A 57,671-nucleotide genomic window follows, 5' to 3' on the forward strand; every position below is an offset into this window, starting at 1 on the left:
GTACTCCTTAAGATCGCCTAGCCAAGATCAGTTTTAGGCCCAGTTACATCATAGCTGTCATACGGTGCCAAATTTAATTGAAAGCTTAAATGCGCAGATAGTTATTTCTAATTGCGCTTGCAAAAAATAGATTTACAATCAATATCTTGTCATTTTCACGGCTTCGTTGTCACCACGGCATTAGACGACAATTAACCTGTCCGGTCGAACGACTGTATGTCGTCAAAGCAATTTGGATTGTCAATCAGCGTTGAAATTTTGCCAGTTTTTTTCAAAAAACAGCATCCAAGTTTGCCATCTTAATTTTTATGTCATTGCTTTTAAATCTTAGTTTATTTCATAAAAGACGCTGACACTGGAAAATATTGAATGCTGATTGACACCGATAACAACTTCACGATTCGTTTGCTCTAGTAAATTCCAGAAAATTTGGACAATGGAAGACATCATTGAGCAACTATCAACGTCGGATAGATCGTAAGCGTCCAGCGCCACCATCTATCAATTATTTTTTCTCAGCATTTCAATAAATTCAGGTGGTAACGGTAGCAACTCGTCAATTCGACTGTTAGGCCACGTGGGTAATTTTATGAGCGTATCTTTGAGCCAATCAGATGAGTTCAGACCGTTGAGTTGAGCAGTGCCAAATAGAGTTTGAATAGCTGCTGCACGTTGGCCTGCACGCTCTGAACCGGTAAATAACCAATTCTTTTTTCCAATCGCGATAGGTCTAATGACATTTTCTACGGGATTGTTGTCAATTGGCAGGTGGCCGGTTTGTGCATAGCGGATCAGGCTGCCCCAACGTTTCAGTGTGTAATCCAAGGCTTTGGCGGAACCACCCCCATTTGCTGTCTGAGCACGGGTTTGCACCAGCCAATCGTGTAATGCCTCCAACTCGGGCAGGCTTTTTTCTTCTCGTAGTTGTTGACGTTCTGCGATGGTCAAATCTTTACCTTCTGCCTCAATAGCATATAAATTGCTGATACGCTGCAACGCTTCCAACGCCATCAGGCTGCTATTAGCCTGGTGCAGATCGAAGAATTTACGGCGTGCGTGCGCCCAACAAGCCAGTTCAGTGCAGGACTCCGTCTGTTTTTCGGCGAACAGGGCTTTGTAGCCGCCATAGTCGTCGACCAGCAAATGACCTTGCCAGTTTTCCAGAAAGCTTTGCGCATGCCGGCCACTACGGCCGGTTTGATAGTCGAAGATAATAATGCGCGGCCCAGGTTCCAAGTCGTTGCTGCGATAGGCCCACAAGTAGGCCTTTCGTGTCTTGCCTTTGCCAGGATCAAGTTGCGCTACTGGCGTTTCATCGGCATGCAGCGTGTTGCCTTGCAACAGATGCCATGTCAGTCGATCCACCAAAGGTTGCAGTGCAACGCCGCTACGACCGACCCATTCCGCCATTGTTGAGCGTGAAAGCGTGACTTGTTCCCGTGCGGCAATCTGTTCTAAGCGATAGAGTGGCAGGTGATTCAGGTATTTACTGGTCAGCACCCAACTCAGCAGGCCGGGTGCGGCCATACCGCCATCAATAATGGCTGGCGGAATAGGCGCGGCAGTAACGATTTCACAGGTCTTGCAGGCATATTGTGGGCGGATGTGACGGTGAACGAAGAACTTTGCTGGCTCCACATCCAACTGTTCGCTAACATCTTCACCGATCTTAACCAGATTCTGACCACATTGACTGCATTGGCAGGATTCTGGTTCGTGACGGTGTTCAATACGTGGCAGGTGTTCTGGTAATGGTTGGCGGCCAGCGCGGGAACGTGTTGATTTAGTCGAATCGGCTTTTGCTGATGGGTCGAGCTGTTCGATTTCGGCATGTACCGCTGCCAGATCAGTTTGTAAGGTTTCCTCGAACAAATCGGGGTGTGCAGATAATGACTCGCTCTTTTTGCCAAATAGGTTCCGGCGCAAATAGGCCAGTTCCATAGTCAATGCTTGGATTTTGAGTTGCTGAGAATGAATTTCTTTTTGCGATTGCTCAAACAGCATTTGAACCTGCATTCTAGTATCTGCATCAAGATTCAAATGATCTAATTGTGCAAGCGTTTTCATGGTGCCAATTCTACCATAAAACACACTGAAACGCTTATGAATAGAGGCTTATAGATGTTTTGTTAAGCCTTTAAATGTGCCGGTGGAAACGCCGATAATCGCTGCCAATTGACACCGGCTATTAGCCAATTCCACTGCGCTTGCGTCAACGTAAAACAGCGTTCATCTGACTGTGGCCAAACAAATTTGCCCTGATGCAAACGGCGCTGGCACAACCACACGCCTGTGCCGTCCCACAGCAATACCTTGATGCGATTTCCGGCACGATTGCAAAACACAAAAACTGAACCTGCGCAGGGCGCATGCTCCAAAGACTGCTGTACCAGCATCGACAAACCATCAATACCACGGCGCATATCAACCGGCTCTACTGCCAGCCAGATGTTACCCGGATTAGCAATCAATCCAGGCATTTCAGCAATTTCCCCAGCCATTGGGGTGATATCTCTGCTGGTAGTTCTAGCGTATGACCTTGCGGACAACGCAAACACAGTGACCCGGATAACGAAGGCTCCAACTTGATCTCAACCGGAATCAAAGTCGACGCAACTGCAGCAACTGGTTGAGAACGATAAACCCGCAACCAGTTCGCGAACGTTTTGGAATTCAGCTTATGCTGACGACAATACGCTGCCTGCGATAAACTACTCGACTGCCAAGCCTCTATATGTTTTTGCGGATCTGTCGGTAATGCCATTGGTTATCCTCTCAAAAAATGTTTGAGGATAATTGAGCGCATTAAAAGATGTTAGGTGGTGGCGTTGTACGCTTACGAAGAAAAGAACATGGCCGCGCAAGCACAGCATGTAATATTCGATCTACTGATATTTGATCCTGGCGATTTCCGTTATTACAAAAGATCAAACGGTGCTAACTGAGCCTTTATTCTGGTTTTTGCAATCTTCAGTGGCTGCAACAGTCTCTTCGGCTGCAACAATCTGATTTTTACCATTTCTTTTAGCAGAATATAACGCTTCGTCAGCACGCTTGAACAAGCTAGCTTGTGATTCCCCCGACTGCAATTGCGCCACACCTGCGCTAAATGTAATCAACAATCGATCATTTCCATGCAGAAAGAATTTCTTGGTTAAATAGCGCCGTATCCTTGCAACCGTTGATATCGCTGTTTTTAACCCAGAATTAGGTAACAAAATTGCAAATTCCTCTCCACCATAACGTGATATTACGTCATCCCGGCGCACAGTTTCTTTGACTGCCTCAACCAAATATTTTAACGCGTCATCACCTACATGATGCCCATGCGTATCGTTTAACTGCTTAAAATTGTCAATATCCAATAAAGCAAAGCAGAGCGTTCCCTCGCTGCGAGTTAACTGTGCAACCTCACGTTTAAATGCAGTATCTAATCCTCGCCGATTCAGTGCACCTGTGAGATGGTCTTCTTGCACTTGTTCGCTCATTTCCTGCAATTGTGTTTCAAGCTGATAGATTTGATTTTGTGCTTCGTCAATTTCTGCACGCGCAAAAGCCAAATCATTGCGATGGTTAAGCACATTATTTTGCACTTTCTGAGTTTCTTGCATTATCTCCGTAAGCAATTGATTGATATCTTCAATATTATCAGCTTTACTAATTCTTTCGGAATAGTATTCTAATTTCTCATGATACCCGCCGGTTGCATCTGAAAGCTCCTCAAGATTGGAAATTAGAGAAGTTACCATTTGCCGCATGGTTTCCCTTGTCTTGTTCAGGCTTTGCTTTACTTTGGCTTGTCTCTGTATTATTTTTTCAAGCGAAAATTCAGCTTGCGCTATTATCTGCATATCCAATGGCTTAGACATGGCTTTCTTCAGCTTGGAAACCTGCGTTTTAATCCACTGATCTTCCGACAATAATTCGCTTGTACTATCCATCAGCATGCTCAATAAATTAAGCAAGCCCTGCTGTATATTCGTTTTATCTCCATTACCCAATTCTAGCCTAATACAAAATTTCTGAAAGCTGGCGATAAACTGCTCCATTGCTAGCTTGCTTTGAATTTTTTTAACCTGCCTACCTAAAGATCTAGCTTCGTCTGCCAGAATTTTATCTTCAACCTGATTAGCAACAATTTGTTCTAGAATCTGTGCCAGCAATTCTAACAACTGATCTGTATAGCTGCTGATTTCATATTCTTGCGACAGAATATCTTCTTTGAAATGGGATTTTTGCTTAGAGGAATCTGCATCTGATGCTGATAATGATATATTTTCTATACTATCTTCTGACTCTTGAAAAGCCGAATTCGAAGCTTTCCATGACTGAATTAATGCCATTAATTCACTATAAAAAAGTTCAGGACTGCCAGAAAATTCAACCAGCACTTGTTTTAATTTTTTTCTTTTACTTGTGCTCTCAGGCGATTTTTCCGAATTAGCGAAATCATCGAATAAGCTGTTAATAACTATTACCCAGGAAGCTCCAGGTATAGACTGTGCAGCATCAATAGGTGAAACAGCCCTAGTAGAGGCCGTCACAGTCGCAACGCATTTTATCAATAAAGATTTATAACTATGCCAGTTGTTATCTTTGACAGCCTGCTTTAAGTTATTAGCACAATTAAGTAGATTGGGCGTATGACACGGAAATTCTTTCGCCAGTTCTAAGAGCATTTCTGCAGTAACAGCAGATAAATGATTATCTGGATTACCTTCGATTTTATTGTATAGCTTAAGATAATTTTCGGGAGTAGGTTGTATTTTGAGTATCGCAAGTTGCTTTAATGTCTCACGGGCGATCACGGATGGACTAGCATTAGCAAATTGATTCATATAACCGCTCCCTACCATTACCCAACTGAAACTCTAGCAGCATAAATATAAGCAATAACATAAGCCTAATGTTCTCAAATTAACCACTTACAATAAATTTCAAGTTTGTCACCCAATTACTCTCAGCCACTTGAATTCTTTTTTGATACTAAATGTTCATATTAGACTCATCTGTTGAATTTATAATTACGGGATTCTGAGTGTTTTTCTTAATAATCTTACAAATAGAAAACTACTTTCCCTACCCCGAAGAGAAATATCCAAACGTTATTTTTTGAGCAGCAGTATTCGAAAGACCATCTAATTAACCTTACTTTATTTTGCATTATAAAATGCGCATAGGATAGTAAACAGGAGAAAAGACGATACTTATGGCGGTATTTCGCAATAAAGAAACATATCTAAATCTAGTTTAATCTTCTGCAGATATCGGGATTAACCTGGAATCTGAAGTGAGTAATCTTTGCTTTTCCTTGGGCGTGGGTTATTGCCCAATGCGATCAACCCGGAAAGTTTCTCCACAATTGGATTTTTCTTGCACTGGCGCATCCATGATCAGTTTTTCAAGATCAGCACCTGGAATTAACTCAGCTGACAAGCTCAACTGAATCTCCATTAGCATTCCTTGCCGATTACAATCCAGTTTAATTCGATCTCTGGCAGCAGAACCCAAAACCACTCCCAAGCGATTGAGAAAATCTTCGGTACGTACCTGTTGATCAATTCTGCGATTCATAAAATAAGCCATGCCGGAATCATTAAATTGCCGCGCCAAATCAACAGATACATCAAAAAAATCAGTCGCCGACCAGTTTCCCTGACAAGTACCATGCTTGTGCCACTGATGCCGCTCTAGGCAAGAACCAGCTACCACACTGGGCATTACTTCAGCCAGTGACACTTGAGACGCGGTATCCAATTGAACTACCGGATAATCACAAAACTCATCTTCTTTCTTTTTCACTGAGCCGCAAAATGCATAATTTTTATTGCAGTTTTTTTTGTTCGGCCATAGACCATGTAACGCAAAATGCCTAGCCTGGTAAACCTGAGGATCTGAAATTTTACATTCCGGTTTGTCTGGTTTAGTTTCACAGAAAGCAGGCTGCCATGACAATGCCAGCACATAGCTATCCGCCTCACCTGAAACATTGCAGCTATTACCCCCCTCGCTACTTCCGTTAACTTTCGTACTTTGACCGGATAAATGTGCCTGGCCACATGCCGCACTTACCCATCGCGCTTTAGGATTTACATTGGATAAGACAACTCGATACCAGACAGGGTGATTTGGATTGATAACCTCGATAATCTCATACTGATTACCCACCACAATTTGTGCATTATCCGGGTTGGTCGATTTATTTTTTGAAACAAAGGCTGGGCAAGACTGCTGAGCAGAGAAAATACCGGCAACCTTATCCGCGAATACGGGATGAATAAACAAGAACGCCAACACGGTCAGCAAGACCCGAAGAATCCTACCATTGCGAAAACCCACGCTGATATCGCTCCATTGATTTACGATTATTCTGGATAATGTCTGTCGAATAAGCTGTGATAATTGCTACGCATGGATCACTACATTACTGAAATCCCTGTTTCGCCAGAAATTGACTTGCAGGCGCTGGCTTCCCTATGTAATACCCTTGAGCATAATCGATATCCATTTTCTCTATTAAGGAAAGTATTTCTGCGCTTTCGACAAATTCAGCTGTAATTTTTTTGCCAAAACCTCTTGCAACACTGCAGAGTGCATTCACCAGAATAAGATCATCACTATTCTCGCTTAAGTTACGTATAAACGAGCCATCAATTTTGACAACCTCAACCGGCAATTCCCGCAAATAATAAAACGACGAAAAACCAACCCCAAAATCATCCAACACAAAACTACACCCTAATTCTATAATCTCCACCATCAATCCGCGTGCTCCAGGCAAATCTTCAAGCGCTGCCGTTTCAGTGATTTCAAACATCAAACATGCCGGATCCATTTCATGCAGTGTCAATTCTGCCTTAAGTATAGGCAACAATTCAGGGTCATTGAAGGCATGCGCAGACAGGTTAATCGAGAAATTAACTTTAAATCCAGCCTGGTAAATTTCAGCCACTTGCGCTATGGCTTTGCGCAATACCATATGATCAATTGCATGAATTAACCCAGTATGCTCTGCAGCGGGGATAAAGTCTGCCGGCGATAGCACCGTGCCATCAATGTCCTGCATGCGCAGCAATACTTCATAATGTGAGATTTCTTTCGATTTAACATGCATAATCGGTTGTAAATACAATATGAAATTATCATGTACATGCGAGTACTCGATCTTCTCTTTCCAATACACCAGCGTATGAATGCGTTCGCGGCTGCTATCTTTATCCGAGAACAGGTACCAGGCATTCCGCCCCATCGCTTTTGCCTGATACATGGCAAGATCAGCCGCCGCCAGCAAATCATGTATATTGGCACCATGTTCGGGAAACAATGCAATCCCGATACTGGCTGAAATTTTATGGGTACGATTATTGATTGCCAATTGTGCCAAGCTCAGTTGATCCAATACCTTCTTAGCGACGCCTATCGCTCCATTAGCATTAATTTCCGGCAAAATAATCGCAAACTCATCTCCCCCCAGGCGCCCTGTAATGTCATCCGCTCTAATATTTTGCGCCAGCATGCTCGAAACCATTTTAAGCAACGTGTCGCCGGCTTGGTGCCCACTGGTATCATTGATATACTTAAAGCGATCCAAATCAAAAAATAACAACGCACCTGGGTGATTATACCGTTCAGCCCGACTAAGCACCTGCTCCAACTCTTCACTAAAACGGCGCCGGTTAAACAAATTAGTCAATGGATCATGATCAGCTAGCCAAGCTAAATGTCCTTCAACCCGCTTATACTCGGTAACATCTAGGCCGACTGATAAAATTGACGACTCACCGGGGGAGCTCCGGGGCAAATGAGAATGCAGCCAAGCGACATGACGTGTTGTTCCATCTTTACAATGTGTAATCGCCTCATGGCGCAATTGCATCCTCTGTCCGGCATGAATTTCTTGAATGTGGAAAAGTAGATCATGCAATTCATAATCCGGAATTAAGATATCTAGAAAAGATTTACCAAATAATTCATCTTCCGAATAACGAGTTAGCATCTCACCATAAGCATTTAATGACATAATCTCGCCATCAGAATTCTGTGTTAATACAATCGCCTGTGCAGTATCTAGTAAATTCTTTACAAAATCTCTTTCTTTACTGAGTGCATTCTTTTGTTCAATAAGCATTTCGGTACGGCTAGATACTTCCTGCTCTAGTTTTTCCAGCTGCAGCGATAAAGTCACAGCCGCTTCCGACAACGTATCGACCTCATCTCGGAAACGCTGCACACGACCTGTAGAGGCCAGCGATAAGCGAAATTTCTCAAACTGTCCGTTGGCAAGAAGCGGGAGTACAAACGCGACATCCTTGAGCTTTGCCAATAGCCTAGTAAAAATAAAAAATAACAGAATCTCAGAGCAAATTAGCCCAAGCAAACCGATTAATGCAATTTTCCAGATGGAATCATGAATATTAATTACTGCAGCCGTAACATCCGTGATGATGACCAAATGAGCTTTATCTGGCTCATATGAATTGAGTGGAAATACTTTTAGTTGAAAATACTGATCATTCCAGTGAACCTGAACGCCATCACTGAGTGCAGTCATATCTTCATAATTCTGAGCCGCTTTTTTGAGAATCTCAAGATTTCTTTCTTTGCCGGTCAGTGCTGAAATATAGATATTCCAACGCAAGAAATCAGAATCGCCATTTTGTAAACTATCCGGTTCCTTGACCAACAACCCCATATCGGCACCGGACAATCGCTTAAAAGCTAAAAGTACATCCGCCAAGGAAATTCCCATGACGATGACGCCCGCCTTCTTTCCTGCTACCAGCAACGGCGCGACTATGTACTGAATGCAACTTTCCCGACAGAGTAGCGGATTTATCGGCCGTTCGGATTGATTAACCTGGCGCACCCAATCCGACAGTAAAATACCATCGTCGATGTTGGTAGCCAAACTATCCCAACTAGCGCTCAGTTCATTCGATGGGTTATAGAAATAAATAAATTCAACACTATTATGAAATTGCAGCAACGCCCAGTGCGCATCAAAAACATTGTTAATGATTTCCTCATCATTCATCAGCAAAGCTTTTTTCATGCCATCCAGAAACGGAACCATTTCAGCAAGCTGATATAAATTCTGCGTAGTATTCTGGATTAAGCTGTTGACTTCTCTGGAATACCGCCGGTAATCATCCTCTCGCTGATTGTCAAAATTAGTCATCAAACTCAGATAGCTAACAAAACAAAACAGCATCACAACGGCCAGCAGTATCAAACTGCTGCTGAATGAAATTTTCCATCTCAGGCTGCGGAACCTGCGACCATGATGGTTCAGTGCAATAGACGCTTTTTCCAATTTAATCCCGGAATTAGTTTCCATCAGATACTTGCTTAGAAACGATAAGAAGCCTGAATTGCATAAAGATGCCAGTGCTGATCAGTATCAAATGGACGCCCCGTTCTAAGATCAATTGGATTATCTAACCCTGATAACCACGCGGTGCCGTTCACATAATGATATTCAGCCCGCAGCATGAATTGCGGTGTAACATTCCAACGCAAACCCACCGTGATATCTTTGGCGAAACGTGAATGCGCTAAACCACTCCGACGTGTGGGACTTTCAGCAACCCAATCCTTTCCGTCGCGATCTGATCGATCAGTAAATAGCGCGTCATATCGCACAATACCTTCCCATTTTGGAGTAAAGCGATATTCACCCTGGAAGTAATAACTCTCGCCAACGAAATCTAAACCATTGAGTCCTCGGGCAGTTGGCTCGGCGACTCCAAAATTATTATTATAGTGGAAGGGACGTATCGCATATTCGGAAGTCAACGTCCAGCGCTCTGTATTATACTGAGCAGAAAAAAAGACAGGCGTGAACTGCAATGCACCTGACCCTATCAGATCGTTCAATTTGTTATTAGGATCGTAGGATGTATTCAACCATATTCCGCTGACACCGAGGCGAAGTCGTTTGTCGTTCGTTTCAAATATTCCACGACCAATATACGAAACTTCCCGATTCAAGCTTCCTGGCCGCACTAACCCAAGCAGTGAGCTCTCAGTGTCTCTATTATCCACGACAGGCAGTGTTACACCAAATTGAGTAGAAAACGTACCCCAATTAAATATTGCCGCATCGCCATAAAGTTGCACAGAATCACTTGAAAGTCCCAAATTTCGGGTACGATCAAAATAGATCGACTGCGGCAGTAGGATGCTGGGACGCGTAAATGCCACGTCCCGGGTTTCATTATAAAAACCGAAGGGATTCTTCAATCGACCCACTCGAATGCCAAATTGGTTAGCTTCGTGAGCATACACCTGATAATCGATAATAGCATAATCTAAGCGTGGCATGCCTGAGCTTCCCTCACCGGCACGACGTGACAACACTTGCGCCGAAAGTTGCAGTCTCGGGAGTGGCCGCACCGAAGCATTGAATCCAGCTTCTGTAAGCCCAAAGCTGCCACCGTTGTCACTATTCCCAAAAACATTATTATCGGAAGTCGTAATGTAGGCCTGACTGACAAAACCATGAAACTGCAAATCTCCTGGACGGTCTGTCGAACGTAACCATTGCATCGCAGTACTTACCAATCCGGGTTTTTCGGTGACGCTACTGACCTCAGTCTCGGCAACTTGAGCAAGCAAGTCTATGCTTTTCAGTCTTTTATTAAGCGGCTTGATCAATTCAGATTGTTTTTGCGCTGGAGATTCCTGAGCTTGAGCAGAAATACTTCCAATCGCAAATAACAAAATAACCCCCTTGGCAACCCATTTGGATGGATTGCCAAAGTAGCTATTTAATCTGGAGCACGTTAACATTTTCATTAATATTGGCTCTCCACAAATAACCTATCGCCCCTGGGGTATTAGCGACCTTCTCAAGCATCTCTTCTATTGAATTAACTTTGACAGGCGCCTGACCCGTACCCGAAAATACTAAACGATCCCAGGTAGACCTTAACTGATAAGGAAACACGTTCAATTTTCCCTTCGAAACCGCTTTATGCAATTGATCATCATCGGACAATACGAATACCCGAATCTTGGTTCCATCCGGCCATGTTTTCAGGCTCATACTAAAAATGGAACGCAATGAGTTAGCCGAAAGCGCCACTTCACTGACACTCGGATTGATCACAATCTCAAAATGATCATTTGCCCAGACATCAACCTTAACACCTAGAAGGCCGACAAATATCGCAAACAAAAAGTATGATCTTGCTCTTGACAAAAAGTAGCTTGATATTCGAGCTTGTATTAAAAAATGAAATAAATTCAAGAAACAAGTCCCTAATTTAAGGATGTTCCATTAGTGAGTAATGATCGAGGTTATATTCACCATTACCGGTCACAACCTCCCATGCGTCGCGGTGTTCTTCATACATTCTTTCCAAAGCATCCTCTACTTTCACATAATAAGGCCTGCGGATACCGTGATAATCAACCGGGGGGCCAATCGGATTAAAGTTCAAACCATAAAAACCCATCAATTTATTTAGTGCTGGATCTGCTACCGACAACCAATGTCTGATGTCATATTTGACTGACATGCGCATTACGCCCGCCATAAGCACCAATCCAATACTAAGCGAAGAACGGCGATCAGTGGAACGCCGATCTTGTACCTCTCTTTTTTCTCCGTCGACTTCTTCGCTTTGCTTGCGACGATCTCCCCTACGCCGATCAAACTGACTGATAACCAGGAAACGTGAAATTTCAGCAGTATGTTGACGAGGCAACGCTTTGACATCACATAGCGTTGGATCCAGTTGTCCATATAACTCTACCGGCAGAAGCTTTTCAGGCCTAGATGAGTCAGGCAAAATCAGTCTTACGGTACCAATATATGCCCCGGAAGGGCGATAGCGCAAAAGAATGTGTGATGAGTGGCTATCGTAACTATCCATCTCCTTCTGATCCGGACACAGCATTGGATCAAAGCCAGGCAAACGTTGTTCAACACACAATACCTGATAGCGAATCCTATAAACATGTTCCAGCAGCTCAGCAGTATCAGCAACAACAAGTTCAAAGAATTGCTGAAAGTTTTGATACAAATCACTCATAGAATCACCCAGTTAAGTTTTAAAATTTTCCATATTCACATTTAATTAAATTTTTAAAGCAATTCGTAATCATTCAAAAATTTAATAAGATAATGAATTGGTTAATCGCATGAGCTGGCACCATACATCACATTCACAATATTTCATTAGTAATAAAACACGATAACCACAGTGCATTTTCTATTTTACTGGTGCAATACAAACATTTTCCCACGCTTACAAGTAATACCTATTCAATTGCACTGGTCATTTAAGTATATTTGAAGCGAATATTCAACTGGTCTCTATTAATTTATCGGGGAAATTCACAGATGATTCAAGCTTGTGCACAATAAACAACATTCAAACTCAGTGCAAAGAATTTTATCCAAGTAGATTGTTTAGATTACCCTGCTTTACTGCAGATAAAATAATAATTCTCATTGCAAATTGTAGCTTAAACCAACACTTCAACCGGCGGAGGATGATTAAGAAAAGCTGTCGGACTGGCACTCAAACCATAAGCCCCAGATTGCAAAACAACCACTAGATCGTTCACGGATGCCTGTGTCATTTGCATTTGATCCGCTAACAAATCTAGCGGCGTGCATAGCGGCCCCACTACTGAAACAATCTCCCTTGCAGCACCTTGAATTTTATTGCCGATAATGACGGGATAGTTTTTGCGGATCACTTGGCCTAAATTTCCGGAAGCCGCCAAGTGATGATGCAGCCCGCCATCTGTTACGAGAAAGACTTGTCCTCGCGACATTTTTCGCTCTAAAACACGGCAAACATAAATGCCTGCCTCGGCAACCAGATATCGCCCCAACTCAAGCGCAACGGTGGTATGCGGCAACTGCTGTTTTACTCTTTTCATCTGGTACTGTAAATTAATCCCAATCGCTGTAATATCCAGCGGTCGATCACCAGGAAAATAAGGCACTCCAAAACCGCCACCGATATTTAGCAGCTTCACAGGTGATGGCGCATATTCTGCAAGCTCAATAGCAAGTTGGATGGTTTTTTCATGCGCTTCCTGAATTGCGGTCGCATTCAGATTCTGTGAACCGCTAAAAATATGAAACCCAACAAAATCTAAACCGAGAAAGCCGAGCCGCACCAGCAAATCGGGCACACGCTCGGCATCTATGCCGAATGGTTTTGGCCCGCCACTCATTTTCATCCCGGAAGATTTGAGCTCAAAATTCGGATTAATGCGAATAGCAATTTTGGGAGTGATTCCTAAATCTATTCCTAGCTTTGCAATTGATTCCATTTCTTGCTGCGATTCAACATTAAGAATCACGCCTGCGGCAATCGCGCCGCGTAATTCATGCACTTTTTTTCCAGGCCCAGCAAAACTTATCTTTTCGGGGGTAAGAATTGTATCCAGCGCAACTCTCATCTCTCCTATTGAGGCAATATCCAGGCCATCGACTAAACTTGCCAAATGTTGTACCACAGCCGGCATGGGGTTAGCTTTTATCGCATAGTGCAACAAGACCTCTTGCGGCAAATGCTGGCGCAGCAGTTTAACCCGTTCGGTGATTTTTTCCCGGTCATACGCATAAAATGGTGTCGTACCCACGCGCTCTGCCAGTCGAGTCAATGCCATTCTACCTATCTGCAAGCAATCATTCTGCACAGAAAACGGTATAAGTGGCGCATGTTCCAACAATGGATTGGTCATGAATCGCTTTCGCTAAATAATAGTTGCAATTGCTGAGAAAGAAATTTACGGTCTATTTTACCGTTAGGATTGCGCGGCAAGTTACCTTCGCGCACTTCGAAATGATTTGGCACCATATAAGCAGGTAGTTGTTTCTTGCATGCACTTAACAGAGTTTCAATATCTAACTGAATACCTTTCCTGGCAGTCACAATTACAGCAATTGCTTGCCCTAGAATCGGATGCGGAATGCCAAAAGCGACTACTTCAGCGACACATTCCGTCGTATAAATAACTTCCTCAATTTCGGTTGGACTAACGCGATACCCCGAAGTTTTAATCATTTCGTCACGGCGCTCGACAAAGTACAAAAACCCTTCTTCATCCTTATACACAGTATCACCCGACCACGCAGCAATCTCAGTGAGCATCAATCCAGCTTGGCGAGGTTTAATGGGTTTAAAGCATGTTAAAGTTTTTTCCGCATCATTCCAATAACCCATCCCAACTTGAACGCCCCGATGCACCAATTCTCCAGGCTCACCCGGCCCACAATGCGAACCATCTTCCCGCAACACCAGCACTTCGGCATTCGGTATCGCTTTACCGATGGAATCGGGACGTCGACTGATCTCATCTGGCTCCAAGTACGTTGAGCGAAAAGCTTCGGTAAAGCCATACATCAAAAAAATTTGTGTCTCCGGTAAGGCATTGCGCAATTGATCCAGCGTCCTGCGCGGTATGGCACCGCCTGAATTGGTAATGTAGCGCAATGAAGGCGCTTTTCCCCAATTCAGTTGCGCAAGTTGAATCCATAATGGCGGCACAGCTGCTAATCCAGTGATCTGCTGATCCTTAACGATAGCAACAATATCCCGTGGCAATAAATAATTCATCAAGATACTTGTCGCACCTACATAAAAAGCAGTCGTCAGTTGATTCAATCCATAATCAAAACTCAGCGGCAACGCAATCAAAATCCGATCGCCAGATCGATTCCGCAAGTACTGCGTCACACTTTTAGCGCCGGCAACCAGATTACGGTGCGAAAGCACAACTCCTTTGGGTCTTCCGGTGCTGCCAGAAGTATAAATGATAGCTGCCATATCGCTATCGATAGTTGGCGTCACCGCATTGACATCGTCCACCTCATTCCAACTAACAATGACAAGCCCATCAATAACCGGAAGCTCGTCTTTGGCATCGACCACCACAACCACGCGCAGATCACGGCAAGACAATAAAATAGTTTGCAACAATTTTAACCGCTCCAGCGACGTCACCAATACTCGCGCGTTGCAGTCAATCAAAATAAAAACAACTTGTTCCGGTTTCAATACCGGATTGACCGGAACAAAAACACCTCCCGTCGCAGCGGCAGCAAATAATGCAATGACAGTCTCAAAACGCTTCTCGAGATATACCGCAACCCGCTCGCCACGATCCAAACCAGTCACCCGAAAACCACCCGCTTTTGCTTTAACATGCCCAGCCAACACGGCATAGCACATACGCTGATCTTGATATGACAGCGCTTCAGAATCTGGCGCTCGTTCTGCAGCTTCAAAAATCAGATCATGGATTAAGTCATTCATTTATCAGATACTTTATGATCATTTCCACAAAAAACATTTGGATTAAATTGCGCACATTATAATCGGCTTTACGCTACAAGCATCAATGAACATCCACCATACTTGCAATAACCTAGGCAAAATAAACACCGGCTTTAAAGAATCGCGTAAACTATTCTATTTCCCCATTCAGCTTAACGGTTATTAAATAATCATGATGGCACGCACACGATTTGCCCCCAGCCCTACCGGTTATCTTCACATTGGCGGCGCGCGCACCGCGCTTTTTTCTTGGGCTTATGCGCGCAAACACGGCGGCAAATTTATTTTGCGCATTGAAGACACCGATCTGGAACGCTCAACCCAACAATCCATACAGGCAATTCTTGACGGCATGGCATGGCTGGGATTGGATTATGATGAAGGACCTTTCTACCAGATGCAACGGCTTACGCGCTATCACGAAGTTGCCGAGCAGCTATTGCAAAACAACCAAGCCTATTATTGCTACGCCTCCAAAGAAGAACTGGAAGCAATGCGCGAACAACAATTGGCTGCAGGGCTAAAACCTCGCTACGACGGACGCTGGCGTAACTCTTCAAAAACTCCACCCACAGGAGTAAAACCAGTAGTCCGGTTCAAAAACCCATTAGAGGGTCATGTCACATTCAATGATCAAATCAAGGGACGGATCACGGTCGCGAACAATGAACTGGACGATCTGGTATTGCTGCGCAGCGATGGGGTACCGACTTATAATTTCAGTGTAGTCATTGATGATCTGGACATGAATATCACCCATGTAATCCGCGGCGATGATCATGTCAACAACACTCCGCGCCAAGTTAACATTCTTAAAGCCCTGCAGGCGTCGTTACCAGAGTATGCACATGTTCCGATGATATTGGGCGCGAACGGCGAACGCTTATCCAAACGTCACGGCGCTGTCTCAGTCATCCAATACCGTGATGACGGTTATTTGCCCGAGGCTCTACTGAACTATCTGGCCAGGCTGGGGTGGTCGCACGGCGATGAAGAAATTTTCAGCCGCGAGCAATTGGTGGAGTGGTTTGATCTGATGGCAATCAACCGCTCCCCGGCTAAATTCAATCCGGAGAAACTGCACTGGATCAATCAGCAATATCTCAAAACAACTGACAATGCTCGTTTGACTGAATTGACAGTACCTTTCCTCACAAAAGACAATTGCCAAATTGATGATGGCCCCAATTTAGCGCTGGTTGTCGACTTACTCAAAGAAAGAGTCAATACCATCGAAGAACTGGCCGACGCAGCGGTATACTTCTATCGACCTCTAGATCCATCTAATGAACTGAAAGAGCAACACCTTACTGCAGAAGCAAGACCGATCATGATCAGTTTGCTGGAAAAATTCAATCACATTGAATGGAATCGAGAAATCATTCACCAGGAAATAAAGTCCACTGCCAAGGCGCACGACGTTAAATTACCAAAAATTGCTATGCCACTACGGGTAATAGTCACTGGAGAAATTCATACCCCTTCAATCGATGCAGTGCTAGCACTGCTCGGACGAGAAGAAACGCTTGCTCGCATGAACAACCACCTGGGCGATTTCCCGGATTGATCTTTTCTTTACAATAATTCCAGGCATCAGTATAATCCCCCCTTCCTTTGCTCAGGGGGTATAGCTCAGCTGGGAGAGCGCTTGCATGGCATGCAAGAGGTCAGCGGTTCGATCCCGCTTATCTCCACCAGTCAATCTTAAAAAGCGAAGCTGTGCCGATATAACACTTGTCCCCATCGTCTAGAGGCCTAGGACATCGCCCTTTCACGGCGGTAACAGGGGTTCGAATCCCCTTGGGGACGCCAAACAGAACAAAGGCATGCAGAATTTCATGCTTTTTTCTCATTGCGTTATCTGTGCGTAATTCATGAAACTTCAATTCAAAATTTATAACTCTCGAAATCAGACCACAGTAATGAGTAACAAGCATAGTTTCTGTACTATCGCACGAATCATACTTAAATGAAGGTCCCGGCAATAAAGATTAAAATCCTGGGTAAAGAGCTATAAACAAGGCGGCTTGAAAGCTTTACTATCCATAAAATACATATTAATCAAAGACCTGATAGAACTATAACTATATATACTTACCTAATTCATTCGAGTGAATTATTTGTGATAATTGCTTTTCTTTTATATCGTTTTCCCGAAAATAAGTAATATACTTAATCACTAGGCAAAACTTAAAGGATAAACATTATGACTAAAATCTGGATTCTCATCGCAAACAGCGGAAATGCCACACTCTTTACCGCAGATTCTCCGACAGCATCTTTGACCGAGCTCATGACCTTTGATAATCCCGATGCTCGCGTGAAGCAGATGGAGCTTAGCAGTGACCGCCCGGGGCGCAGCTTTGACAGTCATGGCGAGGGCCGCCATGCGATGGCGACCGAAGTCGAACCCAAGGAACAAGAACAAATTCGCTTCGCCAAGTTGATTGTTGATCGACTCGAGCAAGGACGCGTGGAGAATGCATTTGAACGGCTCGTAGTAGTCGCTGCACCCGCGTTTCTTGGCCTTCTGCGTACTAATTTCAATGCTCCACTCAGTTCTCTGCTATCCCTGGAGATAGACAAAGACTATACATCGCTCCGACCCGATGAATTGCGTGCACGCCTACCCGAACGGCTTTAAATATTGTTAGATTGCGTTAATCACAATTACAGAGAAAAACCATGCAAATACAAGTCAATACTGACCGTAATATTGAAGGTCACGAAAATTTTTCCCATCAAGTGGAAGCCAAGATAAAGGATATACTGAATCGTTTCAGCAAACATATCACTCGGATTGAAGTACATATCAGCGACGAAAATAGTGATAAGGGCGGAATGAATGACAAACGTTGCTTGATGGAAGCGCGTCTGGAAGGTCGCCAGCCTATCGCAGTTACTCACCAAGCAGAAAACCTGAGCCTTGCTGTTCAAGGCGCAGTGGATAAGTTAAAGAACGTGATCGAAGGTACTCTCGGAAGACTGGACAATCATTAATTATTCCAAGGGAATACTCCACCGACTACAACTCGATGGAGTATTCCCGGTTTTAATTTGCGACAGAAACACCCCTCCATCTTTTAGCACCTGCTGCACCAAAGCCCTCACTGAATTTAAACTAAAAATCAGCGGCATCCTATTCTAATTACAACTTCGCTGTCGATTTTGGCCATGCGGTAATGGGTGAGTAATACACTACTTAAATTATGCCATGAAAACTGAGGTCAGATAGTCTAAAGACAGCCATATTCATAAACAAGCAGGCAATACTTCATCGAGGCCTAGCGCTCTATCTTGTCCTGCGGCACCGGATCAAAACCACCCGCATTCCATGGATGGCAGCGCAAAATGCGCTTCACTGCAAGCCAGCTGCCATGCAAAACGCCATGTAGTTCTAGCGCCTCAATGGCGTAATTTGAACACGCAGGATAAAAGCGACAATGAGAACCTAACAATGGGCTGATCGTATATTGATAAAGTTTTATTACACCTATCAGGATTTGTCTAAAGAATGAACCCATACGTAAACTCCCCCTTGTTTTTACATCCTACGCCGCATCCATTCATCTTATCCAGGAACTGGATTCTGGGGTCATTTAGAAATGGTCTCAGCGCATAATCATCACTATATACTACAGGCTTATCATCCGCTTCATGATAACAAGGTATGGTATATTTAAGAAGTCATTAGCCAGAGAGCAGGAATTATTTTCTTGAAAAAACTTGTTTGACTGATACAAACGCTGGGTAATAGATCACAATTCAATTTGAACAGGCATTTTCTCTAGCTCTACGTTTTTGTTTGAAACAACATATTACTTCTCAATTTCACAATTTCTTGTACACTATTTCCCGAAAAATTTACGGTTTATCGCAGATAATTGCATTAACAAAAGGAAGAATACATGATTTTCTGGCGCGTAAAATCAATTGACGCCATTCTGGCGACAGCGAAAAAGAAATCCCTTCAACGATCTTTGGGGGCATGGCAGTTAACTCTTCTGGGCGTTGGTGCAATCATAGGAACAGGCATTTTTGTACTCACAGCCGAAGCTGCGCAAAAAGCCGGACCTGGAATGATGTTCTCCTTCATCATTGCCAGTTTTGTGTGCATGGTGGCTGCCCTTTGTTATTCCGAATTATCTTCGATGGTGCCAGTCTCTGGCTCCGCTTATACATATTCCTATGCAGTATTAGGCGAACTGGTAGCTTGGATGGTTGGCTGGGCGTTAATACTCGAATACTCAGTCGCCGCGAGTGCAGTTGCAGTCGGATGGTCAGGCTATTTTGTCGGTTTACTCGATAATTCGCTAGGAATCAAGATTCCCATTGCATTTGCCAACGGTCCCTTCGCTGGCGGCATCATCAATCTACCAGCAGTTTTCGTTTGTATTTTGGTTGTCGGATTGTTGGTTGTTGGTACACGTGAAAGCGCCTCGTTTAATGCTGTACTTGTCACGATCAAGATTGCAGCTTTGACACTGTTTATTGCACTGACACTCCCCGTTGCTGAGATCGAGAATTTCCAACCATTTTTGCCCTTGGGCGAAGCAGGCGTAGTTGCTGCGGCATCCTCCATTTTTTTTGCCTATGTCGGATTCGATGCGGTTTCGACTGCTGCTGAGGAAACAAAGAATCCACAACGTAATGTGCCGATTGGACTCATAAGTTCTCTCGTAATTTGTACCATCTTCTACATACTGGTTTCAGCAGGCGCAATCGGCTCTATTGGTGCACAGCCCATTCTAGACGAAACCGGCAAAGGCCTAGCGCCTGGTTCAATAGTTCTGGCTGAACAATGTCAATCGCTTGCCGCCGTCGGACAACAACCACTCGTATGCTCGCGTGAAGCTTTGGCTCTGGTTTTACGAGAGATTGGCTGGGAAAAATTTGGCAATTTACTTGGCCTAGCCGCATTCTTGGCATTGCCATCGGTTGTTCTAATGATGCTATTTGGGCAGACGCGCATTTTTTTCGTTATGGCACGCGATGGATTACTTCCCGAAGTATTAAGTCGTGTGCACGCACGATTTAAAACGCCTCATATTGTAACTTACATAACAGGTATTGGCGTAACCATTGCCGCCGCCTTCTTCCCAGTTGGCAAGCTAGCAGACATCTCCAATTCTGGCACATTGTTCGCTTTCATGGTGGTTGCACTAGCGGTAATGATACTTCGCACCAAGGATAAGCATCGCACACGGCCTTTCAAGGCACCGATAATTTGGTTAGTGGGTCCCCTTGCCGTGATTGGCTGTATCACACTTTTTTGGTTTCTACCCAACGATGCGAAACTGGTATTTCCGATTTGGTCTGGAATCGGATTGATTTTCTATTTCCTTTATGGCTACCGGAAAAGTCATCTCGCGCTCGGCATCGACACCTCATCGGGCGGTGAAGATATTATCAAACCAGTTCGACCACTAGCAGATCGCAACCAAGATTCCATAGCATCAAAGAGTAAGAATTAAGTTCACTAGGAAGTAGGCGCTGATTCCTAGGGAAATAGGTGTTTAGCAGCAATATTATTTTTTATATCGATGCTTCAGGTATTCTATTATGGGAGGGGTTATCGATAAGATAATAATGGCCAGGATGACCAGCTTGAAATTTTGTTGAATCATCGGAAGTTGTCCGAAGTAAAATCCCGAATAAATAAATATACCGACCCATAATATGGCACCGATAACGTTATATGTTATGAAGGTGCGGTAGGGCATCGTTCCGATCCCGGCAACAAAGGGCGCAAAGGTTCGGATAATCGGAATGAAACGCGCAATAATTATCGTTTTGGCTCCATATTTAAGGTAAAAAGCGCGTGTTTTATCCAAGTATTCGCGTTTAAAGAAACGAGATTCCTGCGAAGTAAAAACTTTGGGACCGGTCTTTTTCCCGATCCAGTAATTCACACTATCCCCCAGAATGCCTGCAATGCATAATCCGACAAACAGGACATGGGGACTGAGTTGCGAGTCCTCAAATGAGGCCAGAGTACCTGCCGCAAACAAAAGCGAATCTCCTGGCAGCAAAGGCATCACAACCAATCCGGTTTCGCAAAATATTATCAGAAAAAGAATACCATAAACCCATAGACCATATTCTGAGGACAATACATAAAGATGCTGATCAATATTCAGTATAAAGTCGATAAGAAACATTAGGATAAAGTAAATTCGTTATAAAAAATGCCGCATAAAAAAGATTGCTCTGCATTGACTACATAACCTATTCATTTAACAAAAGGAAGGAAAGGGCACAATTCTTCACAATAACGATGAATTTTTCCATTGTAGCCTATTCAGAATAGCTATACGGCTTCTGCCTCACAAACCGTAGCACAGAAAATAATAATTAATTAGTGACTTTTGGCCCTAGCCGATGCCTGTCCCATAGAGGCACACCAAATACATCATGAATAAAATAATATGCGACTGGGACGCCCAGTATCATTCCCCACAAACCAAAACCGTGATAGGCAATAAGTAAAATAATAAGCACCAGGACTGGATTGAGCTTGAGATGTTTACCATAGATCATCGGATTAAGACCATAGGCCTCAATAATATGAATAATGGTTATCATGCCAACTATTCCTAACGCTAAAGTCAAACCACCCGTATTCAACGCAACCAACACCATCGGCGTAGTAGAGATAAATACACCCAGCACTGGAATAAAACTGCACACAAAAACAATTAATGATAATAATGCAACTGACGGAATCCCAAGCATTATCAGGCCTATCAAAGTCAGGAACGTATTAACACATGCAATCATTGCTTGTGCTTGAATGGCGCGACCAACGACATAAGCAAAACGGATTACGGGCTGTGCGGTCTCCTGATAAAAATCTTTTAGTCTCGACTCATGCAGGCTTTTCATCAAACCACCGAGACGAACGCTGTCAAACAAAATCAGAAAACTGAATAATAGCGCTAGGGACATCGTACCGATCGCTTGGTAAAGATAATTGATCAGCTTTGGTAATTCCTCACGAACCTTACCCATTTGTTTTGTCATGAGAACATCCACCAATAGCTCAGTTTCTCTGTCGTAATATTTTCTCAACTTTTCATACGTATCCTCAGTAATCTCGCTATCGCTGACGTCATCCAAGTGCTCAATATCAGGAAAATTGAGCTTCTGCCGGAACCGATTAAGCTTGGAATCTATTACCCGCAGACTATCCTCATCCAGAATACTACGGGCATAGCCATGCAGAGGACGCTCCATACCTGGGTATTTGCCAATAATATCCCGTTTCATCTCAATCAATTTTAACTGCACTTCACTGAAATTATTAATAAAACGATTGGCTTCCCCGATGACGCTGGGCGTCACATAACGAAAAAAACTACCTAGCACAACCAGAAAAAAAATGTATACCAACACTAGGGATGCCCGATGCGGCAATTTCAATTTATTCCGCCCAACATTTACCAACGGGGTCGCAATAAAAGTAAGAACAAACGTGATGAAAATCAATCCGAAAAAGTCTTGCAATAGCCATAAAATACCAATCAGAATGAGCCAGATCAGTATACGGCGGTTGGCCTCATAAAAACTATCAAAGCTAAATGACATTATTTTCAAATTCTCTGTGTGGTTAAAATTAAATCAACTAACCCGTATCAAGAGATTACCTGATAAATATTATAAGAGTATTTCATAAACATTATGACATTCAGACGACTATGAGATACCCCTTAACTATTTGCCAGTGTATCAAAAACATTTACTGATACTGAAACTATACGCTACCCAAGTTCTGTCAAGGACCCACCTATTCTGTTAAGAACAGCCGTGATATTATCCCATGGCATTAACTAGCGCCATCATTAATAAGCTTCTCTATATGAGTTCGATAGAATAGGTGCCACAGCTACGTTAGGTTTTATTGAGCAAAAAATCTCTATGTAAATCCGAATAGCAGAAAAACATCATCTTTACATTAGAACTCAACTGATCACCATTGCAAACAAGAAGAAGGAAGACTACAGCAACATGCTGTAAATGATATATAAAAAACGCCTATTTAGCGAACACAAGCTCTTCCGCTAGATAGGCGTTTTTATTTTTTTATTGGATACTAGATAGTACTGACTGACACCACCCTGTTACTCAAATACTGTGAGGAATTAAGTTTCTATAGAAAACTAAAAAACATAACTCACATAAGGGTAGTGACAAGCTTCTCAGTCTAGAATACGCCGTATACAATTGCTCCGATAACAATAAAAACAGCAACTGAGATGAAGAACAATCTCAGAACTTGCGCATCTGTTTCTCTTCTGTTGACTTCGCTCATAATTTATCTCCTTAGTTAAGGTACATTCTTTCTTTGATTTAGATTTAAAGCCGATAAATTATCGACCCCCCTTGCTCACACAATCACAAAATTTTGTAATCGTGAATCTTATCTCCGCCCCTCAGATTCACTGCTACAGCGATCTTTATGTGTGGAGCCGAGTAATTTATTCGCAATCATCTTGTACCACTTAGATTACTGCGCCGTTGAATTCTAACTCACATTTAACAACAATGAAAGTATTGAAATTAAGTGCGCTTTATTATTTACCAGAAAATCGCATGATTGACAATATCTTCTCCGGTTATCGGGCGTATGCTACATCCCGTTAAGATCACAATGTCCAAGGACTCACGTAGCCCGTCAGCTCAAGATAGCCGCGCCCTACCGGCCTATCATCTCTGGTCAGCATCACGGCTCCTTCCCAATATACTGCGCCGGTCGATTGGCGCGAATCCAGTTCCTGATCGTCAAACAATGGCGTGAGTTGCCATTCAATCTCACCGGTGCGAATATGCATGGCAACCGGATAAATCGCCTCAGTATGTGGTGAGCGCCAAGTACGTACGGGAGTAAATTCCACTTGATCGGGATCAAACAAAGTCATATTTCCTTCAGCATCGCGTAGCGCTGCATAAGCCCATACTTTCCCACCCTGCTTCGCACGTATTTGAAATGCCATCAACGCTGAACCATCATCCAGGTTGGCGCCCACCCAATCCCATCCATCAGCATCAGTGTCCATAAAGGCGGTCGACCATTCATGATCCAGCCAAGCACGTCCATTAACAGCGACTGGCTTGTTTTGTCTGAATACTGTGCCAGTCACACTCAAATGCGGTTCGCTGTAGTAATAACTGGCTTGCGCTGGCTTTGGGCCTTTACGGGAAAAACCGTCCATATCTTGCAGCATGATGCTTTGCGTGGGCGTTAATGACAATTGCAAGCCAAATTCTCTGGCTTGCATATTCACCAGATAGCGGCCATCCTCCTCACGCACCAACGTCCAATCGTCCAATTTAACGTCCGTATTATCATGTTTGGCATAGGCGAGGTCAAAACCCTCCCGGGCGGTTCTTTCGGCATGCATCAATTTACCGACCGCAGGATCAGATAAAGCCAAGTGCGCGATAATTAAGTGCTTAGCAGCAAAGCGACTCGGATTATCGTGATTGTGATCAGTGGCATATCGAAAGAAAGTAACCTGAAAACCCAACGGTTTCTTATCTTCCGTTTCCAACCAACCGGTGATATACCACCATTCAATACGAAAATCCTGGTGTGACCCATAATCCATTGGGAAGGACAGTTTGTAATCTGGAGTCACCGGTTTTAATCGGCTCGATTCGGCATATACCAGAGTGACGAGCAAACTAAAAAACAGCATGACAAGAACGATTGAACCACTGCCAAATTTGTTCCGTTTCATTACCAATCCTCCCGTACAACGCGAATAACCTGACCGGAAACTGCCTTGCGCCCGAAAACCAGAGCTGTCAATGCCGCCGAAATCAACATAATGATGGCAATCGCCAATAACCAGCTCCACGGCATATGCAGTTGCATGGTCCAGTGAAAGGACTGTGGGTTGACGATAAAAACCAGAATCAAACTGATACTCCACCCCAGCACAAACCCCAACCCAACACCGAGTGCAGTCAGCAACCCCCCTTCCGCGGCCAGCATGACAAGAATCTGCCGGCGCATTACACCGATATGCCGCAGCATGCCAAATTCCTTGGCGCGCGCCAGTATTTGCGCAGAAAAACTAGCTGCCACACCCAGCAATCCAATAATCACCGCCACTATTTCCAGTAAATATGTCACCGCAAAGCTTCGATCAAAAATCTCCAGACTCAAAGCTCGCATGTCACTTGATCTCGATATCTCAAGTGCAGCACCAAACGGCAATTGTCGCAAACTCGCAATGGCCGCATCCGATGTCACGCCAGCTTGCAACCACAACGCCACATTATTGACGCTCAAATCTCCTGTCAATCGCCGATAATCCGCCAATTGCATCTGTATCGCACCAAACTGGCGACCATAATCCCGCCACACTCCGGCAACCAGAAATTCTCCGGATGCTGCACCAACTGGCAGAATCACACTTTCACCCACCCGATAACCATACAAATCGACCATCGCTTCAGATACCCAGACAGGAATTGCATCTTCAGGCAATGATCCTGCCGCGATCACGTCATCCGTTAGCGACAGCGTATTGCGTGGATCCATTTTATCCACAGGCCGAGCAAACAATGTGATATCCGGACGATTAACATCAAGCGTCAACTTCTGGGTTCGAAAGAATTCCACTCGATCAAATTCTGGCAACGCCATAATCGCATTTTGCGCATCGGATTGAAAACCGCCCTGATCACCGATTACAGTAGTGTGCACATACAAATCGGCCGGCAATACATGCCCAAGCCAACTGTCGATTGATACGCGAAAACTTGTCACCATAATTGCCATTGCTACCATCAGGCTAAAACTGGCCAGTATGCCGCCCAATGCAATTGCAGCCTGATTCGGCGCATTCGCCAACCGAGCCAGCACCAATGTAAAAATAGCACCGATCCGAACATGACGTAACCAGCTCAACAAAAAAGAAAATACCCACGCAGCAAATCGAGGCATCAAGGCGATACCACCCATCAACAATAATGCAATCGCGAGATAACCAAATACCGGCAGCTCGAAAATGGGAGGCAGGTGCGTGAACAGCAGTGCAAGTGATAAACAAATCACCGCAAACCACGGTGTAGACAATTTTGCCATGGCCGCATCTTCAGCACCAGACCGCAAAGCCAGTGCAGGCTTAGCACGAACTGCCTCCAATGCGGGCGCGATGCTTCCCAGCAACGTCACACTTAAACCTACTGCAAAAAATATCAAAGCATCCCAAGGATCAAGAAAAATATCCGGTTTAACGCCTGGAAAAAAATTTGCCCCTAAATCTCCTCCCAAAAACTGGATTGCCATCGCTGCAACGACATAACCCAACCCCAACCCCAGCACTGAGCCCATTACACCCAGAAATCCGCCTTCAGTGATGATCTGGCGCAACAATTGTTGCCGCGTGAAGCCCAGCACACGCAACAATGCAAATTGTTGACGTCGTCGAATTACTGATAGAGCCTGAGTGGAAAATACCAAAAACGCACCCGTAAATAGCGCCACCAGTGCCAACATATTCAGGTTAATACGATAAGCACGCGACATATTGGCAATTCGCGCTTCCTGATCCGCTGCCTCCGTAACCCAATAGGATTCACCTAATTCTGCAGTCAGTTTGGCTTTAAATGCTGCATGATTAATGCCTTCTTTGAGCTTCAATTCGATCCGTGACAATTGTCCGATCTGTTCAAAACGCCATTGAGCCGCACCAATATCCATCACCGCTATGCGTTGACCTGCGCGCGCTCGCACCAAGCCGCCCGCTACACGCAGCATGATTGTTTGCAATCCAGCCTGTAATTGCAACGCATCGCCTTGCTCAACCTGCAACCATTCCATTGCAGCAGGGGATAGAAATATTGTATCGCTGGCTATGCGATCCAGCGTTTCTCCTTCGTCCGGTAACCCCAGTAAATCAGGAGAAATTTGCGCCGCCCGGAATGGATCAATGCCGATGATTTTCAGCTTATGATCATTTCTGCTCTGCTGCTTTCCCGGCACCCTCACATCCAATTCCAGGACAGGGTTCGCTAATGCAATACCCGGATGCTTAACCAGCACAGGATAAAGCGCCTCATCAAAAAATGCTTTTTTTCCACGCACCTGCAAATCTGACTGCCCGGAAAGACTCTTGCTGGCCGAGGAAAATTCATTAAAAGCAGCACTGTTGATCAAATGAATTGAAAATGCCATAGCAACCCCGATGGCAATAGCGATCAATGCAACGGTTATTTGCAGGATATGCACGCGCCACTCACTGACCAGCATCCAGCGGAATATCGATGCCGCCTTCATGGCTTGTGCTCTGACTGCGCCGGACGCAATCCATCCTTGGTCAAATTCAGCACCCTATCCGCCGTGGCAGCCGCTATATGAGAGTGCGTCACAATAATGCCAGTCGCACCATTCGCTTTAATTTCCCTACGCATTAACTGAAGAATTTCATGCGCGGTATCCGGATCAAGATTACCCGTCGGTTCATCTGCCAGCACCAATTTGGGCCGATGTATCAATGCACGTGCAATCGCCACGCGCTGCAATTCACCGCCGGACAACTGGCGAGGAAAGTGATGCCCGCGACCGTGCAACCCTACTTGCTCCAGCATCTGCTCTACACGATCCGTTGTCATACCATTCAACAACAGTGGCAACGCGATATTCTGTGCCAATGTCAAATGCGGCAGCACATGAAATGCCTGAAAGACAAAACCAAATTGTTCCCGCCGCAATTGCGTCGCGGCATCATCCTGCATTGATGAAATGGCAATTCCGTTGATCCGGATTTCGCCGGAATCAGGCGCATCCAAACCGGCGATCAAGTTTAACAACGTCGACTTGCCTACGCCCGATTCACCCATAATCGCGACGTACTCACCCGCATTCAGTGTGTAGCTCAGATTAGCCAGTACCTTCCGATCTTCGGCATAACCTTTAGTAATGTTGCGTAACTCCAGCATATTCAATAATACCCCGGCAATTCATTCAAAATAGATGGTCGGCAAAACCACAAAAAATCAGTGCATGTATCGCCCGACCAAGGTATGCTTTAACTGTACCACGATAATTAATTAATCGAAGGCACTTCTGGAAATCCAAAACCCTGGATCAAACAAGATGCGCGCAGGAAATAGTTTCGCTGCATATATTTTATATATTACTCAAGGAGTTTTTTAAATAATGCAGCATTGGAATTTCTGGAAGAATCCGCTAAAAATAGGAGAAAAATCATGGCACGAGCCAGCGCACGTCATATTTTGGTTAAAACCGAAGAGCAATGTAACAACCTGAAAGCAGAAATAGAAAGTGGCGCTGATTTTGGCATACTGGCTCAGGAGCACTCATTATGCCCATCCGGAAAGCAAGGCGGGGAACTGGGTGAATTCGGCCGCGGGCAAATGGTGCAGGAATTCGATACCGTCGTCTTTAGCGCTCCTGTCGGCGAAGTGCAAGGCCCGGTCAAAACACAGTTTGGCTATCATCTGTTGGAAGTGACGCAACGCAGCGATTAAAATCCACAGCCTAATTCGCCGCGTACCACCAAAATCAAAAGATGCCGGATAGGTCATCAACAACACAAATTGATACTACCAAGATTCGTCTTTTGACGGGAATTAACCCTGCGCAAGCACTTGGATTCGCAGTCAGTTATTTGATGACCAAACCAGCATTCGCACGCCTGCCATTTGGGCACTGGTCCCGTATACTGGTTGGACAAATTAACCGCGGCCATTATCTGATTGCATCCGATAATGGGCACATTGTCGGATTTCTCGGCTGGGCACTGACCACTCGAGAAAAGGGTGAGATGTGGCTTGCAGAACAGGGTGAACTTTCCTTCGAAGATAGCAGATCTGGTGAGATTCTGCTGATCAATGCCTGGGCATCGGAATCAAACGATGTCACGCACGTCCTCCTTGAACGCTTACGCGAGATCGGACGCGCTCAAAAAATGATCTATTTTAAACGTCATTATCCGGATGGCCGTACCCGCCCCGGACGCCTCAGCGTCAATGCCTTCGTCGACGCACATATTCGTGCCGCCCAATCCAGTGCGAAATTCAACACTCCAACTTCTCAATAGCTTGAGCATGCTTTAGCCGCATTGGCATAGAATCTCCCTCAAGGTACAGAAATATACTTTCACTGACAAAACCAGGAGAGTTAATATTTTTTTCCTATTATTAACAGTGTATTACCAAACAACTTAACCACTTAGGGTTGTATTCTAACCGCAATTTATCCCATAATGGATAAGCTGAAAATCATTTCAGCGTTGTGATTTTTCTCACAGTCAACACAGTCAGTATTGAGTAATCTAGTACCTGATGATCCTCATCTAGACTGGATGACTTTCATCTTTTTAATGACAATTTATTTATCTTTTAGGAGATTTATCTTCAACTCTAATCTTTAATCTTAAGGAGATTCAAAATGGCTATAGTCAATGGAACAGCTAATAATGACTTCATTTCAGTTGCATTCATCTCACCCGGGGTATCCAACTTTCCAACACAATCAGCCGATACTATTAGGAGCTTCGGCGGCAACGATACTATCAGCAGCGCTGGAGGCCCCGATACTGTTTTTGGCGGCCCGGGTGCCGACACCATCAATGGCAACGGTGGTAACGACACGCTTAATGGCAATGGCGGCAACGATACCATCGACGGCGGAGCCAACAATGACACGATCAATGGAGGTGGCGGTAACGACGTCTTATTTGGCGGCTTTGGCAGGGATATATTGCGAGGAAATGCCGGCGTTGACCAACTGAACGGCGGTGGCGGCAACGACAACATCCTCTCTGATGGCGATGGTGGCACCTATAACGGTGATGCAGGCAATGATTATATGAGATCAGGTCTGGGTCCAGAAACCATGAATGGTGGACCGGGTGTCGACACCATCGATCATAGGGTCTTTAATGGAAACTATGAGTTCAACATGGCGACCGGACTGACAAACTTTGGCGGAGAAAGCTTCATCAATTTCGAAGTCGCCAGAATGGGTGGAGGCAATGATACTGTGACCGGAAATAATGCGGCCAATACGATCTTTGGCGGCGCAGGCAATGACACCCTGGAAGGTGGCGGTGGTGTAGACAGGCTATTCGGCGGTGCAGGCAATGACACGATTACCTCCGATGGCGATGGCGGCATCTATAATGGTGATGTAGGCAATGATTCGATGACATCAGGACTAGGCCCCGAAACCATGAATGGCGGAACGGGTGTCGACACCATCAATCATACGGCCTTTAATGGCAATTATGTATTCAACATGACGACCGGACTGACAAACTTTGCTGGAGAAAGATACACCAATTTCGAGAATGCCTTCATGGGCAATGGCAATGACAATGTCACTGGCAATAACGCTGCCAACACAATCAAAGGCGGTGGCGGCGCAGATACTCTAAATGGTGCAAATGGTAACGATACGATCCTAGGTCAGAACGGCAATGACATCATTTTTGGTGGAGCAGGACAAGATACCTTGATCGGTGGCAACGGCAGGGATGTAATGTCTGGCGGTGGCGGCAACGATATTTTTGACTTTAACGTACTCAGCGAAAGTGCTGTCGGCGCTAATCGGGATGTCATCAATGGTTTTATTCCCGGAATTGATAATATTGACTTATCATCCATCGATGCCGTGAATGGTGGTGCTGATAATGCATTCATTTTCAGAGGCACAAATAATTTCACCGGTGGCGGTGAAGTCCGATACTTTCAGGATGCAGGAAATAACAGAACCATTGTTCAAGCAGAGTTTGAAGGCGATGGCAATTTAGTTGTCGATATGGAAATCCAATTAAATGGACTTCACGTACTCGCTGCTGCCGATTTTGTACTCTAATACCTACTAAGTTGATTTGAGGCTGTTGAATCCTTCAACAGCCTCGGTAATTTTCACAACGCACGGTAGTTCTATCGATCCCCAACTGATCTCTATATCTGACCTCCGATCATCTTTTACCCGATGATATCGAGCTGGTTATCTAACCACCGCAGGAAAGTAACATAGGAGTCTTTTCTTGCAATATTCAAGCTAGAAATCTGTCCATTTCTGTGGTTTTTCTCACAGGCGAAATAGATAATATTTAGTAACCTGACACTTGATGTTCTTAATCCGTCAGCTGATCAACAAATCAATTCATCTATTTTAAGGAGAGTCAAAATGGCTAATATCACTGGAACAATTGGTAATGACACAATTTCGTTTGCACTCATCTCACCCGGAGTTTCTGGATTTTCAACCCAACTCGCCGACACCATTAATGGTTTCGGTGGTAACGATACCATCAGCAGCGCGGGTGGTCCTGATACCGTTTTTGGTGGCAGCGGCAACGACAACATCACCGGCAACGGTGGCAACGATACACTCAATGGTGGCAGCGGCGATGACACCATCGACGGTGGTGCAGACAACGACACAATCAATGGAGATGATGGTAACGACATCATATTTGGCGGCTTTGGCAACGATATATTACGAGGAAATGCCGGTGTCGATCAATTGAACGGAGGTGGTGGCAACGACAACATCCTCTCCGATGGCGATGGCGGCACCTATAATGGTGATGCAGGAAATGATCTGATGTTTTCAGGCAACGGTCCCGAAACCATGAATGGTGGTACCGGGGTCGATACCATTGACCATCAATGGTTTGGCGGAGATTATGAGTTCAATATGCTAACCGGCCTGACAAACTTTGGCGGCGAACTTTATACCAATTTTGAGATTGCCAGGATGGGTGCAGGCAATGATACCGTAACCGGCAACAATGCTAACAACACAATCTTCGGCGGCGCAGGCAATGACACCCTGGAAGGTGGGGGGGGCGTAGATACGCTAAATGGCGGCGCCGGTAATGACACGATCACCTCCGATGGTGACGGTGGAACCTATAACGGTGATGCGGGTAATGATTTCATGAAGTCAGGTCTTGGTGGTGAAATCATGAATGGCGGAACAGGCATTGATACCATTGACCACACAGCCTTTAATGGCAACTATGTATTCAACATGACAACCGGCCTGACAAACTTTGGCGGTGAAAGCTATATCGGCTTCGAGAATACCTATATGGGCAATGGTAATGACAATGTCACCGGCAATGCCTCCAACAACACCATTAAAGGCGGTGGTGGCGCGGATACTCTGGATGGTTCGAACGGTAACGATTCGCTCTACGGTCAGGATGGCAACGACATCATTTTTGGTGGATTAGGGCAAGATACCTTGACCGGCGGTGAAGGTAGAGATGTAATGTCTGGCGGTGGTGGTAACGATACTTTCGACTACAATGCGCTGAGTGAAAGCGCTGTCGGCGCTAATCGAGATGTCATCAATGGTTTTACTCCCGGGGTTGATACAATTGACCTGTCGTCTATCGATGCTGTGAGTGGTGGTGCTGATAATGCGTTCATTTTCAGAGGCACGGGTAATTTCGCCGGCGGCGGTGAAGTGCGATACTTTCAGGATGCAATCAATAACATGACCATTGTCCAGGCAGAATTTGAGGGTGATGGCAATTTAGTTGTCGATATGGAAATCCAATTAAATGGACTTCACGTACTCGCTGCTACCGATTTTGTACTCTAACTAAATTTTATTTGGGGCTGTTGAATCCTTCAACAGCCCCAATTATTTTCTTGCCTCTACCGAATTCTCTAGCACTTCACTACCATTTCAGTTGGTTATGAAGTTTGTTTCCATTGCCATTAACCAGCAAGTTAGTAATTCGATTTCTCATTTGCTACAATTATAAATCTCAATCTGCTCTCAAGTGCTCTTTATGCAGCGTCACTCTGAGATCTCAGCAATTAATCCAGCAGGTTCCATCATTTCTTGGTGCAATACGGATTGCGCGCAATAACTTACTCTTTTAAAAATAATTAACAATTAATGGAAAATTCTCAGAAAGGTGCTCAAACACGCTGGCAGGCCGTCAAAATGGCAGCAGGTTTTATTGCACCCTACAAGCGTCAGGTCGTCTACAGCTTATTGGCTTTGTTATTCACAGCCACCATTACATTGTCGATTGGCCAAGGTATTCGCTTGCTGATAGATCAGGGGTTCGCAACGCAATCAAAAGAGCTGCTGAGTCAATATGTGGGAATATTTTTGCTGCTGGTAATTGCCTTAGCTGCGGGCACATTCACCCGCTATTACTGGGTCACTTGGTTGGGTGAGCGGGTCATTGCCGATCTTCGCCGCAAGGTATTCAACCGCTTGATCCACCTTCATCCCGGTTTTTTCGAGCAAAACCGCAGTCTCGAAATTCAATCTCGGCTGACTGCTGATATGACGTTACTACAAACCGTGATCGGGTCTTCCGTCTCATTTGCGCTACGTAATTTGGTTATGATGATAGGTGGCATTATTTGGCTATTCATCACTAATGCCAAGCTCACTGCGCTGGTGATGATCTGTGTGCCGCTGGTTGTAGCACCCATTCTCATTTATGGTCGCCGGGTACGGCATTTATCACGTCAAAGCCAGGACAAAGTTGCTGCGGTCGGCGCTTATGTCGGCGAAGTGCTCGGACAAATTAAAACCGTGCAGGCTTATAATCATCAATCCATTGATCAACACACATTTCATAATCAAGTCGAAGCAGCCTTTTCGGTTGCCAAGCAACGCACCACGCAACGCGCGTTATTGATCACAATCGTCATTATTCTGGTGCTCGGTGCCGTCGGGCTAATGCTATGGGTCGGTGGCATGGATGTAATCGAAGGTCATATCAGTGCTGGTGAATTGGCTGCCTTTGTTTTCTATAGCGTTATCGTCGGTTCAGCCGTTGCCTCCATTTCGGAAGTTATTGGCGAATTGCAGCGCGCCGCTGGTGCCGCCGAACGAACGATCGAGCTATTACAAGCACCGAATCTGATTCAATCGCCTGAGAAACCCCACACATTACCAGAAGTATCCGGAAATATTGTTATTGATAAATTGTGTTTTGCCTACCCTTCCCGCCCCGAGGTGTTGGCTATCAAACAACTGTCATTAACAATCCGTGCAGGTGAAACGTTAGCGTTGGTGGGTCCTTCCGGTGCAGGAAAATCTACATTGTTTGACCTGCTGCTGCGCTTTTTTGATAGCCAATCCGGCAGTATCAAGCTGGAAGGTATTGATATCCGACATTTGGATCTTTTTGCATTAAGGCACTGCTTCGCCCTAGTAGCACAGAATCCGGCGTTATTTTACGGCACTATCAGCGAGAATCTTCGCTACGCGCGCCCCGCAGCCACCGATGCCGAGGTCGAAGCAGCCGCCAAAACGGCCTACGCACACGATTTCATTTGCATGCTGCCACATGGCTATCAAACGCATTTGGGGGATTCAGGATTAGGCTTATCAGGTGGCCAGAAACAGCGACTAGCGATCGCACGCGCGCTATTAGCCGACACACCGATTCTATTACTGGATGAAGCCACCAGTGCGTTGGATGCACAAAGTGAGTTTTGGGTGCAGCAAGCATTGCAGCATCTGATGCGCAATCGCACTACGTTGGTTATTGCCCATCGTCTGGCTACCGTGCAATCCGCCGATCGGATTGCGGTGCTCGATCATGGTTATTTGGATGCATTGGGAACACATACCGAGTTGCTGCAATCAAGCCCTTTATACGCACGGCTGGCAGCATTGCAGCTACAGCCACACGAAGGAATATGATCTACGCTACCGATCTATCAGTTTCCTGACTATTCAGACCGACACCCGCAGATTGAATCACCCGTGATAATGTTTTGCGCGCGGCGCGCATACCGATCCCCATCTGCATGAGCGCGCGCAAATGCACTGAGCGTTTCAGCACTAGTGCCATTAGATGCAGCGGATTCACTCCTCCATCTGGATATACTGCACCAAGCAATGCTTGCGGAGGAGAAAATTGAACCGGATCAACAATAACACGCACGGCGATAAAAGGAATACCTGCTTTCGCAGCTACCACTGCAATTGCGCCACTCTCCATATCCACCGCACAAGCACCTGTGACATGAGCCAAATCCCTTTTTGCATTTTCGTCTGTCACGGGTACCGCACTGTCAGTCAATACACCGTTAATGACAGTAATATCCGCCGGGAGTAGCCGTTGCAATCTATCGCGCCAAGTTATGTTTACTGGTAACTGATCAGCGGAATGAATAATAGCCCCCGGCAATACCAGATCACCTGACTTTAAACGGGGATCCAATGCCCCGGCAACACCAAAACTTGCCAATGCGGTGACACCCTGCCGCAGCAATTCCTCTGCTGCTGTTCGTGCTGCCTCTGCGCCCATGCCACTGAGCCACAAAACAGTATAATCATCGATTTGCACCATTTCGTTGAGCGGAGCCCGCATCGATGATACACAACTGGCTTCAGCTCTTAAAGCTGTCACCAAGCCGGTTACATACATACGGATACTGTTCTGGTCAGTGCACGATAACGAGCCAAGGCCCAAATCGGAAAGAATTTTGAATACCCGTGATAGCGAAGATAGAAAACTCGCGGAAAACCGGGGGCAGTAAACCAAGGATCTTCCCACAAATGATCATTTTCCTGATTACGCAGTAAGTAATTGATCCCCCTACGCACCGACAGACTGTTAACTTCACCGGCCGCCATCAAGCCCAAAACGGCCCAAGCAGTTTGAAATGCCGTGCTGGTCTCGGGAAATTGTCCGGCCAGTTGTGCATCCAGATAGGAATCGTTCGTTTCACCCCAACCGCCATCGGCTCTCTGCACGGATTCTAGCCATTTCACGGCACGCCGCACCGATGCGTGCTGCATGTCAAACTCAGCCAGCTGAAAGGCTTCCAACACTGACCACGTACCATAAATATAATTGGTACCCCAACGTCCGAACCAAGATCCGTTTTTCTCCTGTTCTCGCAGCAGAAAACTGATGCCACGCCAAACTTCACGCTGGTGCTTCCCATATTTTGCCAGTAAACCTATACAACGCGCCGTCACATCACTAGTGGGTGGATCAATCAACGCACCGTGATCGGCAAAAGGAATTTCATTCAAATAGTGATGGGTATTATCAATATCGAAGGCTGCAAAACCACCATTACGTGATTGCATGCCTGCCAGCCAATTGGCTGCGCGATCCAAGGATTTCAGGTAACGCTGCGCATCGCCTTGATCCAACGCCCAAGCTACAGCTGCAGTGTCATCAAGATCTGGATAATGCGGATTGGCGTATTGAAATGCCCAACCCCCTCCTGGTAGATTAGGCTGCTTGTCGCGCCAATCACCCGGCGCATCCAAAACCTGTTGCTCAACTAACCAATCCAGTGCTTTTAACACAGGCTCCTGATCCGTCGTTGAATCTTCCTGCAATGCCAAACTTGTCAATACCGTGTCCCAAACTGGCGAGGTACATGGCTGACACCAAGCACGCTCTCCTTCGTCAATTAATAACCCTCGTAAGGCGTTACGGCATTGCACTCGATTGGGGTGGTCATACGCATAGCCCAGCAATGCTAGTGATTCATGCGCGTTAACCATTGCAGGGAAAATAGCACCAATTCCACACTCACCATTCAGACGTTCAAGCGTCCAATTTTCCGCTTTGCGTATCGAATATTGACGTATAGATTGAGGAAGCTTGGGTTCAACACGTGACAAAACCCGTTCGACCAACATAAAGGCACGCTTCAACAGAGTGTCCGCTTTCGGGAAATAATTCTTCTCCTGTTCTGGCGGCACAATAAATAACTCGCGGATGTCTACATTACGCGGATTGATCGCGCGTGCTTTAATCGTACATAATATAGATAACGGTATCATCACAGTGCGCGACCAGTAAGAGACCTTACTAATATGAAAGGGGAACCAACTCGGCAGCAATACCAATTCCGAAGGTACAACCGGCACCCCGCTCCACGGAATCTGCTCATACATGGCGAGCAGCAATCTCGTGAAAACATTCGCTTTGGCCGCGCCGCCACGCTCCATGATAGCTTCCCGGGCACGTACCATATGCGCTGCATCAGGGGAATCACCCACTATTTTCAAGGCATAATAGGATTTAATGGTACAGCTGATGTCAAATGCACCGCCGTAATACAACGGCCACCCACCATGAGTCAAATCCTGTTTTTCACGAATAAAACGGGCAATTTTGTTTTCCAGAATAACATCGACCTCATCCATGAAGTGCATCATCAGAATATACTCTGCTGGAATTGTACAATCCGCCTCGAGCGGAAAACACCAATGTCCATCGGATTTCTGTAGTGACAATATGGCCGAACGAGCTTGGGTAAACTTATTTTCCAGCTCATCGACATTGATTTCATCTTGACTCAGACTGGCCGCTGAATGCGATGATGGCACTTTATCATTCACAGTAAACCCACCCGACTGCTGCGATATATCCGATATTCTCTGTAACCCGTCCATATACTCCTAAGCACTTATATCTATTGTAAATTTAAAATAATGAGGTGTATTTCACTAACACAATCGGTTGCATTATTGTTCAGATACTCGAAGCCTAATAAAGCAAAATCAAGAACATTATTTCTTGATTTTCACATCGTTATCAAATGGATTATCCTGAAAAGGATCATAATAAAGGTCTAGGGGCAGTTTGCCATCATGTACCAGGAATTCACGTTGTTGCATGGATGCTTCACGTACAAACAAATACGGATCCAATGCTGCCTCATCCCGAATCTGCATCGGGCCAATTAAGCGTGCGCGTTTGTCGATGGCACCCAAGATAGTAAATGGCGCAGCAAAGTATGTACCTATCGCAAGGCCCGCATAAAAAAGTACATTGGTAACAAGACTCACCGGAATATTAGTTACGTCACGTTCACTACTCGGCCCCAGTAGCGGAACAAATAAATAAGAACCTGGATTAACCCCCCAAACACCTAACGTCTGGCCGAAATCCTCATCATGTTTTTGCAACCCCATGTGGGTCGCCATATCAAAAAGTCCAGCCATACCAATCGTTGAATTAATAATAAAGCGTAACGTATCTCCAGCACCCTGCTTCACCTTCCCTTGTAAAAAAGAATTTAGGGCAACATTCGGATATGCCAAGTTATCATAGAAATTTCCAATGGATCGCTGTGCGGCATTGGGTACATAATCAACATAAACATTCACAACGGGCTCAAAGATAGTCCGATCAACTCGGTCCGTAAAATCATAAGAAGCACGATTAATTTTCTCATGCGGATCAGTCGGGTCAATATCTTCATCACTATTTTTTGGTGTTGTCGCGCACCCTTGCAAGATTGCCAGGCACAGAAAAAATATAATAAAAATCAAATAACGATAATTGATATTTCTCAACGTTTCAGAATTCTCATTCATTTACTTGTAATACAGCCAATTTTCATGTTTCCTTCAGCAAGGTCAAATACCATGTAACAGGCTCATCAATCCCTGATTCAACAGTTATTTGATTTCATCGGTATTGCTTGACAGATCAAATTTTACGGCAAACCAAACACTGCTGCTTTAGATTATCAAAAAACATTGAATAGCGTGGCAAAGGAACATATGAATGCCAAAATGGCACTACTCGACAATCCCTTCCGCAATATTTCATTCGGATTGGCAGTAAAACAAACGCCTGACATCTAACTTCCCATAGTTTCTACAGTATCGTTATCGTGCCAATCTGCACGTTTCAGCATAAATTATCAGTAAAAATATTGAGCCGCAGTATACACTACTACCTCAGAATCATAATTTGTTACTGCAGCTTAAAATTGCTTGTGTCCCTGCAAATTTAAAAAGATTAAAGCCACTTTTAATCCCTGCTTATAAGCTCATAAATTGAGAATCTGTCGGGCAATAAAAAAGTTTTCAAGCAATCTGAGAAGTTTACGAAAATGCGTCTCGAATCTTTCCTGACCACCAAAGTCGCGGCTAAGGAAAAACTCAACCTTCTCTCTCTCCGTGCACAATCTCTACCAATTTTAACGCTTGCAATTCCATTTCTATCACAAAGTCATCAACCCTTGCCCTGAAATGGCGATAAAAAATCATACTGGGTATGGCTACAAGTATGCCAAAAGCAGCATTATATAGCGCAACTGAAATTCCGTAAGCAAGCTGTGCCGGGTTGCTACCAGTAGGTGAATTTGATCCGAAGATTTCAATCATACCCACCAATGTACCAAACAAACCCATCAAAGGACTCAATGCGGCAATGGTTCCCAGCGTTGTCAGGTAACGACTCAAATCATGCACGATCACTCGGCCTGATTCTTCAATCGATTCCTTCATCACCTCGCGCGTGCTTTTGACATTTCTAAGCCCGGCCGCAAGTATTTGTCCCAATGGGGAATGCATTTGCAAACGTGCCAGCATTTCAGGGTTAACACCTCCGCGCTTATATTCACTTAATACCCTGGATAACAACTCCTTCGGTGCGACAACACTTAAACGCAATGTCCACATCCGCTCTCCGATAATAGCCAAGGCAACTATGGAAGCAATTATGATCGGCCAAATCGGCCAACCCGCTGCTTGAATTAACGATAACACGCGACATTCTCCTCACTCACTTTAGATCCGGGTATTCAGGTATTACTCTGTAACCTACTATATTACCTGATTTACATATATTATTACCAAGCAGTTAATTCGGCATGCCCTGTATCTGGATCATGCAATTCTAACAACCCATTTTCTATCCACAATTTCTGTGGATAAATCTGTGCGTATATTACAAAAAGGAAAAATAAGTGACCAAATTCAAACATCTTTTCTGATTTGATTATTTATTAATCTAACGTATATACATTAATAAACAACATGTTATACATTAAGTATAGCACTCTCTCGTATTAATTAACTGCTTTCTTTTAGATCTGACAATTCATTTCAGCGCTTGCCCATTATCAAAAAGAATCTGTTTCTCAGCACTAACCTTGCGCATAAGATACTGACACTTAGCAACAAATTACAATGCCAGCAATTACTTAAGCAAAGCATCCCATTACTACTATGAGCTATATGTGATATCCCCCAATGAAAGGAGCATCTGTCGCATACCGGACGATTGCGTCAATATAAAAAATCGCCAAAAACGAATGAAACAATCACAACAGCCAACCTTCTCACAAAAACATCATTTTATTTCCATCAGATGATGATGTTCTGCTCCGTCAATTCGAAGAAAACCCAATCTCTGATAAAGCCGGTAAGCCCTTTGATTAGCATGCAGAACTCGCAAGCGCAATGGCAAATGACGCACGCGCGCTCTGACAATCAATCGTCCAATCACTCCAGTGCCAATGCCTTGATTCTGGTAACGAGGATCGATCTGAATCTCATCCAGCCACAAATGATCCGCATGTACATCCACGATGAACATGCCAACAGGATTGTCATTCTGCAAAAGAATTTCAATTGGTTTCGATTCCCATGCATTCTTGAACAAACCCAATTCCTCGTCATCATCCCAATAGCCGAACTCTTGTGTTATCAGGTCACGGTACACAGTATGGTGCAATTCAAGCAACCACTGATAATCAGAATCTCGAACGGGCCGTATGCGGATATTCATTGAAAATCAGCCGATTCTAGAAGAACGGTTCCAGCCGTAATGCATTTTGGATCTTGTCGCAATGAACCTGGCTCACGCCCGCAGCATCGGCATAATCACGCCAGCGTGATACCACTTGCTGCACATCATGCAGTATCGCCTTGGCTTGGCCACGCTTCAAACCAGCCACTTTTTCAACTGCGACAAAATCAGCCAGCTCGAATCCATCTCGCTTGCCATTCAGCGTCATTTGGTGCGTGGAAGTCCAACGCCCTGCAGGTTGATAACTGTAGGTAACGTCAAAAGCCGGCGCCAATGACCATGTGCCTTGCTTTTCCATCAGGAAAGCAATGTTTTTCACATGATCGTCCTGATTGCGTGCAATGACATTGAACACCATGCGCCGAAATTGCTGTTCTACGTCGTGCATCGATAACTGTAAACGTTTGATGACTTGCATGGCTTGTTCATAGCTGTAGGCACCGGCCAGGTTGAAATCGTGATGGGCCAGCGCGCACAAGGATTGCATATGCAATCTGCCACCGCTATCGGGATGCTCGAGACGATCAAAACGCCTCGTCATGAAATGCTTGCGTCCTTTTTCTTCCAGTAGGCGGCATTCGTTCATTTGGATACCCGCATCGCACGCCATGTGATAATAGGCATACTCAATCGCGCCATAGCCTTGCGGATCTTCCAGCTCCTTGGCTTTATTGCCACTGACGCCATCAAACTTCAGCAACCAGTAGCCAAAGCCTTCAGGCGCTTTGACCTGCCCAGAATGCACTTCATGAGTAACCGGATTCCAGGCAATCACGGCCTTGGCACGCGCGCCACCAGCAGAAGTACCGACTTGCAAGATCTGTTTTAGCGCATGGGCTTTCTGCGTCTCATCGCCGAAAGCTTCTGCAAGTTGTTGACAATGTGTAAGTACTTCTGAGGCCAGCTTGACCAGTTGCTCAACCTGGATTTTCTGCGACGTGCGCACTTTCGGGCCTTTTGTCAGAAAAAATTCTAAAGCGCCCATGCCACGGCTACCGATATAACACAAACGCTCCACCGCATTAAACGAATCCGGCTGACGGCCCTGCGTAGCGAGCCAGGCATCAATCAATCAATGCATTGCCGAACTTATCCGGCAACGAATCGGCCAACAAGCCAGGCAAGCCATGAAAGGTATCCCGTCCCAGTGCCGAAAAACGATACACCGTGCTCGCCAACGGCATCGTAAGTGGCGCAATTTCAATGCCGCTGCGAGCAAACTCGCTATCGTATTCAAAGCTCGCCGCATGACCGCCATCCATCAATGCTACGGAACCGATAGTGCGCCCCCACAATTTCACTTCAGCGACTATGCTCATGACTTTGGACAGCTCTCTAGATGGATGAATCACTCCACGCCCAGGATTTTCCACTAGGCTTCATAGCGGGCGCGACACGACGACCTCTTGCTCGTTGTCGGCCCCTGCTCGCTTGCTTTTCCTTTAATAAGGCCATAGGGCTTGGGCCAGTTTCCGGCAACCATTGATTCAATCCATCCATCAAATCCAATGTACGACACAGGCGTATCAACGTCACCAATTGGACGGACCCACCAGCCTCAATCCGCTCCACCGTGCGCTTGGAGATCCCAGCCTCCACCGCCAGCACAGCCTGAGATAATGACCGCGCCATACGCCGTTGCGTCAAACGCGCACCCAACTCTGCCAGAATCACTTCATCGGAAAGATTATTATCTATTTTCATATCGCCACTAATATCGACTTAACGCTGTAATTGCACACTATATCGTCTAAAATGACGATTAAAAGACTTTAACATATTCTTGCACACCCTCTGACAAATCGATTGATACTGAATCACCTCAGATTTCTTCTTAATTTACCATTTTTCTGGCGATTCCTTGTATGTTATAGTGAAAACGGCAATCAAATTATGCCACTCCTACCAATACCATGCGGAGGATCAAGATGAAAAAAAGCAAGCCTGAATTACGCGACACGATCGTGGATACGGCCGTTACCATCGCCGAACGTTCATCCTGGGAAGCAGTACGCTTGTTTGATGTCGCCACTGTATTGAATATTTCTCTGGATGATATTCGTCTTTATTTCCGTGAAAAAGAAGATCTGGTTGATGCCTGGTTTGACCGAGCTGACGGCCAAATGCTCAAAGCGGCGGAAACCATCGAATTTTTGTCATTATCACCGCGCGAACGGTTACAGCATCTCATCATGACTTGGCTGAATGCATTGGCTGCACACCGCCAGATCACGCGTCAGATGATCGGCGCCAAACTGGAGCCCGGACACCTGCACATCCAGATTCCCGCTATCAAGCGCATCAGCCGCACGGTACAATGGATGCGCGAAGCCGCGCGACGCGAGGCCACATTTGTGCGCCGCGCACTGGAAGAAACCGCTCTGACCACGATATACTTAGCGACGTTTACTTACTGGATGCAAGATACGTCAGAAAATTCACAACGCACACGCGATTTTCTGGAACACAAATTGCTGTTGGCTGAATTGCTGGATCATAGGATTTATGGTGCTTCGCATAATGAAACTACGGTCGATTCCGCCGAGCAATCTGAGTCTGCTCCTGAAATTTTCACAAAAACTGAATCCTCTCCACTAACGGAACCGATTGCACCCAGAATGCATGCCAAGTCCGTCTGATCATAGACTATGGATCCGTTCACGCACGCTTTAAGCGGCGCCCTACTGGCTCGGGTTGCAGCACGAACACAAACTCCATCGCAATCACAATCGGAGCGAAACATTGCATTACCATTGCGTCTGCAAATTGCCGCCAGCTTTGCCGCAGCTGCGTTTCCGGATGTGGATTTTGCGCTCCGTCTGATCGACACGCTTACGTATCTGAATTGGCACCAAGGCCCGACGCACTCGCTGATTCTGTTACCGCTGTGGGCATGGCTATTGGCTAGATTGTTTGCATGGCTCGCTCAAAAACGCTATGCCTGGAAACTGTTTTTTCTTCCTGCATGCCTCGGCATTGCTATTCATATCGTAGGGGACTTCATCACTTCGTATGGACTGATGCTGTTCGCACCTTTCTCCACCGAACGTTTTTCACTACCACTGGTATTTGTCATCGATCCCTGGTTCAGCCTGATCATCATTGTCGGTCTGATCATTTCGTGGCGTTATCCACGACAACGAATCGCGGCCATCACAGCTTTGGCAAGTTTGTGCGGATATGTATTTTTTTTATGGACTCTGCACCAGCAAGCTGTCGAAATCGCCATCCGCTATGCCGATGCCCAAGCTCTGCCCAAAGCACACATCACCGTGTTGCCACAACCGTTGTCGCCGTTTCACTGGAAAATTATCATCCAGCACGATGAAACCTACCACCTTGCCGATATGAATTTGCGACAATCCGAAAAACAGCACAAAACAACTTGGCTACTGTCAAAAATGACAGCTGCCTATCGCCCCATTTTGGAAAACAATTGGCACATTCAACAGCAGTTCGGTGGTGATTCAACGAATAGAACACGCATCCGTGAAGCGTGGCTTAGTCCTTCTTTTGAGCCCTTCCGCGTCTTTGCCCAATTCCCAATACTGGAGCGCACCGACACTTCTGAACAAGGCTTGTGTATCTGGTTCTACGACCTGCGCTTCAAATTTCCGGGATTGCCGCCTTCTTTTCGTTACAGCGTATGTCGTCAGAACGATCTTTCTGACTGGCAGATGGTTCGGCAGCGTGGTTTATTTTATATTGATTGAGTCTGTTATGTTCGATGCCATCAATCACTCAAACTTTACCCAGTCATCAATGAAAAATTTATAATGACTACAACTAGTGACAGGAACCATCAGAAATGCCACTATATATCATTGATTCAGATACATATAGTTCCATTTACAAGACGCACTTGATGCAATGAACAGGTTTGCCGATAGAAAAGAAAACCCAACCACCGACGAATATCTGAAAGCCAGTCTGAATGAGGTCTTGGACAGGTTAAATAAAAATCCAAGCGCCTTACAAAGTGAGGAAGCATTCGTCCATGCGGTCATCACCGTACGCAATGCAATGATTAATGAGAAGCTGACCAAGTGGCTGATTGGCTTGACTGCAATCGTTGCAATTGCTACTGCACTATTAGTAATAGTTCCATTTTTCACGCCATCGTTTGAAGCCAAAAAATTAGAGGCCGCGCTAATTGCAACTAAAGCTGCGCATAATGACTTAAAGACTGAATTAGCAGCATTAAAAAATGAATTGCTTGAATCACAACGAACCATATCGACATTAAAAAACCAAGTTGAAAAGCACAATACTAGTCAGTAGTATCAGAGAAAATAAGGCACATGAAACCGTTGCATGCCGGCGAAACTGCAAGATCAAATCTGAATTGCTACAACTAATTGAGAATATTTATGTGGCAACATCAATGGATGCAGACATGTTAATGGATTGACCAACCGTGCAGACGAGTTCTTCCCGCTGGTTATGGAAATTATAGCAAGTGGCTCATAACGGAGAATCTGCCCCAAGTGTTGGGAAAATTCGATATTGACATATGAAATTATCCCCACTAGAGTAAGCGCTGCTTACGCGCTAAAAAATGCGGAGCAAGCACTACTATACTAAAACATAAAATTTAAGAGGGAAATATATACTATGAAAATAACCAAAATCATGTTCTTAAGCGCTGCCCTTGGATTGCTATTGACAGGCGTCACACACGCTGCAGAGCAGAATTTCAAAGTAGTTATCAATGCCTATGACACCACAATTCCTGAACTTAAAGTTGAAGGCGTAACGATTAACAACATTCGTGCCTTTAATGTTCTCAATGAGCCAGAAACATTAACTGTCAAAAAGGGAACGACTGTCAAAATCACTGTAGAAAATAAATCACCCATCAGTGAAGGATTTGCCATTGATGAATACGAAATTAAAGACATACTTAAAGCAGGCGAAACAAAAGTCATCTCTTTCGTGGCCGATAAAGCTGGCGCCTTCACTATTTGGTGTCAACTCCACCCTAAGAATATCCATCTGCCAGGTTCTTTGAATGTCATTGAATAGAGGGCTTTGAGACATTCGTGAAGTATTTGCTTTTTACTTTACAATGTAGTGGCATCTAGCTTGGTTAAATTGAATTCAACTGAATGCTTCTCCTATCTTTAGTTGCAGATCACATTTGCTCCTGGGGTTTGTAATCAAGGATAGGATTCGGAATGAAATTATATCTAACCAAAAATCAGAGAAAAAACTAAAAAGGCAATTTGACAAGCTTCATTGATCACATGTCAAATTGCCTATATTCCTAAAAATTTATCGTGGCAAATCTGTTGTTTGTTTTTTTCTTGCCCTAAAAACCATGCAGGTACAATCTTTACCTGCGCCAAATGTAAAAATAATGATTGAAGCAAGAGATACGCGACAAACTATTCCTAACACCCGGCACAATCCATTCTGTTGATTGGACTACCTACGCTATACTTTATTTTAACAACGGATGATCTTTAGGTAATTGCTTGGCGTACCACATGGCCAGCTTATGCCGCATCGATTTTTCAGCGACTTGATCTTCCGGTAGGGGTTGCATAACTTTATCGTGTACCAATAAGCGGTAGATGTAGAGCAATTTTTCACTCGCCGAATCGGTTGCCTCAAACTGAACCACGCCTCTTCCTTCGGCATATTTCACTCCGGCCAACATAGCTTCTTTAAATAGAGCCGCTTCATTTTTCAGTTTTTTCATAACGATCCTCGCTCAATGTGATTGATCATTATCCTATGTTTCAGCCTTGTGAATACTCGTGCATGGACTACCTAAACATTGATTGTTGCAGTTAGTTGGCACTTGAATCGCTAGGCTATTCAAACTCCCTCTGCGGGAGAAAACTAGTAGAGTATGCGCACAAATTTGTGGAAAATATTTTTCGTCCACAGTAAAAAGGCAATTTAGCTTAATAAGTAAACTAAATTGCCTCGTAACAAAACCTACCGGCTCAAAGCCGGTTACACATTATTTACCTGACTTAGCAGCACGTAATACGGGATAGAATTGGGTGAAGACCATATCGTGTGCAGCATGTTCCTTATGGCAGGCAGCGCATGCTTCATCCGCTTGGATAATACCTTGTTTGGCTTCATACGATTCAAAACCAAAAAATGCCCAGTTACCGGGTCTTTCGGGATAGCGCTTGGAATCTTTCACCATCGCAGCAATGCCATTGTATTCACCTGGGAAATAGCCATTCCCGCTAGGCGCTTCTTTGCTACCTATGCTAGCTAATTCTTTAACGATAACAGTTCCATCACGGAATTCACCCGTTTTCTTCCAGTGGTACCAGCTGGTAGGGTCAACATAAACATTATGAAATTCTGGAAAGGCTGCTTTATCATCATTTAATTCATTGGGCGTGACAGATGCGCCAATAAATACCCATTCACGATAGTCTTTAGGAGTTAACAATACATGCTCTTTAGTAAAGCTGCCATAATTAAGCCCTTTGTGTGCATGATGGGCATCAGAAGCAATCACTGGGCTGGCCAGCGCAATGGACAACAATACTGGAGCAATACTGCTTAATAACGTTTTTTTTAACTGTAACATAATAAGCCCTTAAATTGGTTAAAGAAACATACAGAAAACAGCAAAATTTTGCACTGCCTTCCTTTTTTATGGTAGTCAGACAAAGTATCTTCGTCAAGGGATTATCCTCTCACTGCAAAGTGGATAACCCTTCAATACCGTTGACTAACGATCATTGTTTATTTTATTTCTAATTGAAGCACAGCAAATCTCTAGCTTGACTGCATTTTTTTGACCATAACTTTATGGCAAGCTAGTCTCTGGAAGAATATCATAACCAAATGTTTTCTTACTTAATTCAGAAAATAGCACCACTGAGTGCTATCTTTCGCACTATAACATGATGAAAAACTATTTTTCTCCGATTCACTTGCTATTTTTCGTTGCTTTGCTTGGTATCATAATAATATTGATCCAGATGGAGCTACTGTCTTTTGCTTTTGTAAAACTGGGACTGTCGCCTGAATTTGGATTGATGATACTGTTTCTATCGTTACTCGGCAGCGCCGTGAATCTTCCGGTAGCAAGAATTAAAAGCACTGCAACAAAGCAGGTATTCACACAGTCTGTGTACAAAGGATTGCTTAGAATACCCGGACAGCCGTTTACTTACGAAACGCAGCTTTTCATTAATCTTGGCGGTTGTCTGATACCGGTAACACTATCGATTTACTTATTTTCCAATAGCACATTGAGTTTATTGCCCACATTGCTGGGCATCGCTATCATCAGTAGTATCAGCTACAATTTCAGCCGCCCGATTTCTGGGCTTGGCATCGGCATGCCAATTCTGATCGCCCCAATCAGTGCAGCGTTAGTGGGATTATCAATCAGTCCGGATCAAAGCGCCTCGCTGGCGTATATCAGCGGCACATTGGGAGTACTGATTGGCGCAGATTTACTACGCATGAAGGATATTTCCCGGCTCGGCACACCGTATGCCTCGATCGGCGGTGCGGGTACATTTGATGGCATATTCATCACTGGCATTGTGGCGGCCCTACTGGCTTGAGGCTTCATTCTCGACAACTCCTTATTGCGTTTCTGTTACTTTAAGGCGAATCCCGCTATACTCATTGGCATGACGAATTCATGCCAGCATAATTCTTTTAATTTGCCGCAGGAACATCTGTTGCACCGGCTGCATACGTTGCAGCGGGAATACCTTCATATTTCACCGCAGGCCATGCAACAAGTCGCGGCTGAATTTAATTTGCCGCTCAGTCAAGTGGCTGGGGTCGTAGCGTTTTATTCTTTTTTTTCCACACAACCATGCGGCCGTTTCCACATATTGTTCAGTAATTGCACCAGCTGCGGCTATCTGCCAGATGGACAAAACCTGATGCAATTGCTGGCACAGCAATTGCAAGTCAATCCCGGCAAGACGCGGACAGATGGATTGATCAGTATTGGTGAGACTTCCTGTATCGGCCTATGCGATCAAGGTGCATCGTTGCTGGTCAATGGTATACCACTTACTCACTTGAACCCGGACAAGATTGCACAGATCGCGCAGCAGATTACAGCCAACATATCGACGGATGAATGGCCAGCGGAATGGTTTGAGATACATGACACAATCCATCAACGCAACCTTTTGTTGACGACAGCACAGCCTGCGCCCGGCAGCACGCTACAACAGGCAATAACGCATGGCGCAGCAGAAACATTGACAACCATCCAGCAATCCGGCTTAAATGGTCGCGGCGGTGCTGGATTCAATACCGGTAAAAAATGGCAACTGTGCCGCGAAGCGCCCGGTGATGCGCATTATGTTATCTGCAACGCCGACGAAGGCGAACCCGGCACGTTCAAAGACCGTGTGTTACTGCGCCATCACGCCGAAACATTGTTTGAAGGCATGACATTGTGCGCTTTTGTTATCGGAGCAAACAAGGGCTTGGTTTACTTGCGCGGGGAATATCGCTATCTGCTCTCGCACTTGCAAGCCGTGCTTACGCAACGGCGTAATCGCGGATTATTAGGAAGACACATTCTAAATCATGCGGATTTCCACTTCGACATCGACATTGTTGTGGGTGCGGGTGCCTATATTTGCGGCGAGGAATCGGCGCTGATCGAATCGCTAGAAGGAAAATCCGGCATTCCACGTATCCGCCCGCCATTTCCGGTCACACATGGTTATCTAGGACAACCCACTGTAGTCAATAATGTTGAAACCTTAATTGCCGCAGCGCATATCGTCGCATACGGCAGCAGCTGGTTTAATTCTGTCGGTACCCAGAAATCGAGGGGCACAAAAATCCTCAGCGTCAGCGGTGACTGCCGGTTACCGGGAATCTATGAATACCCGTTTGGCGTGCACATTCAACAAATCTTGGATGATTGCGGCGCGCAGAAGGTACAAGCGGTACAAATAGGTGGACCTGCTGGAAAACTAATCGGCGCGCCGGATTTTAACCATACCATCAGTTTCGAGGATATATCCACCGGTGGGTCGTTTTTAATCTTCGGACACCAGCGTGACTTGCTAACGGTTCATCGCAATTTTGCCCATTTCTTTGCACATGAGAGCTGCGGTTTTTGCACCCCTTGCCGCATCGGCACACAGCTGCTGAAAAATAATCTGGATAAAATTGCAGAAGCTCACAGCACAGCAAACGATATCGAAACACTGAAACAGCTCGCTTTTTTGATTCAGCATCACTCGCATTGTGGCTTGGGGCATACCGCTGCCAATCATATTCTGGACGGCTTGCAGCATTTTCCGCAAGTTTTTACAACCCATCTGAATCAGAATTTCGTTGCACAATTCGATCTTGATCAGGCACTGGAAAGCGCTCGACAGATTACGCGCCGCGACGACGCTGCAGCCCATCTGGATTAAATCGGAATGTCAGCAATCCAAAATACAATTCGCATAGACAACCAGGAAATTCCGTTCACACCGGGACAAACGATCATGGATGCCGCATTAGCCGCCAAGGTTTATATTCCGCATTTATGCCACTATCCCGGCTTGCCACCAAGCGGCAATTGCCGTTTGTGCGTAGTGGAAATCGGGAATCGCAGCGTCGCTGCATGCACGACACCGGCAGCAGCGGATCAGGCAATCTGCAGTAACACACCGGAATTGAACCAGGCGCGCAAAGCGCTCACGCAAATGCTATTTGTCGAAGGCGATCACATCTGCCCGTCATGCGAAAAAACCGGCAATTGCAAGCTACAGGCTATGGCTTATTATCTCGGCATGCTGGACGATCACTTTCCGCAGTTTTATCAACGCCGCGAAATCGACGCATCGCATCCCGATATCCTGCTTGACCGCAAACGCTGCATCCTGTGCGATTTATGCGTGCGCGCCAGCCGCGAAGTAGACGGGAAAAATGTGTTCGCCATTGCCGGGCGCGGCACCCAAGCTCATTTAATCGTCAATTCCCCGAGCGGTAAACTGGCTGACAGCCCGCTAGCGAAGACCGATCTGGCAACTACCATCTGTCCGGTCGGCGCAATTTTGATCAAACAACGAGGATATCAAGTGCCGATCGGAAAACGTATCTATGATCAACACACGATTCGAGAAACCACTATGCAGGAACACATCCCAAGCTGCGATAAACTTAAACACAAAGGACATCAAGACACAGAACGTTAATCTTTTCAGATTAATTCCCTGTTTTATTAACTTGGATAATTTAATTTGGGCAGAGTTTTACTGGGTCTACCGAAGTTATATCCCTGTGCGAGATCAATACCCAGCTTTTTAACCATCTTGAAGGTATCTTCATCTTCAACGTATTCCGCCACGGTTATTTTACCTAGCCCGTGTGCTACATCCACCATGGCTTTAACAAAAACCTGATTGTCTCGATTATTGTGCAAATCGCTGATGAATAAGCCATCTATCTTCAAAATTTCCACACCTAAATATTTGAGATAGCCAAAGGTGGAGAAACCACTGCCAAAATCATCCAGGCAGACTTTACAGCCAGATTGATGAATGGATTCAATAAAACGTTGCGCATCCTGAATGTCGGAAACGGCAGCGGTTTCGGTCAACTCAATAATCAAGCGACTAGGCTCGACGCCTCGTTCCATCAATAATTTTCGGATATAAAGTGGCAATGAAGGCTCATCGAATGTTCGCCCGGAAATATTGATCGCCAGTGGCGGCATATTGAGGTCATTGGCTAATTTCTCGATACTCTCTTTGACAACCCAGCGATCAATATCCAAGATTTGGCCGCTTTTCTCGGCGATTGGAATAAATTGACCTGGCATAATCAAGTGATCCGGCTGCTCCAGGTCACGCATTCTAATCAGCACTTCGGCATGACTGAGAGATCTATCACTGGTTAAGTAAACACCCTGAAAATGCAATTCAAACAGATCCTGTTCCAATGCCTGGGCAATTCTGTTGCGCCATGACATTCGTTGTAACATAGCCTTCGAATCATCCCGTGCCGAATCATAAATTGCCCAAGTATTTTTGCCCTGAGTTTTAGCCTGATACATGGCGGTATCAGCATGCGCAATCAAGTCTTCTGTTGTTTCGCCATGCTCTGGAAAGATCGCCACACCCAGGCTGCTGGTCAAACGAAGATTGGTACCGTGAAAACGCAATGGGATTGATGCAATGGCAGTAACAATTCTAGAGGGTAAGGCATTAATATCTTCGTCTGGCTGAATAACACTTAGGATGGCGAACTCGTCGCCACCCAACCGGGCAAAAATTTCGATTTGCCGAATTACACTGGATATTTCACCTGCGGCCCTGACTAATACCGTATCACCTGCGCTATGTCCAAACGTGTCGTTAATGTACTTAAAGTCATCCAGGTCAAAATACAATAAAGCAAACTTACCGCGGTTGCGCAGACAGTTTGCGATCAGAAATTCAAGTTGCTCCTGGAAGCGGTGCCGGTTGTATAGACCAGTTAAAGGATCACGCTCGGCCAGATACAACAGCTGTTGTGCGGTTTGGCGTTCCTGAGTAATGTCCTCATAAATCCATAATCGTCCCAGTACCCGCCCTTCACCATCAGTAACCGGATAGGACAGCTGGGTGAGCATGCGGCCGTCACTTAGTTCCAGCTCGAAACGTTCGCTGATTTCATGAGTATGCATAACGTTAAGAACAAATTTAGAAGCATGTGTTGGTTGTGCAAAACGCTCTGTGGATCGTTCCAGCACAATTTTTGTCGGCAATCCTGTCAGATCGTCATTCTCATCGATCAACCACATCTGCAAAAAAGCGGGATTCACGTATTCGACACGACGTTCGTTGTCTTCAAACAGAATACCAATATTCATGGCTGCAAGTAGTGCACTCATGCGGCTTTGTTCGCGCTCTGCCAGAGTACGCAATTCACGCTGATGTTTCTCAGATATCTTTAACTCTTCCAATGAGTGACTCAGTGCCTCCTCACTTTGTTGTAAAGCAATTTCTCTGGTTTTTCGTTCCTCAATATCAGTGTGTGTCCCCAGCATACGCAACGGACGATTTTGACTGTCGTATTCCACCAACTTTCCCATCGACAATATCCATTTCCAGACGCCTTGCTGAGTAAGTTGCCGAAATTCCACCTGATAATCTTCGCGCAAGCCACTAATGTATTCCTGGTAAATTCGATACACTCGTTCCTGATCCTCCGGATGCAAGCGATCTCGCCATTTACTATTGGTTTCTACAAATGTGTTAGGGGCATAACCAAGCATTAATGCATATTCAGGACTTACTAATGCCTCACCTGTTTGTACATTAAGATCCCACAGCCCTTGATTAGCTGCGGTTAGCGCCAGGCGCAAACGAGATTCACTCTCACGCAACTCACGATCAGTACTCCTGCGCGCCACCTGAATGCCGGCGATCGAACATGCAATCAACATATTGGTGGCAACAAAAATACATAAAACCAAATGATCTAGCGTAAAAATACCATTTATAAAGGGGCCTAACCCTTGAGCAGTACCCCAGGTTGCTATTATGGAAATAACAGCCGCTGCTGACACACCGCCTAATGCACTTAAACGCAAACTGGCCCAAATCAATGGAGGAAAAACCAAAAAAGCCAGTGATAATTGAAGATCACCCAGTGCCAGAGTATTTCCAAATACCATCCACGCAATTAGAGCGCAGAGTGTGATGATCAAGACGGATTCAGCGTTTGAAGCCTCATGGCGTACAACCTCATTCTTATAATAAATTGACCATGCTAATAATAACGGAGTAAAAATCAGTATGCCCACGATGTCGCCAAACCACCAACCCAGCCATGCTTGTTGTATCTGATCCGCTATCAAGTTATCACTTGTAAATAAAGCCAGCACACCAAAGCTAGGAGGGAATAACATACTACTCGGTACAATTAAGACAAATGCCAATATGTCGCGGCTACGTAAAAAGTCATTTTTAAAATTAGCCACTTGTTTAAGCAGTATTGCGCCTAAAACAGGTCCCAGAGTATTTCCAAATGCAATCAGGCTGGCCGTGGATAAGGTAAGATCACCCGTGGTTAAATTGGCTAGAAATGCACCAAAAAATATACCCGGCCAACACCACAATCCCCAGATCATGAGTGCTGCAAGGGCTATTCCCGTTGGAGGCCAGAACAAGGTGATGTTCGATCCCATATAGGGAAAAGCCAAGCCTAACTTTCCGGTTGCAAAATAGGTTAAAGTCAACAAAGCAATCCCTAAAACCCGAAATACCATTGATGCAATTTTATTTTTTTTCATCTGCTTCAATACCCAATCATGATCATGTTATTTCGCAGCATCAAAGGCTTGCACTATAGCAAGCTGCTTATGGGATACGCATTTTCCTTCCACTGCGAACTATACAGCTTATCAAGCTGCCGCTGAATAGTTGTTTTGTACTGGCAGGTGCGGATTAAATAATTAAACCGCTATCATATTCTCGTTATGGCCGAAAGATTGCCCTCATTGATATACAAGGCGGTCTCTACCAGGGGCCACCCACCGCCACTAAATCCACTCAAGGAAAGCTCCTCATGGTTTTTTGATTGCTATGCTATTATTTGAAATCTAAGCGAGCTGGGCAAATCGACATTAACACGGTCCAGAAAACAAATTTGCAGGGACATATTGCGCAGCATCATAAACCATGACGATTGAGCTCACCACTAAACGAAAAATCAAAATCGCCACCACATCACTGGCTGGTTGCTTTGGTTGCCATATGTCTTTTTTGGATATGGATGAACGCTTGACAGGCTTGCTCGAGCAGGTTGAGTTTGATCGCTCACCATTCACCGACATCAAGCACTGTGGGCGATGTGACATCGGTCTGATCGAAGGCGGGGTGTGTACTGCGGAGAATGTACACGTGTTGCGCGAATTCCGCGCTAACTGCACCACGTTGGTGGCCGTCGGCGCCTGCGCAATCAATGGCGGCGTGCCCGCGATGCGCAATTATTTTGACTTGCAGGAATGCCTGCAGGAAGTCTATCTGAATGGAGCCGGTGTCACCAATCCGCAAATTCCCGACGATATTGAATTGCCGCTGCTGCTGGATAAAGTCTACCCCATCAACGAAGTGGTGCACATTGATTACTTTCTGCCCGGTTGCCCGCCATCCGCCGATGCGTTCTTGCAACTGCTGGAACCGCTATTAGCCGGACAAAAACCGATTATTCAAAAATCGCAATTGCATTACGATTAAACGTTATTATGGAATCAGATAAGCCTTCATCACACCCCCCAGCTACCCGGCGCATCGCCATCGATCCGGTCACGCGCGTCGAAGGGCACGGCAAAATTACATTGCTGCTGGACGAACACAATCACATCATCGAGGCACGACTACATATTGTCGAATTTCGCGGCTTTGAGAAATTCATTCAAGGCCGCCCGTATTGGGAAGTGCCGTTCTTGGTGCAACGGCTCTGCGGCATTTGCCCGGTCAGCCATCAATTGGCGGCAGCCAAAGCGGTGGATCAAATCGTGGGGATGCAGCAACTCACGCCCACGGCTACCAAGTTGCGCCGTTTGTTGCATTTCGGCCAGATCCTGCAATCGCATGCACTGCATTTTTTTCACCTCTCCTCCCCCGATTTTCTCTTCGGCTTCGGTAGCAACCCGGCACAACGCAATATTGCCGGTGTATTGGAACACTATCCGGAAATCGCACTGAAAGGTGTCAAACTGCGCAAATTCGGCCAGCAAGTCATCGAGGCCATCACTGGCAAACGCGTGCACGGTACTGGAACCGTGCCGGGTGGCATGAACAAACCGCTGACAATCACTGCGCGTGATGCATTACTCGCTGACGTTGACAATATCCTGCTATGGAGTCAGGAAGCACTGGCACTGAACGAACAAATCCACACCGAGCACCCGGAGCACCGCGATTTCGCCACGCTGCACAGCCATTTCCTCAGCATGACCGGAAGCAACGGCGAACTGGAGTTCTATCATGGTGGATTGCGTGCGCGCGCTGCTGATAACAGCGTGATTTTCGATCAGTTCAACTACTGCGATTATCAACACATCCTGCGTGAAGAAGTACGCTCGTGGAGCTACATGAAATTCCCCTACTTCACCACATTGGGTACTGAGCAAGGGTGGTACCGCGTCGGCCCGCTGGCTCGCGTCAATAACTGCGATAGCATTTCTACTCCGCTGGCCGAAAGTGCCCGCCAGCGTTTCAAGGCATTTGGCCAAGGCGGATTAGTGCACGATACACTCGCATATCACTGGGCACGCATGATTGAAGCCCTGCACTGCGCCGAATCAATACACGCTTTGCTACACGATGCAGACATCACCGGCACCGAATTAATGGTTGACAACGGTGAACACCAGTCGCAAGGCATCGGTGTCATCGAAGCGCCGCGTGGCACGCTGTTCCATCACTATCAGGTCAACGCAGAAGGCCTGATTACCCAGGCCAATCTAATCGTATCAACTACCAGCAACAACCAAGCCATGAATGAATCTGTGCGCATCGTTGCAAATCGATACCTGGATGGCCAGGAAATCACTGAAGCATTATTGAATCACCTTGAAGTTGCAGTGCGCGCATACGATCCTTGCCTTTCCTGCGCCACGCATGCATTGGGCAAAATGCCATTGCAAGTGACGTTGCAAGATATGAATGGCAGGGTAGTCGATCAATTAACCAAAGGAATGACGGGCGAAATTACCCGATAACCGCTGATAGCTTACTTACGCATCCACCACAATATCAACGTCAGCACAACCGAGATCAACAATCCTGTCATCAACGGAAAATAAAAGCTGAAATTCTTGCGTTCGATATGAATATCGCCAGGCAAGCGGCCTAATGGCAATTGCGACAACCAGGGCCACAATAAACCCAACACAAGCAGTAAGATTCCTAAGGTAATCAGTAATTGTTGCATGGTGCAATATCTCATTCAAACATCAATCCAATGGATTGATTCAATTTTGTTCTGGAAAGATCAACTGATCAGTTGCAAAACCCAATGCACTGGATTGCTGCACAAACCGATGGATCAATTCTTCGCTAACCGTGGGCATTCTTGCTAATAACCATAGGTACGATTTGTCATAGCTGGTCACAAAGGCGTACTGATAATTTTCCTTGTCCAAATCAAACACGATATAAGCGCCATAAAATGGGCCGAAGAAAGAAACTTTCAAATAACCTTCCTGCTGACCCCTAGCAAAATATGCCTTGCCTTCGGCTTCTTTCCACTTATTATCCGCCGCCGAGAAACCTTTATTGATGACCCTCACGCCGCCATCGTCACGTAAAGAATACTCCGCGGTCACCTGATCAAGTCCGCGTTCAAATGAATGATTGAGCCGGGCGATTTCATACCACTTGCCCAAATATTTATCGAGTTCAAATCCGTCAACCGGTGCAATATCCTGTGGTATCGATAAACACCCGTTTAGTAGAAAGCTGAGAAAAAAACTTAAAAGTAAACGCATTTTTAGGTACTCATGATGTCGTTAATACCGGACACAGTATATTCTTGCACACCCCAAGTACAAAGTGTCGCCAGATCGGGTTGATTGAGCACTGCACCCGTTTCGATCCGCGCCGACAAATCGGGTTTTGCCAAGAAGCTGGCGCCGAAAGCTACTGCATCCACTTTCCCTGCGGCGATTTCCCTACCCGCTTCCTCGCAGGCTAACCCATATTACTAATCAATACCTCTTTATAATGTTGAAAAATGGGCGTCATGACATCGCCACTTTGTAACTGGTAAAAATCACTGCGCTTCGCATGTCGTACGCAAGATCATATCCATTGAACCGAATCGCCCGCACGACAACAAGTGAGTGGCGCCATGA

The 57,671-nt window shown here is 45.3% G+C and carries 49 protein-coding genes and 2 tRNA genes; 20 read left to right on the forward strand and 31 right to left on the reverse strand.

What is annotated here, in order from left to right:
- Nucleotides 1-501: 501 nt before the first annotated feature.
- The 11 genes from Q0C11_RS01595 to Q0C11_RS01645 all read right to left on the reverse strand — a co-directional run bounded on the left by Q0C11_RS01595 (nucleotide 502) and on the right by Q0C11_RS01645 (nucleotide 15,284).
- Nucleotides 502-2,016 (reverse strand): IS66 family transposase, encoded by a 1,515-nt coding sequence (locus Q0C11_RS01595; protein WP_293005233.1) that lies wholly within the window; start codon nucleotides 2,014-2,016, stop codon nucleotides 502-504.
- Nucleotides 2,017-2,129: 113 nt separating this feature from the next.
- Nucleotides 2,130-2,501, reverse strand: a complete 372-nt coding sequence (gene tnpB, locus Q0C11_RS01600; RefSeq protein ID WP_293005151.1) for an IS66 family insertion sequence element accessory protein TnpB — start codon at nucleotides 2,499-2,501, stop codon at nucleotides 2,130-2,132.
- The gene (locus Q0C11_RS01605; RefSeq protein WP_293005153.1) at nucleotides 2,468-2,764 is read right to left on the reverse strand and encodes an IS66 family insertion sequence element accessory protein TnpB; all 297 of its coding nucleotides are present in this window, start codon (nucleotides 2,762-2,764) and stop codon (nucleotides 2,468-2,470) included. Before Q0C11_RS01605 ends, tnpB begins: the two co-directional genes overlap by 34 nt.
- Before the next feature lie 163 nt (nucleotides 2,765-2,927).
- On the reverse strand, nucleotides 2,928-4,838 hold the full coding sequence (locus tag Q0C11_RS01610; protein ID WP_293005155.1) for a GGDEF domain-containing protein: 1,911 nt from the start codon (nucleotides 4,836-4,838) through the stop codon (nucleotides 2,928-2,930).
- A 484-nt stretch (nucleotides 4,839-5,322) separates the two neighbouring features.
- Nucleotides 5,323-6,339, reverse strand: a complete 1,017-nt coding sequence (locus tag Q0C11_RS01615; protein WP_293005157.1) for a ribonuclease T — start codon at nucleotides 6,337-6,339, stop codon at nucleotides 5,323-5,325.
- Nucleotides 6,340-6,424: 85 nt separating this feature from the next.
- Nucleotides 6,425-9,337 (reverse strand): EAL domain-containing protein, encoded by a 2,913-nt coding sequence (locus Q0C11_RS01620; RefSeq protein ID WP_293005159.1) that lies wholly within the window; start codon nucleotides 9,335-9,337, stop codon nucleotides 6,425-6,427.
- Between the two features lie 11 nt (nucleotides 9,338-9,348).
- Nucleotides 9,349-10,797 carry a porin gene (locus tag Q0C11_RS01625; RefSeq protein WP_293005161.1) on the reverse strand — a complete coding sequence of 483 codons (1,449 nt, stop codon included), beginning with the start codon at nucleotides 10,795-10,797 and terminating at the stop codon, nucleotides 9,349-9,351.
- Nucleotides 10,766-11,179 carry a hypothetical protein gene (locus Q0C11_RS01630; protein ID WP_293005162.1) on the reverse strand — a complete coding sequence of 138 codons (414 nt, stop codon included), beginning with the start codon at nucleotides 11,177-11,179 and terminating at the stop codon, nucleotides 10,766-10,768. The genes Q0C11_RS01625 and Q0C11_RS01630 overlap by 32 nt, the downstream gene beginning before the upstream one ends.
- Nucleotides 11,180-11,267: 88 nt before the next feature.
- Nucleotides 11,268-12,038, reverse strand: a complete 771-nt coding sequence (locus Q0C11_RS01635) for a PEP-CTERM/exosortase system-associated acyltransferase (RefSeq protein ID WP_293005163.1) — start codon at nucleotides 12,036-12,038, stop codon at nucleotides 11,268-11,270.
- 436 nt (nucleotides 12,039-12,474) lie between these two features.
- Nucleotides 12,475-13,710 carry a pyridoxal-dependent decarboxylase, exosortase A system-associated gene (locus Q0C11_RS01640; RefSeq protein ID WP_293005165.1) on the reverse strand — a complete coding sequence of 412 codons (1,236 nt, stop codon included), beginning with the start codon at nucleotides 13,708-13,710 and terminating at the stop codon, nucleotides 12,475-12,477.
- Complete coding sequence (locus tag Q0C11_RS01645; protein WP_293005167.1) at nucleotides 13,707-15,284, reverse strand: acyl-CoA ligase (AMP-forming), exosortase A system-associated; 1,578 nt, start codon at nucleotides 15,282-15,284, stop codon at nucleotides 13,707-13,709. Before Q0C11_RS01645 ends, Q0C11_RS01640 begins: the two co-directional genes overlap by 4 nt.
- A 196-nt stretch (nucleotides 15,285-15,480) precedes the next feature.
- On the opposite strand from Q0C11_RS01645, the gene gltX reads away from it, so the two are divergent.
- The 5 genes from gltX to Q0C11_RS01670 all read left to right on the forward strand — a co-directional run bounded on the left by gltX (nucleotide 15,481) and on the right by Q0C11_RS01670 (nucleotide 18,305).
- Nucleotides 15,481-16,872, forward strand: a complete 1,392-nt coding sequence (gltX, locus tag Q0C11_RS01650) for a glutamate--tRNA ligase (protein ID WP_293005235.1) — start codon at nucleotides 15,481-15,483, stop codon at nucleotides 16,870-16,872.
- Nucleotides 16,873-16,926: 54 nt separating this feature from the next.
- A tRNA-Ala gene (locus tag Q0C11_RS01655) sits at nucleotides 16,927-17,002 on the forward strand.
- A 39-nt stretch (nucleotides 17,003-17,041) separates the two neighbouring features.
- Nucleotides 17,042-17,117 (forward strand) — tRNA-Glu (locus tag Q0C11_RS01660).
- A gap of 394 nt (nucleotides 17,118-17,511) precedes the next feature.
- Complete coding sequence (locus Q0C11_RS01665; protein WP_293005169.1) at nucleotides 17,512-17,949, forward strand: host attachment protein; 438 nt, start codon at nucleotides 17,512-17,514, stop codon at nucleotides 17,947-17,949.
- A 41-nt stretch (nucleotides 17,950-17,990) separates the two neighbouring features.
- On the forward strand, nucleotides 17,991-18,305 hold the full coding sequence (locus Q0C11_RS01670) for an HPF/RaiA family ribosome-associated protein (protein ID WP_293005171.1): 315 nt from the start codon (nucleotides 17,991-17,993) through the stop codon (nucleotides 18,303-18,305).
- A 284-nt stretch (nucleotides 18,306-18,589) separates the two neighbouring features.
- Here Q0C11_RS01670 and yidD read toward each other — a convergent pair whose 3' ends face one another.
- A complete protein-coding gene (yidD, locus tag Q0C11_RS01675) occupies nucleotides 18,590-18,829 on the reverse strand; it encodes a membrane protein insertion efficiency factor YidD (RefSeq protein ID WP_293005173.1) in 240 nt (79 codons plus the stop codon).
- Nucleotides 18,830-19,213: 384 nt separating this feature from the next.
- On the opposite strand from yidD, the gene Q0C11_RS01680 reads away from it, so the two are divergent.
- The gene (locus tag Q0C11_RS01680) at nucleotides 19,214-20,779 is read left to right on the forward strand and encodes an amino acid permease (protein ID WP_293005174.1); all 1,566 of its coding nucleotides are present in this window, start codon (nucleotides 19,214-19,216) and stop codon (nucleotides 20,777-20,779) included.
- A gap of 54 nt (nucleotides 20,780-20,833) precedes the next feature.
- Here the strand turns inward: Q0C11_RS01680 and Q0C11_RS01685 are convergent, their stop codons facing one another.
- The 5 genes from Q0C11_RS01685 to Q0C11_RS01705 all read right to left on the reverse strand — a co-directional run bounded on the left by Q0C11_RS01685 (nucleotide 20,834) and on the right by Q0C11_RS01705 (nucleotide 28,256).
- On the reverse strand, nucleotides 20,834-21,466 hold the full coding sequence (locus tag Q0C11_RS01685; protein WP_293005176.1) for a DedA family protein: 633 nt from the start codon (nucleotides 21,464-21,466) through the stop codon (nucleotides 20,834-20,836).
- Between the two features lie 193 nt (nucleotides 21,467-21,659).
- Nucleotides 21,660-22,892: an AI-2E family transporter gene (locus Q0C11_RS01690; protein WP_293005178.1), complete on the reverse strand. Its 1,233-nt coding sequence runs from the start codon at nucleotides 22,890-22,892 to the stop codon at nucleotides 21,660-21,662.
- 1,058 nt (nucleotides 22,893-23,950) lie between these two features.
- A complete protein-coding gene (locus Q0C11_RS01695; RefSeq protein ID WP_293005180.1) occupies nucleotides 23,951-25,045 on the reverse strand; it encodes a carotenoid 1,2-hydratase in 1,095 nt (364 codons plus the stop codon).
- On the reverse strand, nucleotides 25,045-27,594 hold the full coding sequence (locus tag Q0C11_RS01700; RefSeq protein ID WP_293005181.1) for an FtsX-like permease family protein: 2,550 nt from the start codon (nucleotides 27,592-27,594) through the stop codon (nucleotides 25,045-25,047). Before Q0C11_RS01700 ends, Q0C11_RS01695 begins: the two co-directional genes overlap by 1 nt.
- Nucleotides 27,591-28,256, reverse strand: a complete 666-nt coding sequence (locus tag Q0C11_RS01705; protein WP_293005182.1) for an ABC transporter ATP-binding protein — start codon at nucleotides 28,254-28,256, stop codon at nucleotides 27,591-27,593. The genes Q0C11_RS01700 and Q0C11_RS01705 overlap by 4 nt, the downstream gene beginning before the upstream one ends.
- 270 nt (nucleotides 28,257-28,526) lie before the next feature.
- On the opposite strand from Q0C11_RS01705, the gene Q0C11_RS01710 reads away from it, so the two are divergent.
- The 5 genes from Q0C11_RS01710 (at nucleotide 28,527) to Q0C11_RS01730 (ending at nucleotide 34,983) form a co-directional block, all read left to right on the forward strand.
- A complete protein-coding gene (locus Q0C11_RS01710) occupies nucleotides 28,527-28,808 on the forward strand; it encodes a peptidylprolyl isomerase (RefSeq protein ID WP_293005183.1) in 282 nt (93 codons plus the stop codon).
- A gap of 41 nt (nucleotides 28,809-28,849) precedes the next feature.
- Nucleotides 28,850-29,380: a toxin-activating lysine-acyltransferase gene (locus Q0C11_RS01715; RefSeq protein ID WP_293005185.1), complete on the forward strand. Its 531-nt coding sequence runs from the start codon at nucleotides 28,850-28,852 to the stop codon at nucleotides 29,378-29,380.
- Nucleotides 29,381-29,730: 350 nt separating this feature from the next.
- Complete coding sequence (locus Q0C11_RS01720) at nucleotides 29,731-31,158, forward strand: calcium-binding protein (RefSeq protein WP_293005187.1); 1,428 nt, start codon at nucleotides 29,731-29,733, stop codon at nucleotides 31,156-31,158.
- Between the two features lie 321 nt (nucleotides 31,159-31,479).
- A complete protein-coding gene (locus tag Q0C11_RS01725; RefSeq protein WP_293005189.1) occupies nucleotides 31,480-32,907 on the forward strand; it encodes a calcium-binding protein in 1,428 nt (475 codons plus the stop codon).
- A 303-nt stretch (nucleotides 32,908-33,210) separates the two neighbouring features.
- On the forward strand, nucleotides 33,211-34,983 hold the full coding sequence (locus tag Q0C11_RS01730; RefSeq protein WP_293005191.1) for an ABC transporter transmembrane domain-containing protein: 1,773 nt from the start codon (nucleotides 33,211-33,213) through the stop codon (nucleotides 34,981-34,983).
- A 1-nt stretch (nucleotide 34,984) separates the two neighbouring features.
- On the opposite strand, the gene Q0C11_RS01735 is transcribed toward Q0C11_RS01730, so the two are convergent.
- The 8 genes from Q0C11_RS01735 to Q0C11_RS01770 all read right to left on the reverse strand — a co-directional run bounded on the left by Q0C11_RS01735 (nucleotide 34,985) and on the right by Q0C11_RS01770 (nucleotide 42,565).
- Nucleotides 34,985-35,713, reverse strand: coding sequence for a phosphorylase (locus tag Q0C11_RS01735; RefSeq protein WP_293005193.1), 729 nt, complete (start codon nucleotides 35,711-35,713; stop codon nucleotides 34,985-34,987).
- Nucleotides 35,704-37,707 (reverse strand): squalene--hopene cyclase, encoded by a 2,004-nt coding sequence (gene shc, locus Q0C11_RS01740; RefSeq protein WP_293005195.1) that lies wholly within the window; start codon nucleotides 37,705-37,707, stop codon nucleotides 35,704-35,706. Before shc ends, Q0C11_RS01735 begins: the two co-directional genes overlap by 10 nt.
- Nucleotides 37,708-37,824: 117 nt before the next feature.
- Nucleotides 37,825-38,634, reverse strand: coding sequence for a VacJ family lipoprotein (locus Q0C11_RS01745; RefSeq protein WP_293005197.1), 810 nt, complete (start codon nucleotides 38,632-38,634; stop codon nucleotides 37,825-37,827).
- A gap of 573 nt (nucleotides 38,635-39,207) precedes the next feature.
- Nucleotides 39,208-39,816: a MotA/TolQ/ExbB proton channel family protein gene (locus Q0C11_RS01750; protein WP_293005199.1), complete on the reverse strand. Its 609-nt coding sequence runs from the start codon at nucleotides 39,814-39,816 to the stop codon at nucleotides 39,208-39,210.
- Between the two features lie 586 nt (nucleotides 39,817-40,402).
- The gene (locus tag Q0C11_RS01755; protein WP_293005201.1) at nucleotides 40,403-40,840 is read right to left on the reverse strand and encodes a GNAT family N-acetyltransferase; all 438 of its coding nucleotides are present in this window, start codon (nucleotides 40,838-40,840) and stop codon (nucleotides 40,403-40,405) included.
- 16 nt (nucleotides 40,841-40,856) lie between these two features.
- Nucleotides 40,857-41,933: a type II toxin-antitoxin system HipA family toxin gene (locus tag Q0C11_RS01760; RefSeq protein WP_293005203.1), complete on the reverse strand. Its 1,077-nt coding sequence runs from the start codon at nucleotides 41,931-41,933 to the stop codon at nucleotides 40,857-40,859.
- Complete coding sequence (locus Q0C11_RS01765) at nucleotides 41,926-42,180, reverse strand: HipA N-terminal domain-containing protein (RefSeq protein ID WP_293005205.1); 255 nt, start codon at nucleotides 42,178-42,180, stop codon at nucleotides 41,926-41,928. Before Q0C11_RS01765 ends, Q0C11_RS01760 begins: the two co-directional genes overlap by 8 nt.
- 16 nt (nucleotides 42,181-42,196) lie before the next feature.
- Nucleotides 42,197-42,565, reverse strand: a complete 369-nt coding sequence (locus tag Q0C11_RS01770) for a helix-turn-helix transcriptional regulator (protein ID WP_293005206.1) — start codon at nucleotides 42,563-42,565, stop codon at nucleotides 42,197-42,199.
- 224 nt (nucleotides 42,566-42,789) lie between these two features.
- Here Q0C11_RS01770 and Q0C11_RS01775 point away from each other — a divergent pair, with 224 nt between their 5' ends.
- From Q0C11_RS01775 to Q0C11_RS01790, 4 genes are all read left to right on the forward strand, one after another.
- The gene (locus Q0C11_RS01775) at nucleotides 42,790-43,500 is read left to right on the forward strand and encodes a TetR/AcrR family transcriptional regulator (RefSeq protein ID WP_293005208.1); all 711 of its coding nucleotides are present in this window, start codon (nucleotides 42,790-42,792) and stop codon (nucleotides 43,498-43,500) included.
- Between the two features lie 9 nt (nucleotides 43,501-43,509).
- Complete coding sequence (locus Q0C11_RS01780; protein WP_293005209.1) at nucleotides 43,510-44,574, forward strand: metal-dependent hydrolase; 1,065 nt, start codon at nucleotides 43,510-43,512, stop codon at nucleotides 44,572-44,574.
- 157 nt (nucleotides 44,575-44,731) lie between these two features.
- On the forward strand, nucleotides 44,732-45,142 hold the full coding sequence (locus Q0C11_RS01785) for a hypothetical protein (RefSeq protein ID WP_293005211.1): 411 nt from the start codon (nucleotides 44,732-44,734) through the stop codon (nucleotides 45,140-45,142).
- A gap of 333 nt (nucleotides 45,143-45,475) precedes the next feature.
- Entirely contained in the window at nucleotides 45,476-45,886 is a 411-nt protein-coding gene (locus Q0C11_RS01790; RefSeq protein ID WP_293005213.1) for a nitrosocyanin, read from the forward strand.
- Nucleotides 45,887-46,304: 418 nt separating this feature from the next.
- Here the strand turns inward: Q0C11_RS01790 and Q0C11_RS01795 are convergent, their stop codons facing one another.
- Together Q0C11_RS01795 and Q0C11_RS01800 are read right to left on the reverse strand one after the other, a co-directional pair.
- Nucleotides 46,305-46,565 carry a DUF5062 family protein gene (locus tag Q0C11_RS01795; protein WP_106706462.1) on the reverse strand — a complete coding sequence of 87 codons (261 nt, stop codon included), beginning with the start codon at nucleotides 46,563-46,565 and terminating at the stop codon, nucleotides 46,305-46,307.
- Nucleotides 46,566-46,832: 267 nt separating this feature from the next.
- Nucleotides 46,833-47,423, reverse strand: a complete 591-nt coding sequence (locus tag Q0C11_RS01800) for a cytochrome P460 family protein (RefSeq protein WP_293005215.1) — start codon at nucleotides 47,421-47,423, stop codon at nucleotides 46,833-46,835.
- A 319-nt stretch (nucleotides 47,424-47,742) separates the two neighbouring features.
- Between Q0C11_RS01800 and Q0C11_RS01805 the strand changes: the two genes are divergently transcribed.
- From Q0C11_RS01805 to Q0C11_RS01815, 3 genes are all read left to right on the forward strand, one after another.
- Entirely contained in the window at nucleotides 47,743-48,414 is a 672-nt protein-coding gene (locus Q0C11_RS01805) for a DUF1614 domain-containing protein (protein WP_293005217.1), read from the forward strand.
- Between the two features lie 69 nt (nucleotides 48,415-48,483).
- Nucleotides 48,484-50,250, forward strand: a complete 1,767-nt coding sequence (locus Q0C11_RS01810; protein ID WP_293005219.1) for an NAD(P)H-dependent oxidoreductase subunit E — start codon at nucleotides 48,484-48,486, stop codon at nucleotides 50,248-50,250.
- A gap of 6 nt (nucleotides 50,251-50,256) precedes the next feature.
- Complete coding sequence (locus tag Q0C11_RS01815) at nucleotides 50,257-51,018, forward strand: 2Fe-2S iron-sulfur cluster-binding protein (RefSeq protein WP_293005221.1); 762 nt, start codon at nucleotides 50,257-50,259, stop codon at nucleotides 51,016-51,018.
- A gap of 26 nt (nucleotides 51,019-51,044) precedes the next feature.
- Here the strand turns inward: Q0C11_RS01815 and Q0C11_RS01820 are convergent, their stop codons facing one another.
- On the reverse strand, nucleotides 51,045-54,101 hold the full coding sequence (locus tag Q0C11_RS01820; protein WP_293005222.1) for an EAL domain-containing protein: 3,057 nt from the start codon (nucleotides 54,099-54,101) through the stop codon (nucleotides 51,045-51,047).
- Between the two features lie 388 nt (nucleotides 54,102-54,489).
- Here Q0C11_RS01820 and Q0C11_RS01825 point away from each other — a divergent pair, with 388 nt between their 5' ends.
- Together Q0C11_RS01825 and Q0C11_RS01830 are read left to right on the forward strand one after the other, a co-directional pair.
- On the forward strand, nucleotides 54,490-55,047 hold the full coding sequence (locus Q0C11_RS01825; protein WP_293005223.1) for an NADP oxidoreductase: 558 nt from the start codon (nucleotides 54,490-54,492) through the stop codon (nucleotides 55,045-55,047).
- 8 nt (nucleotides 55,048-55,055) lie between these two features.
- Nucleotides 55,056-56,537 carry a Ni/Fe hydrogenase subunit alpha gene (locus tag Q0C11_RS01830; RefSeq protein WP_293005236.1) on the forward strand — a complete coding sequence of 494 codons (1,482 nt, stop codon included), beginning with the start codon at nucleotides 55,056-55,058 and terminating at the stop codon, nucleotides 56,535-56,537.
- A gap of 11 nt (nucleotides 56,538-56,548) precedes the next feature.
- On the opposite strand, the gene Q0C11_RS01835 is transcribed toward Q0C11_RS01830, so the two are convergent.
- The 3 genes from Q0C11_RS01835 to Q0C11_RS01845 are packed head-to-tail and all read right to left on the reverse strand — an operon-like array spanning nucleotide 56,549 to nucleotide 57,469.
- Entirely contained in the window at nucleotides 56,549-56,749 is a 201-nt protein-coding gene (locus Q0C11_RS01835; protein ID WP_293005224.1) for a DUF2905 domain-containing protein, read from the reverse strand.
- A gap of 40 nt (nucleotides 56,750-56,789) precedes the next feature.
- Complete coding sequence (locus Q0C11_RS01840; protein WP_293005226.1) at nucleotides 56,790-57,305, reverse strand: lipocalin family protein; 516 nt, start codon at nucleotides 57,303-57,305, stop codon at nucleotides 56,790-56,792.
- Nucleotides 57,306-57,307: 2 nt separating this feature from the next.
- Nucleotides 57,308-57,469 (reverse strand): hypothetical protein, encoded by a 162-nt coding sequence (locus Q0C11_RS01845; RefSeq protein ID WP_293005228.1) that lies wholly within the window; start codon nucleotides 57,467-57,469, stop codon nucleotides 57,308-57,310.
- Nucleotides 57,470-57,671: the final 202 nt, after the last annotated feature.

The organism is Nitrosomonas sp. (genome assembly GCF_022842015.1).
Lineage (GTDB): Bacteria > Pseudomonadota > Gammaproteobacteria > Burkholderiales > Nitrosomonadaceae > Nitrosomonas.

What these genes read in the sequence shown, in the direction of transcription:
- Q0C11_RS01720 (WP_293005187.1), top strand. Translation starts at nt 29,731, where the DNA reads ATGGCTATAGTCAATGGAACAGCTAATAATGACTTCATTTCAGTTGCA.
- Q0C11_RS01715 (WP_293005185.1), top strand. Translation starts at nt 28,850, where the DNA reads ATGCCGGATAGGTCATCAACAACACAAATTGATACTACCAAGATTCGT.
- Q0C11_RS01810 (WP_293005219.1), top strand. Translation starts at nt 48,484, where the DNA reads ATGACGAATTCATGCCAGCATAATTCTTTTAATTTGCCGCAGGAACAT.
- Q0C11_RS01680 (WP_293005174.1), top strand. Translation starts at nt 19,214, where the DNA reads ATGATTTTCTGGCGCGTAAAATCAATTGACGCCATTCTGGCGACAGCG.
- Q0C11_RS01745 (WP_293005197.1), bottom strand. Translation starts at nt 38,634, where the DNA reads ATGAATGAGAATTCTGAAACGTTGAGAAATATCAATTATCGTTATTTG.
- Q0C11_RS01825 (WP_293005223.1), top strand. Translation starts at nt 54,490, where the DNA reads ATGACGATTGAGCTCACCACTAAACGAAAAATCAAAATCGCCACCACA.
- shc (WP_293005195.1), bottom strand. Translation starts at nt 37,707, where the DNA reads ATGGACGGGTTACAGAGAATATCGGATATATCGCAGCAGTCGGGTGGG.
- Q0C11_RS01795 (WP_106706462.1), bottom strand. Translation starts at nt 46,565, where the DNA reads ATGAAAAAACTGAAAAATGAAGCGGCTCTATTTAAAGAAGCTATGTTG.
- Q0C11_RS01780 (WP_293005209.1), top strand. Translation starts at nt 43,510, where the DNA reads ATGGATCCGTTCACGCACGCTTTAAGCGGCGCCCTACTGGCTCGGGTT.
- Q0C11_RS01775 (WP_293005208.1), top strand. Translation starts at nt 42,790, where the DNA reads ATGAAAAAAAGCAAGCCTGAATTACGCGACACGATCGTGGATACGGCC.
- Q0C11_RS01620 (WP_293005159.1), bottom strand. Translation starts at nt 9,337, where the DNA reads ATGGAAACTAATTCCGGGATTAAATTGGAAAAAGCGTCTATTGCACTG.
- Q0C11_RS01840 (WP_293005226.1), bottom strand. Translation starts at nt 57,305, where the DNA reads ATGCGTTTACTTTTAAGTTTTTTTCTCAGCTTTCTACTAAACGGGTGT.
- Q0C11_RS01665 (WP_293005169.1), top strand. Translation starts at nt 17,512, where the DNA reads ATGACTAAAATCTGGATTCTCATCGCAAACAGCGGAAATGCCACACTC.
- Q0C11_RS01830 (WP_293005236.1), top strand. Translation starts at nt 55,056, where the DNA reads ATGGAATCAGATAAGCCTTCATCACACCCCCCAGCTACCCGGCGCATC.
- Q0C11_RS01700 (WP_293005181.1), bottom strand. Translation starts at nt 27,594, where the DNA reads ATGAAGGCGGCATCGATATTCCGCTGGATGCTGGTCAGTGAGTGGCGC.
- Q0C11_RS01640 (WP_293005165.1), bottom strand. Translation starts at nt 13,710, where the DNA reads ATGACCAATCCATTGTTGGAACATGCGCCACTTATACCGTTTTCTGTG.
- Q0C11_RS01725 (WP_293005189.1), top strand. Translation starts at nt 31,480, where the DNA reads ATGGCTAATATCACTGGAACAATTGGTAATGACACAATTTCGTTTGCA.
- gltX (WP_293005235.1), top strand. Translation starts at nt 15,481, where the DNA reads ATGGCACGCACACGATTTGCCCCCAGCCCTACCGGTTATCTTCACATT.
- Q0C11_RS01670 (WP_293005171.1), top strand. Translation starts at nt 17,991, where the DNA reads ATGCAAATACAAGTCAATACTGACCGTAATATTGAAGGTCACGAAAAT.
- Q0C11_RS01645 (WP_293005167.1), bottom strand. Translation starts at nt 15,284, where the DNA reads ATGAATGACTTAATCCATGATCTGATTTTTGAAGCTGCAGAACGAGCG.
- Q0C11_RS01635 (WP_293005163.1), bottom strand. Translation starts at nt 12,038, where the DNA reads ATGAGTGATTTGTATCAAAACTTTCAGCAATTCTTTGAACTTGTTGTT.
- Q0C11_RS01695 (WP_293005180.1), bottom strand. Translation starts at nt 25,045, where the DNA reads ATGAAACGGAACAAATTTGGCAGTGGTTCAATCGTTCTTGTCATGCTG.
- Q0C11_RS01770 (WP_293005206.1), bottom strand. Translation starts at nt 42,565, where the DNA reads ATGAAAATAGATAATAATCTTTCCGATGAAGTGATTCTGGCAGAGTTG.
- Q0C11_RS01625 (WP_293005161.1), bottom strand. Translation starts at nt 10,797, where the DNA reads ATGAAAATGTTAACGTGCTCCAGATTAAATAGCTACTTTGGCAATCCA.
- Q0C11_RS01595 (WP_293005233.1), bottom strand. Translation starts at nt 2,016, where the DNA reads ATGCAGGTTCAAATGCTGTTTGAGCAATCGCAAAAAGAAATTCATTCT.
- Q0C11_RS01730 (WP_293005191.1), top strand. Translation starts at nt 33,211, where the DNA reads ATGGAAAATTCTCAGAAAGGTGCTCAAACACGCTGGCAGGCCGTCAAA.
- yidD (WP_293005173.1), bottom strand. Translation starts at nt 18,829, where the DNA reads ATGGGTTCATTCTTTAGACAAATCCTGATAGGTGTAATAAAACTTTAT.
- Q0C11_RS01815 (WP_293005221.1), top strand. Translation starts at nt 50,257, where the DNA reads ATGTCAGCAATCCAAAATACAATTCGCATAGACAACCAGGAAATTCCG.
- Q0C11_RS01785 (WP_293005211.1), top strand. Translation starts at nt 44,732, where the DNA reads ATGAACAGGTTTGCCGATAGAAAAGAAAACCCAACCACCGACGAATAT.
- Q0C11_RS01790 (WP_293005213.1), top strand. Translation starts at nt 45,476, where the DNA reads ATGAAAATAACCAAAATCATGTTCTTAAGCGCTGCCCTTGGATTGCTA.
- Q0C11_RS01835 (WP_293005224.1), bottom strand. Translation starts at nt 56,749, where the DNA reads ATGCAACAATTACTGATTACCTTAGGAATCTTACTGCTTGTGTTGGGT.
- Q0C11_RS01735 (WP_293005193.1), bottom strand. Translation starts at nt 35,713, where the DNA reads ATGTATGTAACCGGCTTGGTGACAGCTTTAAGAGCTGAAGCCAGTTGT.
- Q0C11_RS01805 (WP_293005217.1), top strand. Translation starts at nt 47,743, where the DNA reads ATGATGAAAAACTATTTTTCTCCGATTCACTTGCTATTTTTCGTTGCT.
- Q0C11_RS01755 (WP_293005201.1), bottom strand. Translation starts at nt 40,840, where the DNA reads ATGAATATCCGCATACGGCCCGTTCGAGATTCTGATTATCAGTGGTTG.
- Q0C11_RS01820 (WP_293005222.1), bottom strand. Translation starts at nt 54,101, where the DNA reads ATGAAAAAAAATAAAATTGCATCAATGGTATTTCGGGTTTTAGGGATT.
- Q0C11_RS01685 (WP_293005176.1), bottom strand. Translation starts at nt 21,466, where the DNA reads ATGTTTCTTATCGACTTTATACTGAATATTGATCAGCATCTTTATGTA.
- tnpB (WP_293005151.1), bottom strand. Translation starts at nt 2,501, where the DNA reads ATGGCTGGGGAAATTGCTGAAATGCCTGGATTGATTGCTAATCCGGGT.
- Q0C11_RS01800 (WP_293005215.1), bottom strand. Translation starts at nt 47,423, where the DNA reads ATGTTACAGTTAAAAAAAACGTTATTAAGCAGTATTGCTCCAGTATTG.
- Q0C11_RS01765 (WP_293005205.1), bottom strand. Translation starts at nt 42,180, where the DNA reads ATGAGCATAGTCGCTGAAGTGAAATTGTGGGGGCGCACTATCGGTTCC.
- Q0C11_RS01610 (WP_293005155.1), bottom strand. Translation starts at nt 4,838, where the DNA reads ATGAATCAATTTGCTAATGCTAGTCCATCCGTGATCGCCCGTGAGACA.
- Q0C11_RS01605 (WP_293005153.1), bottom strand. Translation starts at nt 2,764, where the DNA reads ATGGCATTACCGACAGATCCGCAAAAACATATAGAGGCTTGGCAGTCG.
- Q0C11_RS01710 (WP_293005183.1), top strand. Translation starts at nt 28,527, where the DNA reads ATGGCACGAGCCAGCGCACGTCATATTTTGGTTAAAACCGAAGAGCAA.
- Q0C11_RS01705 (WP_293005182.1), bottom strand. Translation starts at nt 28,256, where the DNA reads ATGCTGGAGTTACGCAACATTACTAAAGGTTATGCCGAAGATCGGAAG.
- Q0C11_RS01690 (WP_293005178.1), bottom strand. Translation starts at nt 22,892, where the DNA reads ATGTCATTTAGCTTTGATAGTTTTTATGAGGCCAACCGCCGTATACTG.